Consider the following 56,418-nt stretch of genomic DNA (forward strand, 5'->3'; position numbering starts at 1 on the left):
TGCGGAGGGCGCGGCTTCCGGTGCGGGCTCGCTGGCTTCAGGGGGGGTATCCCGGTCCTGGCGGCTGTTGCCGGGCAGTATGGCCAGGGCGGCGTGACGGGCCAGCCGGCGCTGGTCATCGTTGCCGCCCCTGACGCCAACCACATGGATATTGTGGCGACGGCAGGTACCCAGCAGTTTGAAGAAATCCAGCTCCCCGGTCGGGCCCTCGTAGTTATCGAGGCTGACAATAATGGGAATGTCCTTGAAGAAGCCGGGGGCCTGGCGGATCTTTTCCCGAAGTGCCAACTCGAAGGAATCCTCGTCAAAGAAAGCCAGCTCCAGGGCGGTGAGGGAAACGGTGGTGCTCTTGAGCTGGAATGCGGGCCGTTCAGAGGCCTGCGGGGCGTCAGTCATGCTGGATTGTCCTGGTTTGGGGAAAGATGGGGCGTCAGTGGCCGCAGCGGGGGGGCATCAAAGCGGATGCCGGACCAGCCGGTGGTCATGAACTGGCGGATGTTGCCATGGCTGGTGCCCGCCGGGTCATCGAGCACACCCTGGTAGTGACGGCCGAACAGGGACAGTACCTGGGCCTCGGTCAGGTTGCCGAACTGACCCAGGGCAAACACCTTGCAGGATCCCTCATTCTCGCCGGCGTCATTATACAGAGGGCCGTTGCGGAAGCCCGTGGGCGCGTAGTCGAAATGGCGATCCACCAGCGCCAGGGTATCCTCGAAGTCGGAATGCCCGGCCTGCAGTGAGGCTAAGTGGATTCTCAGGGCCTCGTTCACTTTCATCCCTGGTGCTCTCCGTCATGGGCCTGTTTCGGTCCGGTCTGGTAGCGGGCTTTCCACTCCTCGTAGGGCATGCCGTAAATATGTTCCCGGGCTTCGGGATCGGACAGTTCCACGCCCCGGTCGGCGGCTTCGGCCCGCACCCACTTGGACAGGCAGTTGCGGCAGAACCCGGCCAGGTTCATCAGATCGATGTTCTGGACCTCGGTGTGCTCCTGCAAGTGCCTGACCAGTCTGCGGAAGGCGGCCGCTTCAATCTCGGTTTGTGTCTGCCCGGAGAATTCGGTGCTCATGGTGCTGGTGTCCCGTCGGGTAAATGTCTGACATTCTCGGCATGATACCGTAAGATACAAGGCTGTACATTTATACAGAGCCCCTGAAGCATAGCCATGCCGCGCAAGATCATCCACATCGACTGCGATTGTTTCTACGCCGCGGTGGAAATGCGGGACGATCCCTCGCTCCGGGATCTGCCCATCGCCGTGGGCGGGCAGGGCGGTCGTGGGGTGGTCACCACCTGTAACTACCGGGCCCGGGATTTCGGCGTGCGCTCGGCCATGCCCGGCGGCGAGGCCCGCAGGCTTTGCCCCGATCTGGTCATGGTACCCCTGGACATGCCCCGATACCGTGACGTATCCCGCCAGGTGATGGCGATTTTCCGGGAGGTCACCGACCTGGTGGAACCCCTGTCCCTGGATGAGGCGTTCCTGGACGTCAGCGACGTGGAGGCCTTTCAGGGCAGTGCCACCCTGATCGCCCGGCATATCCGCGAGCAGGTACGCGAGCGTATCGGCATCACGGTGTCCGCCGGCGTGGCCCCCAACAAGTTCCTGGCCAAGATTGCCAGTGACTGGCAGAAGCCGGACGGACTGTTCGTGATCACCCCGGATGAGGTGGATGACTTTGTCAGGGAGCTGCCGGTGGAAAAGCTGTTTGGCGTGGGCCGGGTTACCGCCCGCAAGCTTCATGACCTGGGGGTGATTACCTGTGGCGACCTGCAGCAGGTGGGGCAGCCGGAACTGGTCAGGGCCTTTGGCAAGCAGGGGTTGCGCCTGTGGGACATGGCCCATGGCCGCGATGAACGCCCCGTGGTGGTGACCCGGGTGGCCAAGTCGGTGAGCGTGGAGCGGACCTTTTCCCGTGACCTGCCGGGCAAGGCTGCCTGCCAGCAGGTGATGCCCGGTCTGGTGGATGACCTCAACCGTCGCCTGGAGCGCAAGAGTGACCGCAAACCGTTGCACAAGCTGTTTATCAAGATTCGCTACAGTGACTTTTCCACCCACACCCTGGAGCGCGTCAGGGAGCCAGGAGCGGCCCCGGAGCCGGAGGTGGGTGAGTTCAGTCCATTGCTGGACGAGCTGGTCACCGATGAGCAGCGACCGGTGCGGTTGCTGGGGGTGGGGGTTCGTTTCCGGGAGGACAGCGCGCCGGTTACCCAGCTAAGGCTGTTCGAGTAGCCGTCAGGATCATCAAGGGTTCAATGGCCCACACCGTGGCCGTCAGGCCCATCAGGCCGCCGATCACGGCGCCGGCCAGTACGTCACTGGGATAGTGCAGGCCCAGCACCACCCGTGAGGCGGCCACCGCCAGGGTAAACGGCAGCACCAGGATCGCCAGCGCCGGCAGGGTCAGGGCCAGCACCGTGGTAAAGCAGACCGCATGCAGGGTATGCCCCGATGGGAAGCTGTAGCGATCCAGGGGCGGTGTGCCGCAATGGATCACCGGGAAGGAGATGAACGGCCGCTCCCGCACCAGCCAGCGTTTGAGCAGCTTGTAGGTAATGGTGCAGGCAAGTCCGGCACCGGTCATCAGCAGGGCGATGGCCAGGCCCTCTTCAGGGTAGATCAGGGGTAGGGAAAGGATGAGGGCGTACCACAACCAGCCGTCCCCCAGCCGGCTGACCACCTTGAACAGGGTCAGCACCGGCCAGTAGCGGAGGCTGCGGTTGATGGATCGGCAAAGTGCGAACTCCGCCTGGTCCACCTGACTAAAGAAGCGGGATACCCGGGGTGACGGCATGGTAACGGTCTCTCCTGTTCAGCTTCAGGGTGAGTTGTTCGAACTGTTCCACCTGGCTGTCCCAGTCCAGGTCCAGGGCATCAAGTCTTGCCTGGTGCCGGATATTGGCCAGCAGCGTGTTCTGCTGCGCCAGTGTCAGGGCGTGTTCCACAAAGGCTTCATCGTCGTCCAGTCGCGCCATCATGCCATTCTCGCGATGGCGGATATGCTCGCTGGCGGCGGCGTCATCGAAGGCCACTACCGCCAGGCCACTGGCCATGGCTTCGGTGACCACATTGCCAAAGGTATCGGTCTTGCTGGGAAACAGGAACAGGTCGCCGGAGGCATAGTGCCGTGCCAGTGCCTCTCCCTTCTGGATGCCGCAGAAGACGTAGTCCGGGTGTTTCTGCTGTAGCCGCCTGCGCTGGGGGCCGTCCCCCACCAGGATGAACCTGGCTCGCGGATGGAGGGCTCGGATGCGCTCGAAACAGGACACGGCGAGCTGCAGGTTCTTCTCCGACGCCAGCCGTCCCACATACAGGACCGCCCGGTCCTGGGGTTGCAGGCCCCATTCGGCCCGCAGTTCCTGGTCCCGCTTGTGGGGGGTGAACTGGCGACAGTCGACGCCCCGGCTCCACAGCCCGATTGGGTGGATGCCCATGGCGTCCACCTGGACCGCCATGCGCCGGGTCGGTACCAGGGTCAGGGCGGTGCGATTGTGGAACCAGCGCCCGTAGCGTTTCAGCATCCGCTCCAGAAAGGCCGCGTGATAGTGGCGACTGTAGCTGTGGAAGTTGGTGTGGAAACCGGAACATACCGGGATGCCCAGCCTGCGGGCCACGGCAACCGCAGTCACGCCCAGGGGCCCCTGGGTGGCCACGTAGACCAGGTCCGGGCGCTGCCCTTTCCAGAGGGCCAGCAGGCGCTTGCGCCGGGTCAGCCCGAACTGCAGTTCCGGGTAGCCGGGCAGGGGTAGGCCGGCTACCTTGACCAGGTCCTGGCAGAGGGCGGTGGTCTGGGCGGCATCCGCCGCCGGGGCCCGGTCCGAACGCTGCACCGGCCTGACCACCTGTACCTGGTGCCCATTCGCGCTCAGCCCCCGGCAAAGGTACTTGAGAGTGTTCGCCACACCGTTGATCTCCGGAGGAAAGGTTTCGGAGACCACGGCAATGCGACGATTCAGGGGCTGACTGCTGGCTTCATTCATTCAGTAACCTTGCTGGATGATTCTGTTGGTTGCGGTTAACCTCTTGATCTGTTGATGAGACAGATGGCTGTATTTCGTTATTCCACTATGGAAACCCAATGTGACAGCCAGACTTCAGCAATGTGACATTCCCTTGAAACCCGCGTCCTGACTGAGTTCCTGGGCGCGCACCTGTAACCGGAACAAGCCGTTGGAGGAAGGATGGAGATGCGAAAGCTGGGTCGTAGTGACCTGGACGTTAGCCTGATTTGCCTGGGTACCATGACCTGGGGAGAGCAGAACACCGAGCAGGAAGCCTTCGAACAACTGGATTACGCCGTGGGGGAGGGCATCAACTTCATCGATGCCGCCGAGATGTACCCGGTGCCGCCCCGGGCGGAAACCCAGGGGCTTACCGAACAGTACCTGGGCAACTGGCTGGTCCGCCGTGGCCGGCGGGACGACCTGGTGATTGCCTCGAAGGTGGCTGGGCCCGGCAACGGCCTGACCTACCTGCGGGACGGTCCCCGACTGACCCGGGACCACATCCGTGCCGCCTGCGACGCCAGCCTGAAGCGGTTGCAGACCGACTATATCGATCTCTACCAGGTGCACTGGCCGGACCGTAACGCCAACTTCTTCGGCCGGCTCGGGTACAGGCACAAGGAGAACGAAGACCAGACGCCCATCGAGGAAACCCTGGGCGCACTCCATGAGCTGGTACAGGAGGGCAAGATCCGACACATTGGCCTGTCCAACGAAACCCCCTGGGGCACCATGAAGTACCTGCAACTGGCGGAACAGCATGGTTGGCCACGACCGGTCAGTATCCAGAACCCGTACAACCTGCTGAACCGGACCTTCGAACAGGGGCTGGCGGAAATCGCGCACCGGGAGGATGTCGGGCTGCTGGCGTACTCACCCCTGGCCTTCGGCATGCTGACCGGCAAGTACCTGGATGGCAAGCGCCCCGAGAACGCCCGTATCACCCTGTTCCGGCGGTTTGTGCGATACCAGGGGGAGCGTGCGGAGCAGGCTATCCGTGCCTACTGCCAGCTGGCCCGGGAACATGGTCTGTCACCGGCCCAACTGGCCCTGGCCTGGGTCAACAGTCGCCGTTTCCTGACCAGCAACATTATCGGTGCCACCAGCATGGAGCAACTGCGGGAGAACATCGGTTCCGCCCGTGTGGAACTGAGCGATGATGTGGTTGATAAGCTGGAAGAGCTGCATCGGGAGTTCACCTACCCCTGCCCCTGAGAATGGACGGCAGCAGCCTGGGAGGCTCCCTGCCCGATCGGGGCGGGGTGGTCTCCCGCAGGCTATGATTGTTCTCCCTGCCGGAAGCCGTGATCCAGCCTGGAAATATGCTGTTACAAATAATAACAAAAGGCTTCGAAAAGTCGGGCGCTGCTGTGCAAGGAATCACAGAGTTCCATGACCAAACCATTAGACTTTAGCCATAAATTGTAAAACCTATTTTACAAAGAGCTGAACGGCTCGTGCTGGCTGGATTTCTGATGATTATTCGTATTTTCGTCGCATTACTGATACTCAACACGGTGGCTTTCGTCGTCCGTGCTGAGGCGGGCGAGCGGGAAACACTGCCCGACGAGGTGTACAGTGGTGAACCTGCCGAAGTCCAGGACCGTATGTCCGGCGACTTTATCTATGACGACGAGGATGCCATTATGGATCTGGGGTCCCGCCTGCTGAGCTGGCAACTGTCCGGCCAACCAGGGGAGTCCCGCCGTTACGCGTCGGATCCTGCCCGGGCCGACCACTCCGTCGCCCTGATCAGGGAGGGGGCCGCCCTCAACCTGAGCTGGAAGTTCTGACCCCCTGTATCTGAAAGCCGCCTGTCACACCTTTCTCTCCTGAATTGTCAGTTTCCCGTTGACGTGGGATCATCGCCGGACAGCACCAACGACGGGAGACTGTTGCCTATTATGTCGGATACTCCGGAGAGGTTCAGGGAAACAACCGCCGAGGCCTGTGTCGAGGCCATCATTCACCGGGTGGGAAAGACTCTTGTGGTGGGCCTGCCGCTGGGGCTGGGCAAGCCGGTACGCCTTATCAATGCGCTCTATGAGCGGGCCCGACAGGACAGTTCCATTGACCTGCATATTCTCACCGCTATCTCGCTGCTTGCCCCCCGGGGCAGTTCGACCCTGGAGCGCCGGTTCCTGGATCCTTTCGTGAGGCGTCTGTACGGCGATGTCCCGGAACTTGCCTACGCCCGGGATGTGCTGGACAAGCGTCTGCCCGACAATGTGCGGGTATCCGAATTCTTCTTCAAGGCGGGCAGTTTCCTCAACAATGAGGACCAGCAACGCCACTATATCTGCACCAACTACACCCACGCGGTAAGGGACCTGATGGCCCAGGGGGTGAACGTGGTCTGCCAGATGGTGGCGCCGGCCCGGGAAGAGAGGGGTGACCTGAGCCTGAGTTGCAACCCCGACCTGACCCTGGATCTGCTGCCGTTGCTGAGGCAACGGGAAGCCGCCGGCCACAAGGTGGCGGTGGCCGGGGAGCTCAACAGCAACCTGCCCTGGCTGGGGCACCAGGCGGCGGTGCCGCCAACGGATTTCGATGTGCTGCTGGACCAGCCGGACACCGACTATCCCCTGTTCCCGGTCCCCGAGGGTTCCATCAGTCCCGCGGATCACCTGATCGGCTTCTACGCCAGCACGTTGCTCAGGGACGGCGGTACCCTGCAGGTGGGCATCGGTTCACTGGGGGCGGCGGTGGTCCACAGTACGATCCTCCGTCACAAGCACAACGATCAGTGGAATGCCCTGTATGAACGACTGCGGGTGGCCAGCCGCTTCCCCTTCGTCACTGGCGAGGGGGACACGGGCATCTTCCGGGAAGGGTTGTACGGCTGCAGTGAGATGATGGTGGATGGCTTCATGCACCTGATGCAGGCGGGCATCCTCAAGCGGGAAGTGTACGACGACCTGGAGACCCAGGAACGGGCGAACCGTGGTGAGCCGGTGCATGAGCCCGGTGTGGTCCTGCACGGTGGCTTCTACCTGGGCCCCGGTGATTTCTACCAGACCCTGCGGGACCTGGGCGAGAGCGACCGCCGTCGCATCGCCATGACCAGCGTGAATTTCATCAATGACCTCTATGACCACCGGTTTGGCAGCCAGCGGCTGAAGGCCGCCCAGCGCCGTCATGCCCGGTTCGTCAACTCGGCGATGATGCATACCCTGTCGGGGGCGGCGGTGTCCGACGGCCTGGACGATGGTCGCGTGGTCAGTGGGGTGGGTGGTCAGTACAACTTCGTGGCCATGGCCCATGACCTGCCGGAGGCCCGTTCCGTCATCACCCTGCGCAGTACCCGCCAGAGCGGTGGCGAGACCGTGTCCAATATCGTGTTCAGCTATGGGCACTGCACCATCCCCCGCCACCTGCGGGATATCGTGATCACCGAGTATGGCCTGGCGGACCTGAGGGGCAAGCCTGACGAAGAGGTTTACCTGGCCCTGATCCGCATTGCCGACGCCCGCTTCCAGCCGTCCCTGCTGGCCCGGGCACAGAAGGCAGGCAAGGTGCGCAAGGACTTCCGGCTACCGGACGCCTGGCGGGAGAATACCCCGGAGCATGTGAGCCGGATGCTGGCGTCCGTAGGGGAGGGGGACGCGTTTCCGCCGTTCCCGTTCGGCTGCGACTTTACCCCCGAGGAACTGACCCTGGCGAAAGCCCTGCAGGGGCTGAAGTCGGCAACAGCAGACACCCGTGGTAAGCTGCGCACCTTCGCCAGGGCCGTGCGCGTGGATGTGAAACGTCCGGAGCTGAAACCCTACCTGGAGCGCATGGGGTTGTTGTCCACTGGAGGGCCCTCGGCCTGGCTGAACCGCCGGCTGCTGACGGTTGCCCTGGAGCAGGCCGGCGCCCTTGAACAACCTTGAGAGTCCCGTTACTGATGCAACGACCCATGATCTATACCGTCCACTACCGCCTCAAGAACCAGACCGGTGAGGTGGTGGACACCTCGGAGGGGGGCGAGCCTCTGCACTTCCTGGAAGGTTCCGACAACGTCATCGAGGGTATCCAGAAGGCAGTCAGCGGACGCTCGCCGGGGGATTGCCTGGAAGCGACTATTCCGCCGGCCCTGGCCTACGGTGAGCACAATCCGGATCTGATCAGGAAGGTGCCCCGTTCTGCCTTCGAGGGAGTCGAGAACCTGCAGGTGGGCATGAAGTTCCAGACCAATACCGGCGAGGAGGCCCAGGTGGTGCAGGTGGTCGGCATTGACGGCAACCTGATCCGGGTGGACGCCAACCACCCCCTGGCGGGTTTTACCCTCTACTTCGATCTGGAGATCATCTCCGTGCGTGAAGCCACCGACGACGAGGTAGCCGCCGGGCAGCCTCTGACCCCCGCGTCCTGATGACTGCTCCGTAGCCCCTCGACGATCACGTCCCGGACCCGGTTGCTGAGGTCCCGGGCGCTCTCGCCGGGCTGCGGTACCACCGGCTGGTGCCAGGTAACATGCACCGACGGTGCCGGAGCGGCCAGCATGCGCATCAGGTGGTGGTGGAATTCGTCGTCGCCGATAAACGGAGCGATGTGGCATGGGTCACCTTCCCTCAGGTAGGCAATGCTGACCGGCACGATGGGTACGTCCGCCGCGGTTGCGGCACCGATCAGTCGCGGGAAAAAGGGCAATACCGTCAGGCCCGCGGAGGTTGTGCCCTCGGGGAAGATCAGCACTGACTCGCCAGCTTCCAGGGTTTTCCGGATATCGTCCCGCCTTTCCGCGGCTTCACCGCTGCCGCGCTTGATGAACAGCGTCCCCGCCTGCCGGGCCAGCCAGCCCACCAGCGGCCAGTTACCCACTTCCGCCTTGGACAGGAAACGGACTTTCATGAGACCGCCGAGGACCGGAATGTCGGTCCAGGAAATGTGATTGCTCAGCAACAGCGCGGGCCCCGGAGGTAACGGTCCGGACTCGTGGATACGCACACCGATGCAGCGGCAGCAGCACTTGAAGCAGATCCTGGCCACCGGAGAACGGTTGAGCCGTCGAGGGCTTACCAGATCGGCGACCAGGAACAGGATGGCAATGATGGTGGTGATGCTCAGGATGAGTATCAGAAGGGGCAGTCTGATCAGCAGGCGCAACGCTGCCATAAATATCTCCACAATGACGCCGGGGTACAGGGCGGGGCTTTGCCCGCCCTGTACCCCGGCGTTAGCTGCCCGAGCCGCCCCGGCGCATGAAGTGGCGGCTGTATCGGGCGGACAGTTCACTGACTTCCAGCAGTACCAGCACGTCGGCGCAACGGAACTCCGGATCCCAGCAGGGTTCTCCGCACACCCTGGCCCCAAGGCGCATGTAGGCGCGGATCAGCGCCGGAATATCCACCGGGCGTTCCGAATCGACCTGGGTCAGGTGGGGCAGTGCACGTCGCGGCCAGACGCGGTCGTCTTCGCAAGAAAGATACCGGTCCTGGAGGTGTCGGGCAATACGCCAGGCCCTCAGGCCGCCATCGGTCATGCTGATACTGGCGCAGCCGATCACCCGGTCGATCCGGTGTTCGATCAGCCAGCCCGCCAGTGTGGCCCAGAGCAGGCTGATGGTAGCGCCGTTGCGATAGTCCGGGTGGACGCAGGTGCGACCGAGTTCAGCCACCCGTCCGGGGCGAGACAGCAGCTGTGACAGGTCGAACTCGTTTTCCGAATAGAATCCGCCGGATTCGCCGATCTGGTCCTGACGCAGGATCCGGGTGGTGGCCACCAGTTCACCGGTGGTGCTGTCGGTGACCATCAGGTGATCACACCAGGCGTCAAAGGGATCGGCGTCCAGGCCCGGGATGTCTGATCCCAGGTCCGAGTCATATTCGGCCGAGAATACGTCGTATCGGAGCCGCTGGGCCTGTTGCACCAGTTCCGGTTCCCGGGTGACCCGGGTCAGCAAACGACGGGAAACAGCAGCGCGAGCGGTTTGGGCAGTCATGGCAAGCTCTCTTTTTGTCCATTTCAGGACAAGGCTATGAAGGACCTGTGACACCCCCATGACCTCACAATGACGACTTTGTGACGGTGTCAGCTTTCCGGGGCAGGGCTACTATGGCGGCTGGCCCAGAAGCTGCTATCTTTTGTGACTGAAGGTAACAGTGCGTGGCATCATGTATTTCCCGCATCAGTATGTATAATCGTTGTTACATGATTCGGGTAAGCTGCTGACTTTACTCGTGACCGATAGCCGCCCCGAACCGGCAGGCGGGGCGAAATGTAAAGCAAGGCCGGGGCGCCCCCATGCATGGGCGCTCCCGAACGCATAACAACATAATCAGAGATGGACGGCGTGGAACAGACAAACGAAGGCTGGAGAATCCTCATTGTCGAGGATGACGAACGTTTGGCGGACCTGACACGGGAATACCTTGAGAGCAACGGTCTGGTGGTCAGCCATGAAAGTCATGGCGGCAACGCCGTTGAACGTATCCGCAATGAACGCCCTGATCTGGTGGTGCTGGATCTGATGCTGCCGGGGGAGGATGGTCTGTCCATCTGCCGGCGCGTGCGTCCCTTCTTCCAGGGGCCGATCATTATGCTGACCGCCCGCAGTGACGATCTGGATCAGGTGCTTGGCCTTGAAATGGGGGCTGACGACTACGTGGGCAAACCGGTCAAGCCCCGCGTCCTGCTGGCCCGTATCCGGGCCCTGTTACGTCGTGCTGGTGGCCCCGCCGGGGCCGAGGGCGAGGATGCCGGTGGTGAATCCGGCGAGGAACCGGTACGCCTGCAGTTCAACGACCTGGTGGTGGACCGTTCCATGCGGGAAGCCTGGCTCAATGACGAGAGCATCGACCTGACCAGCGCCGAGTTCGACCTGCTCTGGCTGCTGGCTCGTAGCGCTGGCCGGGTACTGAGCCGGGAGGAAATTTTCACCGCCCTGCGCGGAATCGAGTACGATGGCCAGGACCGCTCCATTGACGTCAGGGTGTCGCGCATCCGGCCCAAGATCGGGGATGACCCGGTACATCCCCGTCGTATCAAGACCGTTCGCAGTAAAGGCTACCTGTTCGTCAAGGAAGCCTGACCGAGAATCGGGCGGTACTGCCAACGGGACACTAGATGCCCTTTACCTTCACGATCAAGTTGTTCGCCCGTCTGGCCGGTCTTGCGGCGCTCATTGTGCTGATCTGTTCACTGGTCTGGAGTGGACTGTCCGCGGTCCGGCACCAGGCCTGGCAGGAACGCCTGACGGAGCCGCTGATGACCTGGTTGGCCCGTACCCCCATGCCGGAGCAGCAGTACCACTGGCTATCCCCCCTGTACGATTTCCGCGTGACCACCGCCGCCAGGTTGGGCCTGGAACCGGTGGTCCGTGAGCGATTGCAGTATGGGCAGACCGTGGTGCTGTCCGACCGGATCGGCCCGCGGGCCCTGGCCGCCCGGGAGAATGGCGGTATCGTCACCATGCGCCTGCGTAACCTGTACCGGGATCTGGCCGAAGCCACGGCGATGACGGTGCTGTGGCATCTGAACGAGGCCCGTCCCGCCGACCGGGCCGATACCGCGAGCCTGTTGGCCAGGGAGCTGAACGTTCGCCTCGATGCCATTGATAAGACCGGTCAACTGCCGCCACCCGAGGTCCTGGAGGAGGTGTCACGGCGGGGGATGGTGTTCTTCGGGGGGGCGCGGCAGGGGCAGGTGATGCTGCGACTGGAGGACGGTTCCCTGATGCATATGGCCATGCCGCCGGGCTTCCGGTCGCTGCCCTGGCCGGTATTCCTGCTGCTGGTGGGGCTGGCGGCGCTGGTGCTGACCCTCGCTGTGCGCCTGCTCATGCGCGACCTGGACCAGAATCTGCGAACCGTGGAGTCGGTGGCGGTGCGCATTGCCCGGGGTGAACTGGAGGCCCGCATAGAGCCGGGGCAGGGCAACCTGGTATCCCGCCTGTCCCGTTCCTTCAACGGCATGGCGGACCAGATCCAGCGGCTGGTGGAGGTGCAGCGGGAGATGATCCATGCGGTGTCCCACGAACTGCGAACCCCGGTGGCCCGGATTCGTTTCGGGGTGCAGATGATCGAGACGGCAAAGGATGAGCAGACCCTGCACCGGCAACTGGATGGCATCGACAACGATATCCAGGAGCTGGACGAACTGATTGACGAAATACTCACCTATGCCCGCCTGGAACAGGGCGGCCCGGTCTTCAGCCTGCGTCCGGGCAGCGTTACCGACATCGTGCGCCAAGTGGTGGAGGAGCAGCAGGTTATCCATCCGCAGACCCGTATCGAAGCCGTGATCCCCGAAGCATCGGAAATCTGTGCCGAGAGTGATATCGAACCCCGCTACCTGCACCGTGCGATCCAGAACCTGGTGGGCAATGCCTGCCGCTACGCGTCGGGCGAGGTCAGGGTCCGTTGCCTGCTGGATGAGGAGAACTGCCGCATTGACGTCGAGGATGATGGCCCCGGGGTTCCCGAGCAGGACTGGGAGAAGGTTTTCAGTGCCTTTGCCCGCCTGGATGACAGCCGTACCCGGAATTCCGGTGGTTACGGGCTGGGGCTTTCCATCGTCAAGCGGATCCTGTTCTGGCACGGTGGCCAGTCTTTTGTGGGGCGCAGTAACGAACTCGGCGGTGCCCGGTTCAGCCTGGTCTGGCCGCGCCGGCAGTAGCGGGCTATCTCCGGCCTGGGCCCGCCAGGGAACAGTCCGAGCCGACCCATAACATGATTTTACAAACAAACACCAAAGCACAACGGACCTTCCCGCCGGAACGACTAGGATGGAAGGTGAAAGGCAGGGTGATTTCCCCCAGCGGGTAAAGTGGTTGTTCTGCCAGGAGTGTTGTTCTTACGAACTTTCCTTGTTTCATTCGTCATTGTATGGCCGGCCATCCCCGATGACCGGTCTTTTTTTGCCTTTGTTCCGGGAGGGGCCGCCGGGGCTTCAGGTGCGGGGGAAGGCGATCAGGTGGTCTGCCTCCACCCGCACGGGAACGTGTTCCCCCAGCCGGAAGTCCAGATGACTGCGGAACAGGGCCTCGAACTCGGTATCGTCCGAGAGGTGGAAGCGGTAAAGAGTTGAGGTACCCGCAAAGGTCTTCTCGACCACCTTGGGTTTCAGGTCGGAGTCGGCATCGTAGACGATGTCATCCGGCCGGATCAGGACATCCAGCAGGGTGCCCGGTTGCCACTGGCTGGTACGCTTGCCGACCAGCCTGCCCAGTTCCGATTCGATGGTGCCGGGCCCCAGGGCCTGGCCCGGAATGAACGCCCCCTGTCCCACAAAGCCCGCCACGAACCGGTTCGCCGGCTCATGGTAGAGATTGTAGGGCACGTCCCATTGCTGTACCTGTCCATCCCGGAGCACCGCCACCTGGTCACACATGGCAAAGGCTTCCTGCTGGTCATGGGTAACCAGCAGTGCGCTGATGCCAAGGTCCTTGAGGATATCGCGGACATCCAGGCTCAGGCGCCGGCGCAGGTCCGCGTCCAGGCTGGAGAAGGGCTCGTCCAGCAGGATCAGTGTGGGTTCGGGCGCCAGCGCCCTGGCCAGGGCCACCCGTTGTTGCTGGCCGCCGGAGAGCTGGTGGGGATACTGGTCCGCCAGGTCCTGCAGATGCACCAGCTCCAGCAGGCCAGCCGTCTTGGCGTGTCTTTCCCGGCGACTCAGCCCTTTCAGGCCGAAAGCCACATTGTCGGCAATGGTCAAGTGAGGGAACAGGGCATAGTCCTGGAACACCATGCCAATGCGCCGTTGTTCCGGTGGCAGGGTAAAGCCCGGCAGGCTGATGGCCTGGTCATTCAGCCGGATCTCTCCCGTACTGATGGGCAGGAAGCCGGCCAGGGCCCGGAGGATGGTGCTCTTGCCGCAGCCACTGGGGCCCAGGAGGCAGCCGATATCGCCATGGCCGAGGGCAAAACGTACGTCGGCCACCACGTTCTCCGCACCATAGCCGCAGCCCAGTGCTCGTACGTCCAGCAGCCAGCTGTGGGGCGGATTGGGTGGGGGCATGGGGTGACTCCGCGTGGGTCCCTGTGGTGATTGGTTAAGGTTCCAGTGTTCCCAGGATCAGGAATTCCAGCAATGCCTTCTGGGCGTGCAGTCGGTTCTCCGCCTCGTCCCAGACTACGGAGCCCGGGTGGTCCAGCATGTCATCGGAGATCTCCTCGCCCCGGTGGGCCGGCAGGCAGTGCATGAACAGGGCGTCACGGGCCGCCAGGTCCATCAATGCCGGATTGACCTGGTAGGGGGTGAAGATGGCCCGGCGGGCATCCGCCTCCTGTTCCTGTCCCATGGAGGCCCACACGTCAGTGGCGATCAGGTTGGCGCCACGGGCCGCTTCCCGGGGATCCTCGAACACGGTGACGCAGTCCCGGTGACTGTCCAGCAGGCCGCTGTCCGGCGCGTAGCCTTCCGGGCAGGCCACGTTCAGGTGGAAGCCGAAGATCCGGGCAGCGTTGATGTACGAGTTGCACATGTTGTTGCCATCCCCGACCCAGGTCACGGTGGCGCCGGCGATATCCCCTCGGTGCTCCCGGAACGTCTGCATGTCGGCCAGCAACTGGCAGGGATGGAAATCGTCGGTGAGGGCGTTGATCACCGGCACCCGGGAGACGCTGGCGAAGCGCTCCACCTTGTCATGGGCGAAGGTCCGGATCATGACCGCATCCACCATGCTGGATATGACCCGAGCGGAATCCTCGATCGGTTCACCGCGGCCCAGCTGGGTGTCCCGGGGGGAAAGGAACATGGCGCTGCCACCCAGTTGGGACATGCCCGCCTCGAACGAGACCCGGGTGCGGGTGGACGACTTCTCGAAGATCATCGCCAGTACCCGGTTACCGAGACTGTTGCGGACCTTTCCCGCTTGCCATTCACGGCGCAGGAAGCTGGCATGGTCCAGCAGGCCCGTCAGTTCATTGAGGGTCAGGTCATTGAGTGTCAGAAAGTGTCTTACTGCCATGGCGATGTCCGTTGTCTTTCCCTGGCCGACAGCAAATAGGAAACCATCCGGGTTGCGGGGTTCGCACCGGCTATACGGCCCTGATTGTGGGGGTGCCCCGGCATGGCTCGGGTAACAGCTTTTGCAGCCTGTCAGGGCGTTCCTGCTTGTCCTCCGGGACCAAAAGGGTCAAAAGAAGCCCCGCAGGACGAAAAGAATCAAGTCTATAGGGTTCCCCGGGGGATGACAATCCAGTGTGGCGTGCCCCACCTGGCGATTGCCATACCTGAGTCTGTTGGTCGGAATTGGGGTTCCCGTGTACAATGCAAGTCAGTTCGATACCGTTTGAAGAGGTGTGATTGTGGATATCAATGAGCAGATCAAAGGCCAACTGGAAGAAAATCCGATCCTTATCTATATGAAGGGCACCCCCCAGGCTCCCCAGTGCGGTTTCTCTTCCCGTACCGTGCAGGCGCTGATGGCCTGTGGTGAGCGCTTTGCTTTCGTTAACATCCTGGACAATCAGGAGCTGCGTGAGGCCCTGAAGAGCTACTCCAACTGGCCCACCTATCCTCAGCTCTACATTAACGGCGAGCTGGTGGGTGGTTGCGACATCGTGCTGGAGCTGTCCGAATCCGGAGAGCTGGCGGAGATGGTCAAGGCGGCCGCCAAGCAGCAGGAAGCCTGAGCTGCCGCTCACGTAGAAGTAGCCTTCCGGAAATGCGTTGACAGTCCGGGCTTACAGGCATGAAAAAAGCGCCCCACAGGGCGCTTTTTTTGTTTCGGGCCGGAATCCGGTCAGGCCTGCTTGCGGAGGCTTCCCACCACGGCGTCCAGGGCCCGGTCGATGAGGGCGCCCTGTTCCAGGACGGTGAGACGGCCCCTCTGCATCTCGTGGGCGAGGTCGACACGGGTTTTCTCGATGACTTTCAGGCCCATGCGGTTGACGAAGACAAAGCAGTCGGCCTCGTCGATAATCGCGGACAGCTTGCAGCGGAAGCTGGAGCCGTTCACCAGGCGGAACTCCACCCACTGGCCGACGTTGATCGATTCGATGTGCGGCAGATATTCCGCCACGCCGGCTTCCAGCGGCTCTTCCTGCTCAAAGGTCTCCTCGATGACCGGTTCCTCGGGCTCCATGTCATCCGGCTCCCTGGCCTCTGCCAGCGCCAGGTTGCGGAACGCCTCGGTCAGCTCATGCTTGAGCTGGGCCATCATCTCGTCCAGCCGTGACGAGTTGTAGGAAACCTCCTCCAGGCCGGCCCGCAGGGCCTTGAGCAGGCGGGGAACCACCCGTACCCACTGATCCCGCTCGTCGTCGTCCAGGTGGGGGTAGAGGCACCAGATCAGGTCGTCCACCACACGCACCGACTGCTCCCAGCGATGTTCCACATCGTTACGCAGATAGGCCAGGAACATGACGCGGCTCCAGCCGTTCACCAGGATGTCGTGAATGGTCGGGGGCACGGGGCGGCGGGCCAGTTTTTCCCGGAGCAGGCGGTCCACCGTGTCCTGGGCTTTCTGGGACTTGATGCGGCCTCGTTCGGATTCGCGGGTGCGCTGCTCCACCAGGGAGGCCTTGCGATTCTCCCGGGTCAGGAACTGGTCGAATTCCTCGCCCAGGGTTTCGAACAGCTGGATGTCGCCGTCGAACTCGTCGAGGATACGGGCGACGATGTTGTGGATCTGCTCGTAGAGCTTGTCGCGGGATTTCTCATCCGCATTGCTCCAGCCGATACCGGCCCGGGCCAGGGAGTTCAGCAGCTTTCTGGCGGGATGGTTGGCGCGGCTGAAGAAGGACTTGTCCTTGATTACCACCTTCAGGATGGGAATCTGGAGACGGCTGATCAGTACCTGGATCGGGGCAGACAGGTTGTAGTCGTCCAGGATGAACTCGAACAGCATGGAGACCAGGTTGATCAGGTCCTCGTCCATCTCCTGGAGGGCGGCGTGCTTGCCTTCCTCAGGCTGCTGGCTCTCCAGGACATGCTCGATCAGGTCCCGCAGATCCACGGTAACCGGTTCGCCGGCGCTCAGGTTGCCCTGGGGCGCATTTTGCCGGGCGGTGTTGGCGGACGCCTGGGACAGCATCTGCAGCAGTTCGGCACCGCCGACGATATGGATCTCGGTGCCACCATGGCCCTGGGCGTCACCATAGTAGCTGGTGCTGTAGCTGCGGTGGCCCCGCTGTTCGGCCAGTAGCTGCCGGATCTGTTGGAACAGAGCGTCGTTTTCCCGGACCTGGTAACTTTCCTGTGCTTCCGCGGCCCGGGTCTGGTCGCCGGTGGTTGCCTGGTGGCTGGAGGGCGACGGAGCGCCGCTGGTCTGCGGGGTTTCCTGGCGATTCTTACCCTGGTAGCGGAAATTGGGCACGATGCCGGCCTGGACCAGGATGCGGTTTGCCTCGTCCATCAGCATGCCGAGGTTGGCCACCACATAGCGGTCGAACTGCTTGAGCACGATGAGCCGTTCGCGGATCTGGATCTCAAAGGCGCCGGCGGCCTCGGCAAAGGCACGGCAGACATGGTCCGGCAACATCGGATTGACCGGCCGCTCCTCGGAGGCGTTCGGGTAGATCACGGTAAATCGTGTCTGCAGTTGCAGCAGGGGCCCCTGAAAATAGACGCGGGCCTTGGATATCATGGCGTTAAGGGCGACCTGCTCTTCCAGGTCGTCGTCCTGTACCAGAGACAGGCTCTCCGCCGAGGCGCTCTCCTGATGCTGGAGGTTGTCCTGGGACTGCTGGTCGGCGTTTGCCAGGGGAGGGTGGTCGAACAGTGCGCCCACGGAGTGCTGGAACTGCTTCTCGACACCCTTGCGCTTGATGCGGATTTCCCGCATCGCCTCGAAATAGCGGTTCTGCTCGTTGTTGCTGCGGGCGTTATTGGCAAGCTCGAACAGGGAATCATCCACGGCATCGAAAGCCCCCTGCAGAAGGTCGCCAAGGCCGGCTACCACTGTGTCCCGGATCCGGGACACTTCCGGAGGAACTGATACCGGCGACCCTGCACCCGGACGGTCGTGCAGGTAATGTATGCCGGATTGTCTGTTCATGGCTGACTCCTGATACGCCTCAACCGGATACGTTACCGAGCTTACTCTCTGGATTGGTACTTTATATGCGTAATCTATCGCAAAATATACTGAGGTTACACGATTAATTATTGTTAACCGGATAACGGGTTCAAACTCCGGGTATCCGGCACTTCCGTTATGCTCCTAATAAACAGGCCGGCCCTTGCGGGTCGGCCTGTTCGAAAACTGATGGTTGTCAGGATCAGCTGACGTACTGTGGCCCTATTCCCATGCTCCAGACCACCACGCTGATGGCTAGCAGTCCGACAAACATGACCAGGCCCACGGTGAGTACGGACGAGGCAAACATGAAGCCCCGGTCTTCCGGAATCTTCATGAGAATGGGCAGGCCCTCGTACAGCAGGTACACCGCGTACGCGATGGCTGCGGTACCAACGGCCATGTTCACCCAGATATTGGGATACACCGCGATCACACCCAGCAGGAAGATGGGGGTGGCTGTATAGGCGGCCAGGGTGACACCCCGGGGGGTGGATTCTTTCACGTCATAGGTGGCGGCGAAGAAATCAATGAACTTACCGATGATGTAGATCCCTACCAGCATGGCCATGTAGGCAAGGGCGCAGAGCTGGAGCGCGCTGCCGGTGGTCAATCGTATGAGCTGGGAACCGCCCACCTGCCAGCCGACCTGTGTGGTGCCATAAAAGGCAGCCGCGGCCGGAATCAGGGCCAGTAGCAGGATGTGGCCGAAATAGAGTTTGCTGACCGATTCCGAGTCTTCCCGGATCGCTTTCCACTCTTCATCAGGGTGTGTAAACAAACCAACTGTATGTGAAAGGCTCATGGACCTTCTCCTCAACTATTATTGTTGTTGAATGCTATTGCTGTTGGATACGTAGCTACTCGCACAACTCAAGTTTTGGGTAAGGGGGTAGGTCCGGTCAAGAAACTGGTTAAATCATGATCTTTCTAAAAAAACGTAGTTAGATCGCACGGATATAAGGGCGGTCAGCCGGTTTTCTTCCTGCGGAAGGATTTCTTTCGTGGCAGGGGGTGCACGATTGCAGCCTTCACCACATTATCCTTGATCTGCAGGACCTCGGTGCGATAGCCCCGTATCACCAGGCACACGTTGGTGTCGGGTATGGTTTCCAGGGTTTCCGTGATCAGGCCGTTGAGGGTCTTGGGGCCGTCGGTGGGCAGCTTCCAGCCCAGGTCCCGGTTGATGATACGCACGGCGGCCGTACCGTCGATGATATAGGTGCCATCGTCCTGGGGAATGATATCCGGGCTGGTTTCCGAGTAGTCGGTGGTGAAGTCCCCGACGATCTCCTCAAGTATGTCCTCCAGCGTGGCAAGGCCCAATACGTCGCCGTACTCGTCCACCACGATGCCGAAGCGCCGTTTGGCCTTCTGGAAGTTGATCAGTTGGGTGTTCAGCGGCGTGCTCTCCGGGATGAAATAGGGCTCTCGGGAGAGCTGCATCAGCATGGCCTTGTTGACGTCCTCCTGCATCAGCAGGCGGGAGATGTTGCGCAGGTGCAGCACCCCCTGGATGTTGTTGATGTCACCCTTGTAGATGGGCAGGCGGGTGTGCTGGCTGGTGCGGAGCTGGCGCAGGATGTCGTCGATGTCGTCTTCCAGGTCCACCCCCACAATCTCGTTGCGCGGCACGATGATGTCGTTGACCGTGACCTTTTCCAGGTCGAGGATGCTGACCAGCATGTCCTTGTGTTTGGACGGGATCAATGCGCCGGACTCGTTGACCAGTGTGCGCAGTTCCTCCCGGGACAGGTGGTCGGAGCTGGCCTCGTCCGGAGAGATTCTCAGCACCCGAAGGATGGCGGTGGTGAACAGGTTCACCGACCAGACCACCGGGTAGAGGATTTTCAGCAGTGGCCCCAGTACGTAACTGGCGGGAAAGGCGATTTTCTCGGGAAAGAGCGCGGCCAGGGTTTTCGGGGTTACCTCCGCGAAAATCAGGATGACAATGGTCAGCAGTACGGTGGCAATGGCAATGCCGGCGTCCCCCCAGAGACGGATGGCGATCACCGTAGCGATGGACGAGGCAAAGATGTTGACGAAGTTGTTGCCGATCAGAATGACGCCGATGAGCTGGTCGGTGCGCTGCAACAGGGACTGCGCCCGGCGTGCGCCCCGGTGGCCGGTCTTGGCCATATGTTTGAGCCGGTACCGGTTCAGGGACATCATCCCGGTCTCGGAACTGGAGAAGAAGGCGGACAGGACGATCAGGCCGGCAAGGAGTATGAACAGCGCCGTAAGCGATGCCTCGTTCAAGGGAGCGGGTCCTTATATTGCGGATGAACGGGAAAAATAGGAACAGGGCCGGCGGGTGTCAACCAGTCCGGTGGAAGATCAGTTCCAGCACGAATTTGCTGCCGTAGTAGGCCAGCATCAGCAGGGCGCATCCCGCCAGCGTCCAGCGGCTTGCGGTGATGCCGCGCCAGCCCTGTGTCTGGCGGCCGATCAGCAGGGCCGCGAACACTGCCAGCGAGATCAGCGAGAAGATGGTCTTGTGGGCCAGGTCCTGGGCGAACAGGTCGCTGACGAACAGCGCGCCGGTAACAATGGCCAGCACCAGCAGGATAACACCGGCCCAGAGCAGCTCGAACAGCATGGATTCCATGGTCTGCAGTGGTGGCAGGTTACGCACCAGGGGGCTGTTGTAGTTGCGCTTGAGCTGGCGGTTCTGGAAATAGAGCAACAGCGCCTGTCCCGCCGCCAGGGTGAACAGGCTGTAGGCGGTGACCGACAGGGCAATGTGGGACAGGATGCCCCAGTCATCCCGCTGTATAAAGCGGGGCGGCGTGTGGGTGAGCAGGGCGAACACCACAGTCAGGCAGGCCAGGGGATAGGCCCCCAGGAACAGGCTGTCCACGGGCTTGGTCAGGTTCATGACCAGCAGGATCGCCACCACCAGCCAGGAAATCAGCAGGGAACTCTGGAAGAATCCCAGGTTCAGGGCGCCGCCGGTAAACAGGGTCTGCCAGAGCAGCATGCCGTGGGCCACCAGACCCAGGCCGCCGATTACCGTCACAATGTGCTTGTTGACGCTGATGCGTCCGCGAAAGCCCAGGGCCTGAAAGGCAGTACCAATGCTGTAGAGGAACAGGGTGGTGACAGCGAGAATCAGCGTTCCCATGGCATTCCTGGCTGGTGGTTATGTGATATGGTCCGGGCTTCCTGCGTTCAGGAGATGGAATTTGCCGGGCTGGTCGTTTCAGCGCGTTAGTCTGGTTATAATGTCGCGATTGTGCAACCGGAATCAACCGGTAAGTGCCTGACGTTATTCTATAGGGTCGTTTATACGCTGGCCCGGTACGACGTCGGCAACAGGCAATTCATTTTTCAGGGCTTACGGGTACCACCATGTTTGAAAACCTGACAGACCGACTCTCGGGGAGTCTCAGGAAAATTTCCGGCCAGGCCAAGCTGACCGATGACAATATAAAGGAGACCCTGCGGGAGGTCCGCATGGCCCTGCTGGAGGCCGATGTGGCCCTGCCGGTGGTCAAGTCCTTTATTGAGGGGGTGCGTCAGCGGGCCGTGGGGCAGGAGGTTCAGCGCAGCCTGACGCCGGGCCAGGTGTTCGTGAAGGTGGTTCAGCAGGAGCTGGAACAGGTGATGGGTTCCGGCGATGAAAAGCTGAACCTGTCCGTGCGCCCGCCGGCAGTCATCATGATGGCCGGTCTCCAGGGTGCGGGTAAGACCACCACGGTGGCCAAGCTGGCCCGGCTGCTGAAGGAGCGGGAAAAGAAATCGGTGATGGTGGTCAGTGCCGACGTCTATCGCCCGGCCGCCATCAATCAGCTGGAAACCCTTGCCGGTGAGGTGGGGGTGGAGTTCTTCCCCAGTTCCACCGATCAGGACCCCGTGGCCATTGCCGAGGGCGCCATCGATGCCGCCCGCAAGAAACACCTGGATGTGGTGATCGTGGACACCGCCGGTCGCCTGCACGTAGACGAGCAGATGATGGGCGAGATCGGTCGCCTCCACAAAGCGGTGGATCCGGCGGAAACCCTGTTCGTGGTGGACGCGATGACCGGTCAGGACGCGGCCAATACCGCCAAGGCGTTCAGTGAAGCCCTGCCGCTGTCTGGTGTGGTGCTGACCAAGACGGATGGCGACGCCCGTGGCGGCGCCGCGCTGTCTGTGCGCCACATCACCGGCAAGCCCATCAAGTTCATGGGTGTGGGCGAGAAATCCGATGCCCTGGAGCCCTTCCATCCGGACCGGGTGGCCTCGCGCATCCTGGGCATGGGGGATGTGCTCTCCCTGATAGAGGACGCCGAGCGCAAGCTGGATAAGAAGAAGGCTGACAAGCTCACCCGGAAGATCAAGAAGGGCAAGGGCTTCGATCTGGAGGATTTCCGCGACCAGCTTCAGCAGATGAAGAACATGGGGGGTATGGCCGGCCTGCTGGACAAGTTGCCCGGCATGGGGCAGATGGCCCAGGCGGCCCAGAGCCAGGTCAATGACAAGACCTTTGGCCAGATGGAGGCGATCATCTGCTCCATGACGCCGAAGGAGCGCCGCTTCCCGGACAGCATCAATAACTCCCGCAAGCGCCGTATTGCGGCTGGTTCCGGCACCCAGATACAGGACATTAACCGCCTGCTGAAACAGCACAAGCAGATGCAGAAGATGATGAAGAAATTCGGCAAGAAAGGCGGTATGCAGAACATGATGCGGGGCATGCAGGGTATGATGCCTCCGGGTGGTGGCGGTGGTGGCATGCCACCATTTGGCCGTATGTAGAAATCGGGACGGGATGCCTGTTTTCTTTGCCGGGGAATTAGCATAGAATAGCGCCCCTTTCGAGTATGGGTCGACGTGTGGTTGCCATGGCAGCCGGCACGCATCGTACAAAGTTCGTACAACTGAACAGGATATTGGTCGAAATGGTAACAATCCGTTTGGCTCGTGGCGGCGCCAAGAAGCGTCCGTTCTACCACTTGGCAGTAACAGACAGCCGTAAGGCCCGCGATGGTCGTTTCATCGAGCGCGTAGGTTTCTTCAACCCGATCGCCCGCGGTCAGGAAGAGCGCCTGCGTGTGAACCAGGAGCGTGTTGACTACTGGATCAGCCAGGGCGCCCAGCCTTCCGAGCGTGTCGCTCAGTTGCTGAAGACTGCCGCCAAGTAACACGATTGTCCGGGGTCCTGGCATGGCACAGCATCCACAGGAAACTGTGATCGGCCGGATTACCTCGGTCTTCGGGGTCAAGGGGTGGCTCAAGGTCTACTCCTATACCGATCCCGTCGACGGCATACTGAACTACCATCACTGGACGCTGATCCAGGACGGCAAGCGGTTTGCCGCGGAGCTTGAAACCGGTCGCCGCCAGGGGCAGGGGATCGTGGTAAAGCTCAAGGATATTGACGACCGTGACCTGGCCCGGACCTACGGCGGTGCCGAGATCCGGGTGCCGACCTCCGAGCTTCCGGAACTTCCGGAAGGGGAGTATTACTGGCACCAGTTGGAGAAACTGGCCGTGTTTACGGTAGAGGGTGAGCGTCTGGGTAAGGTGCATCACCTGCTGGAAACGGGCTCCAATGACGTTCTGGTGGTCAGGGCCGACGAGGCCTCCATCGACCAGCGTGAGCGCCTGATTCCCTATCTTCCGGACCAGGTGGTTCGCGAGGTGGATCTGGCGGCAGAACGCCTGGTGGTGGACTGGGACCCGGAGTTCTGAGGGTGTGGATTGGCGCTGTCAGTCTGTTCCCGGAAATGTTCGGCGCGGTGACCGATGTGGGGATTACCGGCAGGGCGGTACGGGATGGTCTGCTGACCTTCCGTAGCTGGAACCCCCGGGAGTTCACCCATGACCGGCATCGTACCGTGGATGACCGGCCCTATGGTGGCGGCCCCGGTATGCTGATGAAGATCCAGCCGCTGCGGGATGCCATCCATGCCGCCCGCGAGGAAGCGCCGGGCAGGGCCTGTGTGGTTTACCTGTCGCCCCAGGGCGAAAGGCTCGACCAGCAGGTGGTGGAATCCCTGGCGTCTCAGGATAGTCTGATCCTGGTGGCAGGTCGCTACGAGGGTGTTGACGAACGCCTGATCTCGACGGAAGTCGATCGGGAAGTGTCACTGGGGGATTTTGTCCTCTCCGGTGGCGAACTGGCGGCCATGGCCGTCATTGATGCGGTTACACGCCTCATCCCCGGAGCGCTGGGTCATGCGCAGTCAGCGGAGCAGGATTCCTTCGCTGACGGGTTGCTGGATTGTCCGCACTACACCCGGCCCGAAGTTTACGAAGGTCAGGCGGTGCCGGATGTATTGTTAGGCGGTCACCACGAACAGATCCGGCGCTGGCGGCTGAAAGAGTCGCTGAGGCGAACCCGGGAGCGACGCCCCGACCTGCTGGCGCAGCGGGTGCAGACGGACGAAGAGCGTGAGCTGCTGGACGAGATTTTAAACGAACCGGGTGCCTCTGATTGAATCAGGGCATTGAGAGATTGGGTATCAGGAGCACATTACGATGAGTGGTAAGAACGACATCATCAGTCAGATCGAAGCGGAGCAGATGACCAAGGAAATTCCCGAGTTTGCACCGGGGGATACCGTGGTTGTTCAGGTTCGCGTAACCGAGGGTAACCGTGAGCGTCTGCAGGCCTTTGAAGGCGTGGTTATCGGCAAGCGCAACCGGGGTATGAACTCCTCCTTCACCGTTCGCAAGGTTTCCTACGGTGTGGGCGTTGAGCGTACCTTCCAGACGTTCTCCCGTCTGATCGACAGCATTTCCGTGAAGCGTCGCGGCGATGTTCGTCAGGCCAAGCTGTACTACCTCCGCGAACTGTCCGGCAAGGCCGCACGGATCAAGGAAAAGCTGAACTGAGTTCCAGTTCGGTTGGCATCAGAAGCGGCGGGTTCATGAACCTGCGACGGTTTCCGGAAAAGGGCGGCTCTGGCTGCCCTTTTTTGCGTTGCGGGCTCCGGTTTTCCGGCAGGAAGGTGGAACACCATGGCCAACAGGTCTGAGAAAACCTCCGTCAGGGATGAAGACCAGCGTCTGCTTCAGATGTTTCTGGATGCGATCTGGCTGGAGGACGGTCTGGGGGAGAAGACCCGGGCTGCCTACGGCAGCGACCTGCGCAAGCTGTCCCAGTGGCTGGCGGAGCGACCTGGATCGCCACTGCTGCAGCAGGCGAGGCGCGATGACCTGCTGGGCTGGATATCTGCGGCGTTTGTGGAAGGGCGCAAGAACGCCACCGCCGCCCGGCGGCTGTCGGGGATCAGGCGCTTCTACCGTTACCTGCTGCGGGAGAAGCTGATCGCGGAGGATCCCACTCTGCGTATCGAAAGCCCCCGGCTGTCCCGGCGGCTGCCGGATTCCCTGTCCGAAGGGGATGTGGAGGCGTTGCTGGACGAACCCCTGGGGGACCAGGTGCAGGATGAGCGTCTGGAACTGAGGGATCGGGCCATGCTGGAAATCCTCTATGGCTGTGGGCTGCGGGTCAGTGAGCTGGTGTCGTTGCGGGTGGATCAGGTCAACCTGCGTCAGGGTGTGGTCCGGGTCATTGGCAAGGGTGACAAGGAGCGCCTGATTCCCGTGGGTGAAGAAGGGGTGGACTGGCTCCTGCGCTATATGAACGAGGCCAGGGGTGATCTGCTCCGGGGCCGGATGTCCGATGATCTGTTTCCCGGCAACCGGGGCACGGCCATGACCCGGCAGGCCTTCTGGTATCGTATCCGGCACTACGCCCAGCGGGCCGGCATCCGCAAGAAACTGTCCCCGCACACCCTGCGCCATGCCTTTGCCACCCATCTGCTGAACCATGGCGCCGACTTGCGGGTGGTGCAGATGCTGCTGGGGCATGCGGACCTGTCCACCACCCAGATCTACACCCATGTGGCGCGGCAACGGCTACAGGATCTCCACCAGAGCCATCACCCGCGTGGGTAACACGGCGTCCGGGTGTCGTAGCCCACTGAACTTTTTCACCTCGTCCCAGTCACATTACCGGTGTCGGGCAATTGCTTCGATACCATCGCTTTGGTTTACTGTGACCCCGGTGGTTGTCGGAATGGCTTGGCCTGGATGGCTTGAAGGTGACACGACTTCCGGCAGGGATGCAGCCACAATGGCGGTGTTGCTGATTGCCCGGCATTGACTTCATTTACCCAGTACGCAGGATGATCCATGAGCCTTTCGTTCTTCCGTTTTTTCCCCCTTCCATCATCAATTGCCCTGGCCGCAGGCCTGGTGCTGGGCCTGACCGCCATTGCGCCCACGGCCCACGCTGAAAGCGCCGAGGACGTTATCACCCAGCGGCTGGGGGAGACCGTGCCGGGTTTGCAGGTGCACGGCGTGACGGAGTCGGCGGTGCCTGGTCTGTACGAGGTCCGGACCAACAACCGCAGCATGATCTACGCCACGGAAGACGGCGAGTACATTATTGCCGGTGAGATGCTGCAGCTTACCGACAAGGGTGTGGTGAATGTCACCGAGCAGACCCGGTCCGTTGAGAGGGCCAGGGTGATCTCCGGATACGACCACGAGGAACTGATCACCTACCGGGCCGAGGGTGAAGAGAAGGCGGTGATCGGGGTGTTTACCGACATTGACTGCCCGTACTGCCGCAAGCTGCATGACGAGATGGATCGCCTCAACGAGCTGGGCATTACGGTCAACTACTACGCCTACCCCCGTTCCGGCCCTGGTACCCCGTCGTTCCGCAAGTACGAGTCGGTATGGTGTGCCGAGGACCAGCAGGCGGCCATGGATCAGGCCAAGGCCGGCGAAACGGTGCCCCAGGCGTCCTGCGACAACCCGGTGGGGGAGCAGTTCCAGTTGGGGGGGCTGGTTGGCGTTTCCGGCACCCCGGCAATCGTGCTGGAGGATGGCAAGATGATCAACGGCTACGTGCCGGCGGACAAGCTGGCTGAGGGTCTGGGCCTTATGTGAGCGTCCACCGGTAATGGCACGGCTGATGCTGTTCTGAGCCCTGCTAATCGGTATACTATGCCCGCTATTCATTCATCGGGCATTGAGGTGGAAGCTTGAAAGAAGTCAGGGTCGGAATCTGCGGACTAGGAACCGTCGGTGGCGGAACATTCAATGTGCTGGCCCGGAACGCCAGCCTGATTTCCGGTCGTGCCGGTTGCAACATCCGCACAGTGCGGGTGGCCACCCGTACCTGGCGGGATGATATCGACCTGGGGGAAATTCCCTTCAGCACCGATATCATGGATGTGGTCAATGACCCTGACGTGGATGTGGTGGTCGAGCTGATCGGCGGCTACGAAGCGGCGCGGGAACTGGTCCTGGCGGCCATTGCCCGGGGCAAGCACGTGGTCACCGCCAACAAGGCACTGATCGCCGTGCACGGCAACGAAATCTTCGAGGCCGCCGACAGGGCCGGCGTGGTGGTTGCCTACGAGGCTGGCGTGGCCGGTGGCATTCCCGTGATCAAGGCCATTCGCGAGGGTATGGCGGCCAACCGTATCGACTGGCTGGCGGGCATCATCAATGGTACCGGCAACTACATCCTTACCGAGATGCGCAAGGGCCGTGCCTTCAACGAGGTACTGCAGGAAGCCCAGGACCTGGGCTACGCTGAGGCCGATCCCACCTTTGATGTGGAAGGGGTCGATGCCGCCCACAAGCTCACCATCATGGCCTCTGCCAGCTTCGGCGTACCGCTCCAGTTCGACCGTGCCTACACCGAAGGCATCTCCCGCCTGACTCCCTACGACATTGCCCATGCCGAACTGCTGGGCTATCGGGTCAAGCACCTGGGTATTGCCCGCCGCCGTGAGGGCGGTATCGAGCTGCGGGTGCATCCCACCCTGGTCCCCCAGAGTCACCTGATTGCCCAGGTGGATGGCGTGCTGAACGCCGTGCTGGTGGACGGCGACGCCGTGGGCCAGACCATGTACTACGGTCCGGGCGCCGGTGACGAGGCCACGGCCTCCGCCGTTATCGCCGATATCGTGGATGTGGCCCGTGCCATACAGGGCGGCGGTGAAGGTCGCGTGCCATACCTGGGCTTTGCGCCGGAGGCCATCGAGGACCTGGAGGTGCTTCCCATGGAATTCACCCAGTCTGCCTACTACCTGCGCATCCAGGCCCTGGATCGTCCGGGTGTGCTGGCCAAGGTGGCCTCCATCCTCAGTGAGCACGGCATCAATATTGAGTCCATCATGCAGAAGGAGTCCGAGGTTCAGGATGGCCGGATTCCGGTGATTATCCTGACCCACACGGTCCAGGAGCGTCAGGTCAACCAGGCGATTGAAGAGCTGGAAGCCCTGGATGAGGTGGACGACCAGGTGGTTCGCATCCGCGCTGAAAACTTCAACTGACAGGTACGCACGTGAGATACATCAGTACACGGGGCGAAGCCCCCGCCCTGGGCTTCGAGGACGTTCTGCTGACCGGTCTGGCGACCGATGGCGGGCTCTATGTGCCGGAATCGCTGCCCCATTTCAGCCTGGAGGAAATCCGTAGCTGGCGCGGGCTGTCCTACAGCGAACTGGCCTTCAACATCATGTACCCGTTTGTGGACGACGCCATTCCGGAAGCCGATTTCCGACGGATGCTGGAAGACACCTACGACGTGTTCGCCCACAAGGCGATCGCGCCGCTGGTGCAGCTGGATGCCAACGAATGGGTGCTGGAGCTGTTCCGTGGCCCGACCCTGGCGTTCAAGGATTTCGCCCTGCAACTATTGGGTCGCCTGCTGGACTATGTGCTGGAGAAGCGCGGCGAGCACGCGGTGATCATGGGGGCCACCTCCGGCGATACCGGTTCCGCCGCTATCGAGGGCTGCCGTCGCTGTGAGCATGTGGATATCTTCATCCTGCATCCCCACGAGCGGGTGTCGGAAGTCCAGCGCCGGCAGATGACCACGGTGCCGGGGGATAACATCCACAACATTGCCGTGAAGGGCAACTTCGACGACTGCCAACGCATGGTAAAGGCCAGCTTCGGCGACCAGTCCTTCCTGGGGGGCAAGGCCCGGCTGGCGGCGGTCAACTCCATCAACTGGGCGCGGATCATGGCCCAGATCGTCTACTACTTCCAGGCGTCCCTGTCCCTGGGTGGTCCCGACCGTTCCATGGCGTTCTCGGTGCCCACCGGCAACTTTGGTGACATCTTTGCCGGCTACCTGGCGAAGAAGATGGGCCTGCCCATCTCCCAACTGGTGATCGCCACCAACCGCAACGATATCCTCCACCGCTTCATGAGCGGCAACCGGTACGAACAGCACAAGCTGGAGCATACCCTGTCGCCGAGCATGGATATCATGGTATCCAGCAACTTCGAGCGTCTGCTGTTCGACCTGCACGGGCGTGACGGTGCCGCCGTCAAACTGCTGCTGGAGAACGCCGCCAAGGGGCCGGTCAGCATAGAGGACTACCGCTGGCGTCATGCCCGCAAGCTGTTTGACAGTGATGCGGTGGACGACAGGACCACCTGTGAGACGATCCGCCAGGTCTATGACGACAACGAATACCTGCTGGATCCCCACACGGCCATTGGTGTCACGGCCGCCAGGACCTGTCGCCGTGACCAGAGTGTTCCCATGATTACCCTGGGCACCGCCCATCCGGCCAAGTTCCCGGATGCCATCGCCCAGGCCGGGCTCTCCGTGAAGCCGCAACTGCCGGCCCATATGGCCGACCTGTTCGAGCGGGAAGAACGTTACACGGTGCTGGAGAACAACCTGACTTCCGTCCAGGATTTCATGGCCAAGCACTGGAAGTTCGCCTGATGATCCCGGGAAGGGCTGCCTTCCCGGGCACCGTTGAGTGTCTATGACTCCCAAGAAGATCCTGCGTCGCCCCGGCCCGGACACTGATCCGGACTGGGGCAGTGACCTGCCGCCCCTGTTACGCCGGCTCTATGCGGCCCGGGGGGTGTCCTCCGATGCCGAACTGGCCTATACCCTCAAGCACCTGGCGTCGCCCATGCAGTTACAGGGCATCGACCGTGCCGTGGAACTGCTGGCCGACGCCATCGGGCAGCAGCAGAAAGTGCTGATCCTGGGGGACTTCGATGCCGACGGCGCCACCAGTACGGCAGTGGCCATGCTTGGACTGTCGATGCTCGGGCTGGGCCAGATCGATTTCCGCGTACCGAGTCGTTTTGCCGATGGTTACGGGCTTACGCCGGGGATTATTCACCGGTTGGTGGAGGAGGGTGAGACGCCTGACCTCCTGGTGACCGTGGACAATGGTATTTCCGCCCACGAAGGCGTGCGGGCCGCCCGGGAGGCAGGCATGCAAGTGGTGGTCACCGATCATCACCTGGCCGGTGACACCTTGCCGGACGCCAATGCCATCGTGAACCCCAACCAGCCGGGGTGCCCATTCCTGAGCAAGCACGCCGCCGGGGTGGGGGTGATGTTCTATGTGCTCACAGCCCTGCGCAAACACCTGCGGGAACAGGGCAGGCTGCCGCAGCCGGAGCCCAACCTGGGCAACCTGCTGGACCTGGTGGCCCTGGGTACGGTGGCGGACGTGGTGCCCCTGGACCACAACAACCGCATCTTCGTGGAACAGGGCCTGCGCCGCATCCGGCAGGGCCTGGCCCGGCCCGGTATCCTGGCGCTGCTGGAGGTGGCAGGCCGTGATCACACCGCCATCAGCTCCACCGACCTGGGCTTTGTGCTGGGGCCGCGCCTGAATGCCGCCGGCCGTCTCGACGACATGAGTATCGGTATCGCCTGCCTGCTGGCGGATGATCCGGATGAGGCCCGGCGACTGGCCCGGGAACTGGATACCTTCAACCGGGAGCGTCGCTCCATCGAAAAGGACATGAAGGCCCAGGCCCAGGACCTGCTGGCGTCCATGTCACTGGACATCGAGGGGCTGCCCTGGGGGCTGGCCCTGTTCGATCCGGATTGGCACCAGGGCGTGATCGGTATCCTGGCGGCCCGTATCCGCGAGCAGACCCACCGGCCTACCATCGCCTTTGCCCCGGACGACGACGGTGAGCATATCAAGGGATCGGCCCGGTCCATTCCCGGCCTGCATATCCGCGATGCCCTGGCGGTGGTGGATACCCGTCACCCGGGGCTGCTGAAGAAGTTTGGGGGCCATGCCATGGCCGCTGGCATGACCATCGCTGGCGACGACCTGGAACGCTTCAGCCAGGCCTTCGACGAGGCGGTGAGGGATTCCCTGACGGAAGCGGACCTGGAGGCGGCGGTGATCACCGACGGGCCGCTAAGCCCCGAGGAGCTATGCCTCGAAACGGCCCACCTGCTGAAGCGTGCGGGACCCTGGGGGCAACACTTTCCGGAACCCATGTTCGACGGCGAGTTCCGGGTGATCAGCCAGCGCATTGTGGGGGAGAACCACCTGAAGCTGGTGCTGCAACCGGTGGATGGCCGTGAGGCGGTGGATGGCATCGCCTTCAATACCGGGCCGGAAGTACCCGACTATACACGCAGCGGTGCCCGGGTGGTCTACAAGCCGGATGCCAATACCTTCCGGGGGCGTACCAGCCTGCAATTGCTGATTGATTACCTGGAGCCCTGCTCTGCACAGACCTCACGTTAACCATTCCCTGGAGAGGGTCTACACTGAGTTCGCGTTAAACCTTCCCTCTCCTCTTGAGGGAGAGGGCCAGGGAGAGGGGGAGCGCCCGAAGGGCGCCTGAGATCGGACTTAGGAGTTAACTTCTCCCCCTCTCCCTCCAGGGGAGAAGGGCTACAGCCTGCGTTCACCATTCCTGGGGAGTCAGACAGGGCAAGGGGGGGCATCAGGGCTTGGGAATCACCCGCTCCCGCACAAACACGATCAGTATCGCTACCAGCGTCAGCACCGGCCAGGAGCCGGTCAGCATGAACGGTGTGTTGCCACTGGCGGTGCGGATCTCGCCATCCATGACCGCGCGCTCGAACTGGGGAATCTGCCCGGCTATCTGTCCTTTCTCGTCGATCACCGCCGTTACCCCGTTGTTGGTGCCCCGCAGCATGTAGCGTCCGGTTTCCAGTGCCCGCATCCGGGCCATCTGCAGGTGCTGGTGGGGGCCGATGGAGTCGCCGAACCAGCCGTCGTTACTGATGGTTACCAGCACGTTGCCCCGACGGGCGTTCATGGCGACGAAATCCGCATAGGCCACCTCGTAACAGATGGCTGGCGTGAGCCTGGCGTCGCCGGCCACCAGTGGGTCCTGGTATTCCGGACCGCGGCTGAAGCTGGACATGGGCAGGTCGAAGAAGCCGATAACGCCACGCAACCACTGTTCCAGGGGAACATACTCCCCGAACGGCACCAGTTTCTGCTTGTGGTAGACCCCGCCGTCCTGGGCGCCAATGGCCATAATGGAATTATGGAAGGTGTAGTCCTCCCGCGCGGCACTGTAGGTGTACCAGGGGATGCCGCTGATCAGCGTACTGCCTTCACCGAGTTTGGATTGAATATGCTCGATGATCGGGCCGGCCTGGTCCTGGGTGATGGGGATCGCGGTTTCCGGCCACAGGATGATATCCCGGTTCCAGTCGTCCTCGGTGAGCCCCAGGTAGATCACCAGCTGATCCCGCAGGAAATCCGGGTCCCACTTGATCTGCTGGGGAATATTGCCCTGCATGGTGGCGAAGCTCAGGGTGTCATCGGACACCTGGGTCCACGGGATACGATTCAGGGCCGGGCCGGCGAGCCAGATGGCGAGAGTGCAGGCACCAAGGATCGCCGCCTGTGTTACCCGCCTGGCGCGGACCAGCCCGTAAAGGGCATACAGGGCTGCGCCGGTGGCGGTGACCATCAGGGTGATGCCGTGGACGCCAGTAACCGGTGCCCAGCCCGCCAGCGGGCCATCCACCTGGGCGGTCCCCAGGTACAGCCAGGGGAAACCCGTCAGCAGCCAGCCACGAACCCAGTCCGCCAGCACCCACACCGCCGGAAACAGGATCAGGCGACGTACCGGGGTGTCCTTCGCCAGTTTGCCCCAGAACCAGAACGCCAGCCCGTGTACCAGCGCCAGGCCGGCGACGAACAGCGCCATCAGTGTGATGGCGATGGGGGTCGATGTATTACCGTACTCGCTGATGCTGATGTAAATCCAGGTCACCCCGGACGCAAACAGCCCCAGCCCGGTCAGCCAGCCGGCCAGGAACAGGTGGCGGGCAGCCAGGGGCAGGGCGGCGAACACGATCAGGGCGGTGGACAGGGGGCCGAACCACCACCAGTCCCAGGGGGAAAAGGTGAGTGTCTGCAGCGCCCCTGCCAGTAGCAGAATCAGACCGTTGAGCCAGCGTGGTGTCCTGGCCAGGGGGTTACTCAGCATCGTCCCGTGTCACCTGCAGTAACCGGATCACGCGGTTGTCGGCGTTGGCGATAGTGAAGGTGAAGCCGTGGAAGCTGGTGGCTTCGCCCCGGCGTGGCAGGTGGCCGAACTCCTTGAGCACGATGCCGCCAATGGTATCGAACTCCTGCTGGTCCATTTCGGTCCCGAAGAACTCGTTGAAGTCTTCCACGGAGGTCACCGCTTTCACCGCCCAGGAACCATCGCCGTGGGGCTTGATATTGGTTTCCTCGTCGAAATCGTGTTCGTCCTCAATCTCGCCGACAATCTGTTCCAGCACGTCCTCAATGGTGATCAGGCCGGCAGTGCCGCCGTACTCGTCCACCACGATGGCCATGTGGTTGCGGTTTTCCTTGAACTCCTTGAGCAGCTGGTTGAGGCGCTTGCTCTCGGGCACAAAGGTGGGTGGACGCAGGATCTCGCGGATGCGGTTCCAGTTGAGGTCGTTATTGAGCGCCAGGGGTAGCAGGTCCTTGGCCAGCAACACGCCGGTAACGTCGTCCTGGCTGTCGCCGATCACCGGGAACCGGCTGTGGGCGGAGTCGATGATTTCCTGCAGGAAGGCCTTGGGCTCCTGGGAGGCCTTGACGGTCACCATCTGGGAGCGGGGAATCATGATTTCGTCGACGCGCATGTCGATGACCTGCATGGCGCCTTCGATGATGCTCATGGCATCGGTGTCGATAATGTTGTGTTCTTCGGCGTCGCGAAGGATCTCCAGCACGTCCTCGACGGACTCAGGCTCGCTGGAGAAAGCCTGGGATATTCGCTCCAGCCAGGATTTTCGGTCCTGGCCGCGACTCGACTGATCGTCGCTCATGAGTGTGGTTCCGATTCCTCTGTCTCATAGGGGTTGCCGTAGCCAAGGTCGGCCAGCAACCGGATTTCCAGGGCTTCCATAGCCTCGGCCTCGTCATCTTCAATATGGTCGTAACCCTGAAGATGCAACAGGCCATGGATGACCATATGGGCCCAGTGTGCCTCTGGTGTCTTGTCCTGTTCGGCGGCCTCCCGGGCCACCACCGGCGCGCAGATCACCAGATCTCCGGCCAGAGGGACTGTTATACCGGCTGGCGCCTCAAATGGGAAGGACAGCACGTTGGTGGGCCGGTCCTTGCCACGATACTGGTGGTTCAGGGCCTGACTCTCCGACTCGTCCACCAGGCGCAGGGTGACTTCCGAATCATGGGCCTGTTGCCAGCCGGCCCGGGCCCAGCGGGTCAACTGGTCGTCTCCGGGCAGTTCACCGCTATCGATGACCCGTTGGATGTCGACCGTCAGTTCGCTCATACCGGGTCGTCTTCGTTGAAGCTGTCGTAGGCTTCCACAATCCGCTGCACCAGCGGATGGCGGACCACGTCGCCGGACTCGAAGCGGGTGAAGCCGATACCCGACACCTTGCCCAGCACGCTGGCGGCATGGATCAGGCCGGAGTTCTGCCCCCGGGGCAGGTCCACCTGGGTGGTGTCGCCGGTGATCACCGCGGTGGAGCCGAAGCCGATCCGGGTCAGGAACATTTTCATCTGTTCCCGGGTAGTATTCTGACTCTCGTCGAGAATGATGAAGGAATTATTAAGCGTCCGTCCGCGCATGAAGGCCAGGGGGGCGATTTCGATCACGCTCTTCTCGATCAGGCGGGTCACCTGGTCGAAGCCCAGCATTTCGTAGAGGGCGTCGTAGAGCGGACGCAGGTAGGGGTCTACCTTCTGGGCCAGGTCGCCGGGCAGGAAGCCAAGTTTTTCGCCGGCCTCCACCGCCGGGCGGACCAGCAGGATGCGTTTGACCTGTTCGTCCTTCAGGGCTTCCACGGCGCAGGCCACGGCCAGCCAGGTCTTGCCGGTGCCGGCGGGGCCAATGCCGAAGTTGACGTCGTGGTTGCGGATGTTGTGGACGTACTTCTGCTGGTTCTTGCCCCGGGGCCGGGCCTGCAGTTTCGGGGTCTTGATGACGATCTGGTTGCCGTCCCACTCGGAGGCTTCGGGAAGGCGCTCGAAGCCGGATTCCCGGATGAACAGGTGGACGGTTTCCGGGCTGATGTCGTCGGTGGCTTCGGTTTCCCGATACAGGTGGCGGATGACTTCGGTGGCGGCGGTGGCGTTCTCCGGCTGGCCTTCGATGCGGAAGTGGTGGCCACGGCGGCCGATGCGGACGTCCATGCGGCGTTCGATGTGCTTGAGGTGCTCATCGAACTGGCCGCACAGGACGGCGAGCCGGCGTTGGTCGGCGGGGCTCAGATCGAATTGTCGGGCTTCGGTGGTGGTAGTCAATCTTTCCTCTGTTCTGGTTTTGGGGGTTGGGCCACGGGAGAGGGTGCTGGAGTCAGCCCTCAGTATAGTTCGTCGTTGACCGGTATACCCCTCAGGGAGTTCGGTAAAGCTTCCTTGATTTCCACATCAATAAAGTTACCAACCACCTCGGGATTGTCGTGGCGGAAGTTGACGATGCGGTTGTTCTCGGTACGGCCGGCGTATTCGCCGGGGTCTTTCTTGGACAGGCCGGTGACCAGGATACGCTGGGTGCTGCCCACCATCTTGCGGCTGATGTCCATGGCCTGCTGGTTGATGCGCTCCTGCAGGATGGCCAGGCGCTGTTTCTTGACGTCCATGGGGGTGTCGTCCGGCAGGTCGGAGGCCGGAGTGCCGGGGCGGGCGCTGTAGACGAAGCTGAAGGAAACGTCGAAACCGATGTCGTTGATCAGCTTCATGGTGTCTTCGAAGTCCTTTTCGGTTTCACCCGGGAAGCCGATGATAAAGTCGGACGAGAAGCTGATCTCCGGGCGGATCCTGCGCAGGCGACGGAGCTTGGATTTGTACTCCAGGGCCGTATGGCCACGCTTCATGGCTGCCAGGATGCGGTCGGAACCGCTCTGGACCGGCAGATGGAGGTGGCTGACCAGTTCCGGTACCTTTTCGTAGACGTCGATCATGGCGTCGGTGAATTCCACCGGGTGTGAGGTGGTGTAGCGGATGCGGTCGATACCGTCGATGGTGGCAATAACCTCGATCAGTTCCGCCAGGTCCATGACATCACCGTCGTGGGTGTCGCCCCGGTAGGCGTTGACGTTCTGGCCCAGCAGGTTGACCTCGCGCACGCCCTGGCTGGCCAGGTGGGCCACTTCCACGATGACGTCGTCCACCGGGCGGCTGACTTCCTCGCCCCGGGTGTAGGGCACCACGCAGAAGGTGCAGTATTTGCTGCAGCCTTCCATGATGGAGACGAAGGCGGAGGGGCCGTCGGCGCCAGGCTCCGGCAGGTTGTCGAACTTCTCGATTTCCGGGAAGCTGACGTCCACCACGCCGACGCCGTTACCCTTGGTCTTGATCTCGGTGATCATGTCCGGCAGGCGGTGCAGGGTCTGGGGGCCGAACACCATGTCCACGTAGGGGGCACGATCGATGATGGCCTGGCCTTCCTGGCTGGCAACGCAGCCACCCACGCCGATGATCAGCTCGGGCTTGTGCTTCTTGAGACTCTTCCAGCGGCCGAGCTGGTGGAAGACCTTCTCCTGGGCCTTCTCGCGGATGGAGCAGGTGTTCAGCAGCAGGATGTCGGCGTCTTCCGCCGTATCGGTCATTTCCACCGCTTCGCCGGTCTTGAGCAGGTCCGCCATACGGGCGGAGTCGTACTCGTTCATCTGGCAGCCGTGGGTCTTGATAAATAGCTTCTTGGCCATGGGTCTCAACTAACGTGGTGAATTCGGCGCCTGCGGACGCTGGCAGAACTGGACCGGGTATTATAACGGTGTGGCTAATCATCAACCACCGTTGTCTCGGTTAGTTGGTAGCCGATTGTGGTAAAATGCCTGGCTCTTCGGCACTCGCCACTACCGAAAGCAGTTAATGAACCTGATATGACTCCTGAACGCCTTGCCCGAATCAAGCACGTCCTGGACACTCGTCAGCCCGACATCAGCGTGCTGACCGACCAGGTCCACAAGCCCCGCAACCTGTCCGCCATTATTCGCTCCTGCGATGCCTTTGGCCTGGCCAATATGCACGTGGTGTGGCCAAAGGAGGGCTTCCGGGCGTTCCGCAAGACCGCCGGCGGCAGCTATAACTGGGTGCGCACCCACACCCATCCCACCATGGATGACGCGGTAGCGAGCCTGAAAGCCAGTGGCCACAAGCTATACGCGGCACAACTGTCAGACCGGGCGGTGGACTATCGTGAGGTGGACTATACGGTGCCCTGCACGGTGATCATGGGCAACGAGGTAGACGGCGTCAGCGCCAGCGCCTCGGACCATGCGGACGAGCACATTGTCATCCCCATGATGGGGATGGTCGAGTCCCTGAACGTGTCATCCGCCTGCGCCATCATCCTGTCCGAGGCCCAGCGCCAGCGCAAACTCGCCGGTCTGTTCGACCAGCGCCGCCTGCCGGACGACGAGTATAGGCGCCTGCTGTTCCAGTGGTGCCAGCCCACCGTCAAGCGCTACTGCGATGACCGCAACCTGCCGTACCCGCCCATTGATCCGGAAACCGGTGAGTTAATTGATGGGGTGGGGTGGATGAATGAAGTTCGCAGGCAGCGGCATCCGGATTTGATCAGCGACTGACACGCCCTTCGTCTGGTCAAGACTCAGGTAGTTCACCTGGTTTTCCTGAATCCGGGAAGTTCTGTGCTGTAGTTCTTCACCGTGCCATTGGGGTGAAGCAGGCAGCTCACTGTCGCGGGTCAAGGCGTCCCAGAGCTGTTCCATGGCTCTGATCTTCTCAAGACTGGTCATGCGGTCGACGTTGTCCATGGTTTTGTCCGTGCTCATGAGTGTGTACCCATCGTATGCATCAGATGCCGAACGGGTTCACGACACCTTCACTCGCTATCGCGCCCTTCCAGATACCGCTGCAACTGCTCCCGCAGGGCCTTGGGCAGTCGGGTGATGGTGAGGGCGTCCTTGTCCCGGTCGTAGTAGACCGCCTGGTTGACCAGGTCGGAGGAGAAGGACAGGCTCATGCCGCCGCCCGAGCCGGCGATGCGGACCAGTTTCTTGACCTTGCGGTGGTCCGGGTGCAGTACGCCACTCTCGGGTACTTCGGCATTCTGTGAGGCGAACTCCCGGAAGCGTTCGGGCTGGCTCTCGTCCAGATAGCCGGACAGGGCATCGATGGCTACCGGCTCACCCAGGGCATGCTGTTCCTTGCAGAATTCGTAGGCTTTGGCCCGTACCTCGCCGGCTTTCTCCGGTTCCGAGGACTTGGCGAAGGCTTCCACGGCGTCCAGGAAGGTGACGGTTTCCTTTTCAACATCGACCTGGTTGGTGAAGCCGCACAGGCGGATAAACAGGTCACCGCCTTCCCCGGTGCCACGGCCGTGGACCAGGGTCAGGTAGTTTTCCCCGGCGTTGTTACCCAGCCAGTCATCCAGTTCGATGCGCACCGCCAGGTTCAGCCTTGACAGGCTCAGTACGTCGGTGGCGTCCAGGGCCTGGTTGTTGTCGAAGCGCATGGCGCTGTCGGATTCCAGTACCAGCAGATAGACTACTTCGCCATCCGCCAGGGCCTCGTGGACCAGCATCAGGTGGCCGGCAAATTCTTCCTGGGCGCCGTTGAGCAGTTCCTGGAACTGGCCGAACAGGCGGTCGGTAAGTGAGGCGAAGGTCTGCTTCTCTTCCATGTAGTCCTTCAGCCAGGCGCTGAAGGGGCTTTCGCCGATATCCTCGGAGAAACGACCGTATTTCTTGCCGGGCTTGCTGTTGAACAGCCGCTTCATCTGCTTGTGGAGCATCTCGTAGTCGCCACCGGGTTCCTGCAGGGGCTCTCCGGATTGCAGGCGGGCGGGCTGGCCGGGTTGGTACTGGCTGGCAAAGGCGGTTCGGAGTTGCTTGATGGCCATAGACGAATGAATCCTGATGGATGGGTAAAATGGAACAGGGCCCGATTTTGCCATGGTCGGGCACGGGGTGACACCGGTATAAACGCAAACAGCCCCGGCTTCGTGAAAAGCCGGGGCTGTTGCGACAGGGATGGCAGTCCGTATTAGACGCGCTTGTCCCGGACCAGGCCCTGGATCAGCTCGTTCACCGCGTCGGGAATGGCGTCCTCGCTATCCGCAGTGACGCTGGCGGAGGCCACGTCGGAGCCGAGATTGACGGTAACGGCGATCAGGCCGTGGGCGGCCAGCAGTTGCGCCGCGCGACGGCGATCATCGGCGGAGCCGGCGTTCTCCTCGGTGAGCACGACCGAGGTCTTGCCCTGGTCGAACAGGGCCCGCTCCACGGCAATGGCCAGGTCTTCCGCCTTACGACCGTTGCAGGCCACGATGGCCGGTTTCTGGGCCAGGCGGCGCTCACGCTCTTCGGCAGTCACCGGATCGAGCGACTCCACCTTGCCTGCTGTGCCGGCCACCATGCCGGCGCCGACGGTGACGTTGGTCAGCCGGTCGATGACGATAAAGCTTCCGGTGGCGTGGTTGCGCGGGTAGGCGTCAAACGCGATGGGCTGGCTCAGGGTCAGTTCACAGAGGCCAATTTCATTCAGCGCGAGCTGGCTGGGGTTGGCCTTCTGTTCCAGGGTGTTCACGTCGGTCTGGTGGTGAATCTTCTTCACCGTGCCGGAGGTGAAGGTGGGCCCCAGCTTGATGTCATAGAGACGACCGGTTTCCAGCGGGGCGTCGGTCATCCAGACAATGTTGGCGGTGAAGCGGTTGCCCACCTCCGGCTCATCATCCACCTTGACCAGCATGTCGCCCCGGCTGATATCGATCTCGTCGTTCAGGGTCAGGGTCACGGCCTGATCGATGTACGCTTCCTCAAGGTTGCCGTCGAAGGTGACGACTTCCTTGACGGTGCTGGTGCGACGGGATGGCAGGGCCATCACCGCATCACCCGGACGTACCACGCCGGAGGCGATAGTGCCGCAGAAGCCCCGGAAGTTGAGGTTGGGGCGGTTGACGTACTGTACCGGGAAGCGGAAATGCTCCAGGTTCTTGTCCCGGGAGACTTCCACGGTTTCCAGGATTTCCATCAGCGGCTGGCCGGTAAACCAGGGCGTGCTCTCGCTCCTGTTCACCACGTTGTCGCCTTCCAGCGCGGAGATGGGCACGAAACGGATGTCCTTCAGGCCCAGCTTGGCGGCGAAGGCCAGATAGTCTTCCTTGATCTCGTTGAACCGTTCCTCGCTGAAGTCCACCAGGTCCATCTTGTTCACCGCCACCACGATATGGCGAATGCCCTGGAGGGAGGCGATGAAAGAGTGCCGGCGGGTCTGGGTCAGCACGCCGTGACGGGCGTCGATCATCAGGATCGCCAGTTGTGCCGTGGACGCACCGGTGGCCATGTTGCGGGTGTACTGCTCGTGGCCCGGGGTGTCGGCAATGATGAACTTGCGCTTGTCGGTGGAGAAGTAGCGATAGGCCACATCAATGGTGATGCCCTGTTCCCGCTCCGCCTGCAGGCCGTCCACCAGCAGGGCCAGGTCCAGCTTCTCGCCGGTGGTGCCCATCTTGGCGCTGTCGCTCTTCAGGCTGGCCATGTGATCTTCGTAGATCATCTTGGTGTCGTGGAGCAGGCGCCCGATCAGGGTGCTCTTGCCGTCGTCCACGCTGCCGCAGGTGAGCAGGCGCAGCAGCTCCTTGTTCTCGTGCTGTTTCAGGTAGGCCTGAATATCTTCTGCAATCAGATCTGACTGGTGTGACATCTTAGAAATACCCTTCCCGCTTCTTCTGTTCCATGGACCCGGCTGAATCGTGGTCAATCACGCGGCCCTGGCGCTCGGAGCTGGTGGCCAGCAGCATTTCCTGGATGATCTCCGGCAGGGTGTCTGCCTCGGACTCAATGGCGCCGGTCAGCGGGTAGCAGCCCAGGGTGCGGAAGCGCACGGATTTCATCTCGGGCTTCTCGCCTTCCTTGAGGGGCATGCGGTCGTCGTCGACCATAATCAGGGTACCATCCCGCTCGACAACCGGGCGCTTGGCGGCATAGTAGAGCGGAACGATCTCGATATTTTCGAGGTAGATGTACTGCCAGATATCCAGCTCGGTCCAGTTGGACAGGGGGAACACCCGGATGCTCTCACCCTTGTTGATCTTGCCGTTGTAGATGTTCCACAGCTCCGGGCGCTGGTTCTTCGGGTCCCAGCGATGGTATTCGTCCCGGAAGGAGTAGACCCGCTCCTTGGCGCGGGACTTTTCCTCGTCCCGGCGGGCACCGCCGAAGGCGGCGTCAAACTTGTACTTGTCCAGGGCCTGCTTGAGGGACTGGGTTTTCATGATATCGGTGTGTTTGGCGCTGCCATGGGTAAACGGCCCCACGCCCTGCTTAACACCTTCTTCATTGATATGGACGATCAGGTCGAGGCCATATTCCTTCGCCTTGCGGTCCCGGAACTCAATCATCTCTTTGAATTTCCAGGTGGTGTCCACATGCATCAGGGGAAACGGCGGTTTACCCGGGTAGAATGCCTTGCGGGCCAGGTGCAGCATGACCGCGGAATCCTTGCCGATGGAGTAGAGCATCACGGGGTTATCAAACTCCGCGGCGACCTCCCGGATGATGTGGATGCTTTCAGCTTCCAGCTGTTTCAGATGGGTCAGGTTGTACGTGGTCATAGTTCCGCTCACCGAGTGCCTGGGGACGTGCCCAGACAGGGAAAAATAGGATTAATTTGAGGATGGGTACTATATCAGGGAGCGGTACTTATAAGAAGGTGAGCTAGTAGAGTTTACAGCTATAACAATATGCTGCCGGCGATGGGCCGGCCATCGCAGCATGGGTGTTTACGACCGTGGATGATCAGACCATGCGGTCGGCCAGCAGCCGGTGGACGTACTGGTCCACGTAGTCGAAACCGCGCCCGTCGAAATCCACGAATCGGATGCCCAGGTGGAACTCGTCCCTGGCCATGCGTCGCAGGTGGGCGATATGGCAGCGGGCCGAGAGCTGGACGGACTGCTGTGACAGTACCGGTACTTCAAAGCGGGCGGTGACGTCGATCCAGTCGCCGGGAGCGGGGGCCCGCTTGCCGGGGATCAGGGTTTCGGTGACCTTGCTGGTGCAGCGGATCATCATCCCGGAACGGGACAGGTTGCAGATTTCGCATTCGATGGCCGGCTGGCCGGGGCGATTGAGGGTGACGCTCAGATTTACATCGGCTCGCTGTTGATCACGCAGGTTGGGTTCCGCAGCACGGGGCTTGACCCGCATTGGCTTGGCGGACTCGACATCGAGTGGCTTTCCCATGGTGACACCTTGTTCGATCATGTTACCTGTCGTTCCCCGAAGCGAGGACGGTAACGAATCTCTGAAAAAGCCCCTGGTCCGCATCCTGCGATCCTAACAACTACCTCTTCTGTCGGTGACTCCTCGCCGGTCGGAAAATCAACCGGTGCCAGGCCTCTTTTTCAGAGGCTCGTAGAAACCTAACGTAACTTCGGGCCAAGATTATAATTTTAGCTATCTGCCGGAGTGTAATTGGTTGATTGCTGACCAGCAAGGTGGTGTGTCGTGACCTGGGTCATATAAATAAACATCCGTTTGAGATTTTGGCCTTGGATGCATGGGCGTCGGGTCGGGGGATCTTTTCGTAGCAGCGCCATGGATGGCGCGGTGCAAGGTCGGTCCAGGGAAGGGCCGTGAATTGCGGCGGAAAAAGGGGTGACACCCCGGTCCCAGCCACCCGGTTAGGGAAGGCTGGGACCGGGGCTGGCTATCAGGCAGTCAGCCGCCGAGCTTCTTCTGCAGAATCTCGTTGAACAGCTTGGGGTTACCCTGGCCCTTGGAGGCCTTCATCAGGGGGCCCATAAAGCCGCCAAGCATCTTCTTGCGCTTCTTGGGATCCTCCTCGTTCTGGTACTGGGCCACCTGATCCGGCATGCCGGCCAGGACCTCGTCCACCATTTTCTCCAGTTCGCCAGTGTCGGACACCTGCTTCAGGCCCTTGGCGTCGATGATGGCGTCCACATCGTTGTTTTCACCGGTCCACAGCGCTTCGAATACCTTCTTTGCACCAGCGGAAGAGACCGTGTTGTCGGCAATGCGGGTCACCAGGGCGCCCAGTTGTTCGCCGGAGATGGGGGCGTCGGCAACAGAGCGTTCCTCGGCGTTCAGGCGTGCGGAGAATTCGCCCAGGATCCAGTTGGCGGACAGCTTCGCGTCCTTGCCGGACGAGGCGGTCTGTTCGAAGAAGGTGGCCAGCTTTGAGTCTCCCGCCAGCAGGCCGGCATCGTAGTCGTTCAGGCCGTACTGCTCCTGGAAGCGGGCCTTACGGGCATCCGGCAGTTCCGGCAGGCTGTTGCGTGCCTCGTCGATGAAGGCCTCGTCCAGCACCACCGGCAGCAGGTCCGGGCAGGGGAAGTAACGGTAGTCGTTGGCTTCCTCTTTTGTGCGCATGGAGCGGGATTCGTCGCGATCGCCGTTGTAGAGGCGGGTTTCCTGCACGATCTCGCCGCCATCTTCCAGGATGTCCATCTGCCGCTCCACTTCGTGGGCGATGGCCTGCTCCATGAAGCGGAATGAGTTCAGATTCTTGGTTTCGGTGCGGGTACCCAGGGTGTCGGAGCCCTTCGGCTTGAGGGAGATGTTCACGTCAAAACGCATGGAACCCTGGGACATATCGCCGTCGCAGATGCCCAGCGAGGTGACAATGCCGTGGAGTTTCTTGGCGAACGCCACGGCTTCGTCGGCGTTGTTCATGTCCGGCTCGGTGACCACCTCGATCAGCGGGGTGCCGGCGCGGTTCAGGTCCACTCCGGTCATGCCATGGAAGTCCTCGTGCAGGGACTTGCCGGCGTCTTCCTCCAGGTGAGCGTGGTGGATACGGACCCTCTTGCTCTCACCGTTGGGCAGGTCGATGTCCACAAAGCCTGGCCCCACGATGGGGCGTTCGAGCTGGGTGGTCTGGTAGCCCTTGGGCAGGTCCGGGTAGAAATAGTTCTTGCGCTCAAACACCGAACGGCGCTCGATTTCGGCGTTGACCGCCAGCCCGAACATCACCGCATAGCGGAAGGCATTCTCGTTTGGCACCGGCAGGGTGCCGGGCATGGCCAGGTCTACGGCGTTGGCCTGGGTGTTGGGCTCGGCGCCGTAGGCGGTGCTGGAGCCGGAAAAGATCTTGGTCTGTGTGGCGAGCTGAACGTGAATTTCCAGCCCGATGACAATATCCCATTGCATGTGACACTCTCCTCTGTCGGGCTTATTGGGGCTCGCGCTGGTGCCAGTCGGTCACCTGCTGGAACTGGTGGGCGGCATTGAGCAGCCGGGCCTCGGAGAAGTAATCCCCGATGATCTGCAGACCCACCGGCAGGCCGTCGACGAAACCGGCCGGCACCGACATGGCGGGGACGCCGGCCAGGTTGACGGCGATGGTGAACACGTCCTCCAGGTACATGGTGACCGGGTCGGTGTTCTTCTCGCCCTGCACAAAGGCTGGCGATGGCGACACCGGGCTCATCAGTACGTCGACCTCTTTGAAGGCATTGATGAAGTCCTGCTGGATCAGACGGCGTACCTTCTGGGCCTTGAGGTAGTAGGCGTCGAAGTAGCCGGCGGAGAGGGCATAGGTGCCCACCAGGATGCGGCGTTTCACTTCCTCACCGAAGCCTTCGGCCCGGGTGCGGGTGTACAGGTCCATCAGGTCCTTCGGGTCCTCGCAGCGGTAGCCGTAGCGCACGCCGTCAAAGCGGGACAGGTTGGCGGACGCCTCCGCCGGGGCGATCACGTAGTAGGCGGCGATGGCCAGCTTGGCGTTGGGCAGGGAGACTTCCTTCACCGTGGCGCCCAGTTTCTCGTATTCGCGGACGGCGTTGCGAACCTGTTCTTCCATGGCGGGGCTGAGCTGGTCGGAGAAGTATTCCTTCGGCAGGCCGATGGTCAGGCCCTTCATGGACTCGTTCAGGGTGGCGGTGTAGTCCGGCACCTCGCGATCGATGCTGGTGGAATCCTTCGGGTCGAAGCCCGCCATCACGTTCAGCATCATGGCGTTGTCTTCGGCGGTACGGGCGATGGTGCCGCCCTGGTCCAGGCTGGAGGCAAAGGCGATCATGCCATAGCGGGACACGCGGCCGTAGGTGGGCTTGAGGCCAGTGACGCCGCACAGCGATGCCGGCTGACGAATCGAGCCGCCGGTATCCGTGGCGGTGGCCGCCGGTACCAGTCGCGCCGCGACCGCCGCCGCTGAACCACCGGATGAGCCACCCGGTACCCGGCGCTCACCCCAGGGGTTGGTGACGGCGCCAAAATAGCTGGACTCGTTGGAGGAGCCCATGGCGAACTCGTCCATGTTGGTCTTGCCCAGGCAGACCGCGCCCGCCTGGCGGAAGTTGGCGGTGACCGTGGCGTCGTAGGGCGGGATAAAGTCCTCCAGCATCTTCGAGCCACAGGTGGTGCGGACGCCATTGGTGCAGAAAATGTCCTTGTGGGCGAAGGGAATGCCGGTCCAGGGAGTGGCATTGCCGGCAGCGCGCTGCTGGTCGGCGGCTTCGGCATCGGCCAGGGCCTGTTCTTCGGTGACAGTGATGAAGCTGTTGTAATGCCTGTCTTCCTGGCGGATGCGGTCCAGGAACTGCCGGGTCAGTTCCACGCTGGAGACTGTGCCGCTGGCCAGTTCGCGGGAAAGGTCTGCTACGGATTTGTTGTGCATGATGAGTCCTGGTGTCGCTGGTGGATCACTCGATAACGCGGGGAACGAGGTAGAGGCCATTCTCCGTGGCCGGCGCGATGGCCTGGAAAGCGGCCCGCTGGTCGCTCTCGGTGACCTCGTCCGGGCGCAGCTTCTGGACCGCGTCCAGAGGGTGGGCCAGGGGTTCTACCGACTCGGTATCGGCGGCGCTGAGCTGGTCCACCAGGTCGAGGATATTGCCCAGGTCCTTTTCCAAGGCGGACACCTGCTCATCATCCACCTGGATGCGGGCAAGCACCGCGACTTTTTCGATGTCCTTGCGGGAAATGGTCACGCATTGCCTCCGGGGTCGTGAAAAACGACCATGTTAACAGATCAGGGGGGGTGCGCAGTACCCTGACAAGGCGGTAACAGCCTGTAACGCGGCGGATCACGCCTTGCCTGCGGGGGTGCTCGCTGCTAAAGTTGCGGCATCATTTCCCTACGGCATTTCTCAGGTTGAAATAAAGCGAATGTTGAAACGTATCCGAGGCCTTTTTTCCAGCGATCTCTCCATTGATCTTGGTACCGCTAACACCCTTATTTATGTCCGTGAGCGGGGGATCGTCCTGAATGAGCCATCGGTCGTGGCCATCCGCACCAACAACTCCCAGAAGACGGTTGCGGCTGTCGGTACCGAAGCCAAGCGCATGCTGGGCCGTACTCCGGGCAATATCACCGCCATCCGCCCCCTCAAGGACGGTGTGATTGCGGATTTTGTGGTCACTGAGAAAATGCTGCAGCACTTCATCCACAAGGTGCATGAGAACAGCTTTATCACCCCCAGCCCCCGGGTGCTGGTGTGTGTGCCCAGCAAGTCCACCCAGGTGGAGCGCAAGGCCATCCGTGAATCGGCCCTGGGTGCCGGAGCCCGTGAGGTGTTCCTGATCGAGGAGCCCATGGCCGCGGCCATCGGCGCCGGCCTGCCGGTGGAGGAGGCCAGCGGTTCCATGATCGTGGACATCGGTGGTGGCACCACCGAGATCGCCATCATCTCCCTCAACGGCATTGTCTATGCCGAGTCCGTGCGGGTGGGTGGTGACAAGTTCGACGAGGCCATCGTCACCTATGTGCGCCGTAACTATGGCAGCCTGATTGGCGACTCCACCGCAGAACGCATCAAACACGAGATCGGCTGTGCGTATGAGGGTGTCGAGATCCGTGAGATTGATGTGCGCGGCCGTAACCTGGCGGAGGGCGTGCCCCGTTCCTTCACCCTCAACAGTGAAGAAATCCTCGATGCGTTGCAGGAATCCCTCGCCCAGATCGTGCAGACGGTCAAGAGCGCCCTGGAACAGTCCCCGCCCGAACTGGCTTCCGACATTGCCGAGCGTGGCATCGTGCTCACCGGTGGTGGCGCGCTGCTCCGTGGCCTGGACAAGCTGATCAGCGAGGAAACCGGTCTGCCGGTGATTATTGCCGAAGACCCGCTGACCTGTGTTGCCCGTGGCGGCGGCAAGGCCCTGGAAGTGATCGACCGCAGCGGCATTGGAATGTTCTCCCAGGAGGGGTGATCATGGCACCAGGTGCCGTCCTGACAGCCTCGCTCCCGACACCGCCGCTGGAGGGAAACCTCAGCGGCGGTCGCGTAATCGGGGCAGGGGGGCTGTGCCATTAAGACCATATTCGTTCAGGGCCCGGTCCCCGGCTTTCGGCTCCTGGTGGTACTGGTGCTGTCACTGGCGCTGATCGTGGCGGATGACCGGTTCGATCGTCTGGAGCCGGTACGCAGCGGCATCGCCAGTGCCCTGGCCCCGGTGTTCTGGCTGGGCAATGCGCCGGACCGGTTCGGTGGCTGGTTTGCCGGCGTGATGACCCCTCGCGAAGATCTCCTGGAAGAAAACGAGGCCCTCAAGGCCCGGCTGATGATTCTGGAGCGCCGGGCCCTCAAATACGGCGCCCTGGCCGCCGAAAATACCGAACTCCGGGAACTGATGAACGCCTCCGCCTCCGTGGACGACCGTGTCGTGGTGGCGGAAGTGGTGGGGGTGTCACCGGACCCCTTCTCCCATGAGGTGATTATCAACAAGGGCGAGCGTGACGGCGTTACCGCCGGGCAGGCCATCCTTGACGCCAATGGCCTGATGGGCCAGGTGTTGTATACCTCCGCGTTCACCTCCCGGGTACTGCTGGTATCCGACAGCAGCCACGCGGTGCCGGTGGAAGTGCTCCGTAACGGCCTGCGGGCCATCCTGCTGGGCAACGGTGATATCGGTCAGCTTGAGCTGGTCCATGTACCGGATACCGCCGATATCCGTGAAGGGGATGTGCTGGTCAGCTCCGGGTTGGGCGGCCGCTTCCCCAAGGGTTACCCGGTGGCGGAGGTGTCATCCATCACCAAGGATCCCGGCGCCCCGTTCGTCACCATCCATGCCACGCCACTGGCCAGCCTGAGCCGCAGCAAAATGGTGCTTGTGGTCTTCCAGGAAGCCGGTGCCGCCAGTCCCGATGAACTATACGACCAGCAGCGCACCGCCCCGGATGGCAACGGCGGGGAGGGTAACTGATGCTGTCGATCATCAGCTATCCGGTCATGTTCGTCAGTATCCTGGTGTCCCTGGTGCTGAGCATCTCCCTGTTCCCGTCGGGGTGGTTCGAGTTCCGCCCGGAATGGCTGGGATTGATGGTGTTCTACTGGACCTTCCGGGCACCGGCCCAGTTTGGCATTCTCATGGCCTGGTTCCTCGGGCTGTTGCTGGATGTGCTGGAGGCAACGCCCCTGGGCGTCAATGCCCTGGGTATGGCGATGATCGCCTTCCTGGTGCTGACGGTACACCAGCGACTGCGGATGTTTCCCCTGATCCAGCAATGCGTGATCGTATTCCTGCTGCTGGGAATCAACCAGATGCTGGTTCACTTCATCAAGCAGCTTCTGGGGGCGGAGTCCGCCGGTTTTGACTACCTCTGGCCGGCTGCCACCAGTGCCGTGCTGTGGGTGGTGCTGTGCCCGGTGCTCGACAAGCTCAACCTCAGGCTCGGTTGAAGCAGGTAACAACGGGAACGATACCATGACGGAACGGGTCATACTGGCCTCGGCGTCACCACGCCGGGCGGAACTGCTCAGGCAGCTTGGTCTATCCTTTGATACATTGCCAGTCGATATTGACGAGACAGCGCACCCGGGAGAAGCTCCCGCGGACTATGTACTGCGACTGGCACGGGAAAAGGCCCTGGCTGGCTACCGGCGTAACAACCGGCCTGACGCCCTCGTACTGGGTTCCGACACCACCGTGGTTCTGGGCGATCGTATCCTGGGCAAGCCGGAGGATACAGACGGCGCCAGGCGTCTGTTACAGTCGCTGTCAGGCCGTGAGCATCAGGTGATGACCGGGGTGGCACTGGCTACCCGGGATGGCGTGGAGGCCAGGGTCATCGTGACCGACGTCCGGTTCCGCACGCTGGACCCGCAGGAGATTGACGCCTACTGTGCCACGGGCGAACCCATGGACAAGGCCGGCGCGTACGGTATCCAGGGGCGCGGGGGCGCCTTTGTCACCACGATCCGGGGCAGCTACAGCGCCGTGGTGGGACTGCCCCTGGATATCACCGCCGGCCTGCTGGCCGATGCCGGCCTGCCGGTCTGGAATTACTGGAATTCCTCAACAGACGGAGAATGACATGAGCGAAGAAATCCTGATCAACGTTACCCCCGTGGAAACCCGGGTGGCACTGGTTGAGAACGGGATGCTTCAGGAGGCTTATGTCGAACGTACCAGCCGTAAGGGCATCGTCGGCAATATCTTCAAGGGCAAGGTGGCACGGGTGCTGCCGGGCATGGAAGCGGCCTTCGTGGACATTGGCCTGGAGCGGGCCGCCTTTATCCACGCCTCGGACGTGTTACCGGTCAATGCCGATGACAACGGGGAGCCGTCGGATGGCCCCCGAACCGTACCGGATATCCGCACCCTGTTGCGGGAGGGGCAGTCGCTGGTGGTCCAGGTCACCAAGGACCCCATCGGTACCAAGGGCGCCAGGCTGACCACCCAGCTTTCCATTCCCTCCCGCTACCTGGTATTCATGCCCGGTGTCCGTCATGTGGGTATTTCCCAGCGTATCGAGGATGAAGACGAGCGCACCCGGCTCAAGAATACCCTGGAAACCGCCATTGGCGAGCAGGAATCCTGCGCCGGCGGCTTCATTATCCGTACCGCGGCGGAGGGCGTCTGCGATGAGGATATCCTGGCGGACATGGCCTACCTGCAGCGCCTGAACCAGTCGATTATCGACCGCATCGAACACGCCAAGGCCCCTGCCATTGTCTATCAGGACCTGCCCCTGTTCATCCGCACCATCCGGGACCTCATCCGCCCCCAGACCGAGAAGGTCCGTATCGATTCCCGGGAGAGCCACCAGAAGGTCATGGAATTTGTCCGGGAGTTCGTGTCGGAATTCGAGAACAAGGTGGAGTACTACCCCGGGGAGCGCCCCATCTTCGACCTGTACAGTGTCGAGGACGAGATCCAGAAGGCCCTCAGCCGTAAGGTCCAGCTCAAATCCGGGGGCTACGTTATCATCGACCAGACCGAGGCGATGACCACCATAGACATCAATACCGGCGCCTTCGTCGGCCATCGTAACCTGGAAGAGACCATCTTCAAGACCAACCTGGAGGCGGCCCGGGCCATCAGCCGGCAGCTTAGGTTGCGCAACCTCGGTGGCATTATCATCATCGATTTCATCGACATGGATGATACGGAACACCAGCGCCAGGTGCACCGCATGTTGGAGAAGATGCTGGAACGGGACCATGCCAAGACCAAGATCACCGGCGTCTCCGAGCTGGGTCTGGTGGAAATGACCCGTAAACGGACCACCGAGAGCCTGGGGCAGATCCTGTGTGAGCCCTGTCCCATCTGTGACGGCCGCGGCTTCCTCAAGACCGGGGAAACCGTATGCTATGAGGTCTTCCGCGAGATCTTGCGGGTGAACCGAGCCTACGAGGCAGAGAGTTACCTGGTGATGGCGTCCCAGAAGGTGGTGGACCGACTGCTGGATGAGGAAGCCGACAATGTGGCGGATCTGGAAACCTTCATCGGCAAGTCGATCCGGTTCCAGGTAGAGCCATTCTACAGCCAGGAACAATATGATGTGGTCCTGCTCTGAGTGTGATGTCCCAGCAACCCCCACCGCCCCCGGCCGGCCCGGCCCCTGACCGAAGTCGCCGCCGACCCTTCCACGGCCTGTTGCTGACAGCCGCCGTCTGGCTGCTTGTATTCCTGCTGCTGATCGTTGCCGCCGCCACCACCGGGGCCCGGTATCTGGCCAGGCACATCGACGATTACCGCCCCGCTATTGAATCCGTGCTGAGTGAACGCCTGGGTCAGGACGTGACCATTGGCAGTCTGTCCGCAGACTGGCAGGGACCTGATCCGGTCTTGCAGGTGAACAACCTGCAGATTGACCACCATTCCGATACTGATGCCCGGGCGGTCGGCCTCCAGCACCTGCTGTTGCGGCTCGATGGTCCGCGGTCATTGCTCCGCCTGGGGCTGGTTTTCGAGAGGATGGAAGCGGACGGCCTGGACCTGGTCCTGGCCCGGGGGGCCGACCGCGGCCTGGGCATCGAAGGCCTGAACCTGCCCGAAATCGGTCCCGGCCTGGCGGACGGCGCCGAGCTGTCGGGAGAACAATGGCTGCAACCCCAGCGCTGGTTGGATGAGCTGGCGGGCCGTATATCGAATCCGCAGGTCCGCCTGACCCACCTGACACTGGGGCTGCGGGCGCCGGATACCGAAACCGTGTTCGTGGATATTCCGCAACTGGACCTGGCCTACAGTGACCAGCAGATGTCCGCCTCCGGTCGCGTCATGCGCCAGGGAACCCTGGACCAGCTCGCCACCTTCTCGATCCGGGGGCGCGACCTCTTCGAAGGCCGTTTTACCGGACGGGTGTGGGCGGACATCACGCCCGGTGGCGTGCTTGAGGCAATTACCCGTGGGCTTGAATGGCGCGACTTCCAGTTGCAGGAACTGGACGCCAGCGCCAGTGCCTGGCTGACGTTCAACAATGGCCGGCTGGAGCGGGTCAATGGCCGGCTCCGGATGCCCCGTCTGCGGCTGACCAGTGACCTGGCTAACCTGCCCGCTCTGGAGGAACTCACCGCGAGTGTCGGCTGGCGCCGGAGCGACGATGGCGGCAGCCTCCACATCCGGGACCTGCAATGGCGCTGGCAGGACGAGATGGTCACCGGCATGGCCGTGAAACTTGACCATGACCGGCTGTCGTTCCGGATCGGGGCCTCCGGGGTTTCCCTTGGCCCCCTGGTTCATATGGCGGTGACCTCGAACCTGTTGCCCGCCAGGGCGGAACCCGAAATCGCGGGCCTGAAGCCAGCGGGCCGACTGTCGTCCCTGCAGGTGCGGGTGCCACGAAACCAGCCCGGCGAGTTCGAGCTGTCGGCCAGTCTCGATGGCGTTTCCGTCCAGCCCCACCGGGGGGCGCCTGGGGGCCGTAACGTCCGGGGAGAGCTCTGGCTGAGCCGGCACGGCGGCAGGATCAGGGCCCGGGGTGAGGACATGATCCTGGACTTCCCGAAGTTGTTTGCCGGGCCCCTGACTTTCAGCCGGGGGGACGCGGATGTGGCCTGGCGGCTCGATGGCGGCATCACCCGGGTGTTTGCCCGGGACATGGAGGCCACCTACGGAGAGGGCACCCGGGTGGGGGGCGCCTTCGATCTGAGGCTGGACCGTTACGGCGAGGATAACCTGGGGCTGAAGCTCGCCATTGAGAATGCCGACGCCGGCATGCTGCCCTCGGTCCTGCCGGTGGGGGAACTGGATCGCGACCTCTACGAGTGGCTGACCACCGCGATCACCGGGGGCGAGGTGGTTAGTGGCGAGTTCTACGGCCATGGCCAGATCGGGGAAGGGCTGCCCCGGCACAGTTTCAGTACCGCCATGGAATACCGGTTCCGGGACGCCAGTATCGTCTACGACCCGCAATGGCCGGAGGTTACCGGCGCTGCAGGCACGGTCACCATCCACAACGGCGATGCCCGTGTAGTGCTGGACCAGGCGGTGACCGGTGGATTGCGGCTGAACCGGGGCGAGGTCTCGGTAGTCGGGGGTGACGGGGCACCCACAATCACCGTGGACACCAGTGCCCGGGTCAATGGCGAACAGGCGGGGTACTGGCTCAACGAGACCCCGCTGGGTGAGATGGCCGGCGAGGCGAGGCAGGGGGTGTCCCTGGGGGGCAACTACGAACTCGACCTGGCCCTGGGCGTACCCCTGGCGGCCGGACAGGCGGTGTCGGTCAACGCCAGGCTGCGGACGCAGAACGGCAGTCTCCGGTATCCCCCGGCCGATCTGGAGTGGCAGGACATCCGTGGCGGGCTGCGGTACAGCACCCGGGATGGCTTCAGCGATGATGCCCTGTCAGCGACCTTCATGGGTCAGCCAGTCAGTGTACGATTCCGGGCGGATCCGGCCCGGGGGGCGTTGACCATCATCCAGACCGGCCAGGCGGACCTGGTCACCCTGGCCCGTGAGCTGATGCCCCAGGAGCAGCGAGTACCCGGTGTGTCGGGAACACTGCCCTATACCGCCCGACTGGATTTCGTGCCCGGTGCCGACGCCCGTCTGGCGGTCACCGCCGATGCCTCAACGATCCGGTCGCAGTGGCCGGCGCCCCTGTCCCGGGAGACCGGTTCCGGCGACAACCTGGAGGCACTGCTGCGCTGGCCCGAGGGCGATCAACTGCTGCTGGAGGCCCAGTGGGGCGAGCGTCTGTCGGCGGCACTGGAATGGCGGGGGTCCCGCTTCCATGGTGGCCAGGTGGTCATCGGTGACGGATCGGCCCGCTTCCCGGTGGAAGGGGGGCTGCTGGTTCGTGCCGCATTTGACCGGTTCGCGCCTGCCCGCTGGCTGCCCTGGCTGGAGCAGTTGGGCGTGACCGGTGACGCCCCGTCGGGGGCGGAGTCCGGGGGTACCGGTCAGCGGTTTGACTGGCTGAACAGTGTCGATCTGAGGATGAACGAGCTGATCCTGGGAGATCATGCGGTTCCCGGTCTCCGGGTAACGGCACGGCCCAGGGAGGACGGCTGGCTGCTGACAACCAATTCCGATCGTGCGGTGGGTCGGGTACGGATTCCCGATTCCGGTGATCGCATCTGGGTCGACCTGGACCGGCTCAGTCTGGCCCGGGACCACGAACAGGATACCGGGGGTAGTGCCGTGCCGGCGTTGCTCACCCCCTCTGAACAGCTTGATGCGTTCCGGGGCATGGCGGCGGGGCAGTGGCCGGAGGTGGAGGTTCGTATCGCCTCATTGATCCTGGGGGACGATCCCGCCGGCTCCTGGTCATTCGTATTGTCACCGTCACCGGATCAGGTGACGTTGATGGACCTCCAGGGCCGCCTGGAGTCGCTGGTATTTGATGGTCAGCTTCGTTGGGGGGTCACCTCCGGCGAGGAGGTCACCCTGGTGCAGGGGGTACTGGAGGGCGGCGGGCTCCAGGGCCTGGCCAGCCTGGTGGGCAAGGAAATACCGATGACCAACAAGAACTCGGTGATCGACCTCAATATTGCGTGGCCCGGTCGCCCCGACCAGTTCGCCGCCGGTCGCCTGAGTGGGGAATTCAGTGTCAGGCTGGATGATGGCGTAATCCTGCAGAATAACGAGACGGCCCAGATCTTCCGGGTCTTCAACCTGCTCAACACCGACACCCTGCAGCGTCGCCTGCAGTTTGATTTCTCCGATCTCTATGAGGCGGGGGTCGCCTTTGATGCCATCTACGGCAAGGCAAAACTGGATAACGGCGTGTTGACCTGGGATCCGGACCTGCAACTGGCGGGCCCCTCCGGGGCGCTGAGGCTATCGGGGCTAACCAACCTGGCGGCGGAAACCCTGGACATGCGGCTGGTGGTGATCCTGCCGCTGACCCAGAACCTGCCCCTGGCGGCAATCCTGATGGGCGCCTCGCCGCCGGTGGGGGGTGCCCTGTTCGTACTGGATAAACTGCTGGGTGAACCGTTGAGCAAACTGACCAGTGCCACTTATAGTGTAAGGGGAACCTGGGATAATCCGAAGGTGGACCTGCGGAACATCTTCGATTCCGGGAACCAGGAATAGTCCGTCCAATCAGGCAGCCCCGATGGAGATCGCCATGGCGAATGCCCAGACCGTCGCCGCCATTCAGATGGTGAGCACAAGGGATATTGACGACAATCTTGACCAGGCCTCCCGGCTGCTGGCCCGGGCGGCCGAGCAGGGAGCCCGGGTGGCGGTACTGCCGGAGAACTTTGCGGTGCTGGATACCGCCAACATGCCGTTGCACGGTGGTCGCGAGGTGGCCTCAGACGGCCCCATCCGCAGTTTTCTGGCGGAACAGGCCCGCAAGCACGGGCTCTGGATTGTTGGCGGCTCACTGCCCATTGCTGCCCGGCCAGATGGCTCCGCCCTGGAGAACCGGGTAAGGGCCAGTTGTGTGGTGGTGGACGACCAGGGCACGGAAGTCGCCCGCTATGACAAGATCCACTTGTTCGATGCCATGGTGGAGGACAGTCAGGGACAGTACCGGGAATCGGACACCTTTGAACCCGGCGAGCAACTGGTGACGGTGGACACGCCCGTGGGCCGGCTGGGGCTGGCGATCTGCTATGACCTTCGCTTTCCTGAGATGTTCCGGCAGTTGCGCGAACGGGGAGTGGACTGGGTTACCCTGCCCAGCGCCTTCACCTGGCATACCGGCGACGCCCACTGGCACCCCCTGGTCCGGGCCCGGGCCATTGAGAACCAGGTCTGGATGGTGGCGCCGGGGCAGGGGGGGCAGAACAGCGAGCGCCGCCGCACCTATGGTCACTCGGTGATCGTCGATCCCTGGGGCAAGGTGGTCAAGGAGCTGGCCGAAGGGGCTGGGGTGCTCGTCACCGAGCTGGATCCGGACTACCTGCAGCAGGTCCGCAAGCGCATGCCGGTGTGGGAGCACCGGCGACTGTAGTCTGTCGATCAGCGGATGAACCCGAGGGAATGCCGGAACCGGCGAATCAGCCAGCCTGCTCGGCGTCGTCGATACACTCCCGCAGGTAGCGGAACAGTTTCCGGCCCTGGCCGGTGTTCTTGTCCGTCTTGACATCCCTCTGGGCGTTCCTCAGCAGGTTGCGGAGGTGCTGCACGTCCGCCGTCGGGCAATGGCCGACAAATTCCGCCACGGCGGCGTTGCCCTCGGCGATCAGGCGGTCACGCCAGCGCTCGGCCAGGTGATGGCGGCGGGTGTGTTCCTCGCTGCCGGCGTCAAAGGCTTCCACGGCGCGGCGCAGGGCCTCGGGATCGTCCTCGTTACGGATCACCTTGCCGATGTATTGCAGGTGCCGGCGCCGGGCCTCGTGCTGTCGGATACGGCGGGATTCCTGGATCGCCGCCTTCAGCGTCTCACTCATGGGCAGGGTGGCAAGCTGTTCATCGCCCAGGTCCAGCATGTGTTTGCCCAGCTCCTGCAGTGCCTGCATTTCGCGTTTGACCTGCGACTTGCTCTTGATCAGCTCGTCTTCGTCGCCGGTCGCTTCCCGGGATGGATCGTATTTGCTCACGGCTGTTCTCTCATGGGTTACTGGCCCTCACCAAAATAGTCATTGATCAATGCCTCAAGGGCTTCGATGGCCTGCTGTTCATCAGGACCGTCCGCTATCAGTTCTAC

At 62.2% G+C, this 56,418-nt stretch carries 54 protein-coding genes (2 of these 54 cut by a window edge); 26 read left to right on the forward strand and 28 right to left on the reverse strand.

Features of this window, described 5'->3' with window-relative positions; genetic code table 11:
• The 3 genes in view from minC to ACJO2E_RS02875 are tightly spaced (each overlapping or abutting the next) and all read right to left on the reverse strand, a layout consistent with a single transcriptional unit that may run on beyond the window.
• Positions 1-396, reverse strand: the 5' portion of a protein-coding gene (gene minC / locus ACJO2E_RS02865; RefSeq protein ID WP_406961646.1) for a septum site-determining protein MinC. Its footprint begins 348 nt before the window's first position; 396 of the gene's 744 nt are visible here — the first part of the coding sequence; it begins with the start codon at positions 394-396; its stop codon lies beyond the left edge, outside the window.
• A complete protein-coding gene (locus ACJO2E_RS02870; protein ID WP_406961647.1) occupies positions 393-776 on the reverse strand; it encodes a HopJ type III effector protein in 384 nt (127 codons plus the stop codon). The genes minC and ACJO2E_RS02870 overlap by 4 nt, the downstream gene beginning before the upstream one ends.
• Positions 773-1,066, reverse strand: coding sequence for a DUF1244 domain-containing protein (locus tag ACJO2E_RS02875; protein WP_406961648.1), 294 nt, complete (start codon positions 1,064-1,066; stop codon positions 773-775). Before ACJO2E_RS02875 ends, ACJO2E_RS02870 begins: the two co-directional genes overlap by 4 nt.
• Positions 1,067-1,162: 96 nt before the next feature.
• On the opposite strand from ACJO2E_RS02875, the gene dinB reads away from it, so the two are divergent.
• A complete protein-coding gene (gene dinB / locus ACJO2E_RS02880) occupies positions 1,163-2,230 on the forward strand; it encodes a DNA polymerase IV (RefSeq protein ID WP_406961650.1) in 1,068 nt (355 codons plus the stop codon).
• On the opposite strand, the gene ACJO2E_RS02885 is transcribed toward dinB, so the two are convergent.
• Positions 2,205-2,792, reverse strand: a complete 588-nt coding sequence (locus ACJO2E_RS02885; protein ID WP_406961652.1) for a phosphatase PAP2 family protein — start codon at positions 2,790-2,792, stop codon at positions 2,205-2,207. The genes dinB and ACJO2E_RS02885 overlap by 26 nt on opposite strands.
• Positions 2,761-3,978 carry a glycosyltransferase family 4 protein gene (locus ACJO2E_RS02890; RefSeq protein ID WP_406961654.1) on the reverse strand — a complete coding sequence of 406 codons (1,218 nt, stop codon included), beginning with the start codon at positions 3,976-3,978 and terminating at the stop codon, positions 2,761-2,763. Before ACJO2E_RS02890 ends, ACJO2E_RS02885 begins: the two co-directional genes overlap by 32 nt.
• 201 nt (positions 3,979-4,179) lie before the next feature.
• Between ACJO2E_RS02890 and ACJO2E_RS02895 the strand changes: the two genes are divergently transcribed.
• From ACJO2E_RS02895 to ACJO2E_RS02910, 4 genes are all read left to right on the forward strand, one after another.
• Positions 4,180-5,217, forward strand: coding sequence for an NADP(H)-dependent aldo-keto reductase (locus ACJO2E_RS02895; RefSeq protein WP_406961656.1), 1,038 nt, complete (start codon positions 4,180-4,182; stop codon positions 5,215-5,217).
• Positions 5,218-5,477: 260 nt separating this feature from the next.
• Complete coding sequence (locus tag ACJO2E_RS02900) at positions 5,478-5,795, forward strand: hypothetical protein (protein WP_406961658.1); 318 nt, start codon at positions 5,478-5,480, stop codon at positions 5,793-5,795.
• A gap of 111 nt (positions 5,796-5,906) precedes the next feature.
• Entirely contained in the window at positions 5,907-7,877 is a 1,971-nt protein-coding gene (locus ACJO2E_RS02905) for an acetyl-CoA hydrolase/transferase C-terminal domain-containing protein (protein ID WP_406961660.1), read from the forward strand.
• Between the two features lie 14 nt (positions 7,878-7,891).
• On the forward strand, positions 7,892-8,359 hold the full coding sequence (locus tag ACJO2E_RS02910; RefSeq protein WP_328187080.1) for an FKBP-type peptidyl-prolyl cis-trans isomerase: 468 nt from the start codon (positions 7,892-7,894) through the stop codon (positions 8,357-8,359).
• On the opposite strand, the gene ACJO2E_RS02915 is transcribed toward ACJO2E_RS02910, so the two are convergent.
• Together ACJO2E_RS02915 and ACJO2E_RS02920 are read right to left on the reverse strand one after the other, a co-directional pair.
• Positions 8,275-9,102 (reverse strand): lysophospholipid acyltransferase family protein, encoded by an 828-nt coding sequence (locus tag ACJO2E_RS02915; RefSeq protein WP_406961662.1) that lies wholly within the window; start codon positions 9,100-9,102, stop codon positions 8,275-8,277. The two genes, ACJO2E_RS02910 and ACJO2E_RS02915, sit on opposite strands and share 85 nt — an antisense overlap.
• Before the next feature lie 61 nt (positions 9,103-9,163).
• On the reverse strand, positions 9,164-9,928 hold the full coding sequence (locus ACJO2E_RS02920) for a GNAT family N-acetyltransferase (protein ID WP_406961664.1): 765 nt from the start codon (positions 9,926-9,928) through the stop codon (positions 9,164-9,166).
• Positions 9,929-10,270: 342 nt separating this feature from the next.
• Between ACJO2E_RS02920 and ACJO2E_RS02925 the strand changes: the two genes are divergently transcribed.
• Positions 10,271-11,017, forward strand: coding sequence for a response regulator (locus ACJO2E_RS02925; RefSeq protein WP_406961666.1), 747 nt, complete (start codon positions 10,271-10,273; stop codon positions 11,015-11,017).
• Between the two features lie 35 nt (positions 11,018-11,052).
• Positions 11,053-12,603 (forward strand): ATP-binding protein, encoded by a 1,551-nt coding sequence (locus tag ACJO2E_RS02930; RefSeq protein ID WP_406961668.1) that lies wholly within the window; start codon positions 11,053-11,055, stop codon positions 12,601-12,603.
• Positions 12,604-12,876: 273 nt separating this feature from the next.
• Here ACJO2E_RS02930 and ACJO2E_RS02935 read toward each other — a convergent pair whose 3' ends face one another.
• Both ACJO2E_RS02935 and argF read right to left on the reverse strand, forming a co-directional pair.
• Positions 12,877-13,944 (reverse strand): ABC transporter ATP-binding protein, encoded by a 1,068-nt coding sequence (locus tag ACJO2E_RS02935; protein ID WP_406961670.1) that lies wholly within the window; start codon positions 13,942-13,944, stop codon positions 12,877-12,879.
• Positions 13,945-13,978: 34 nt separating this feature from the next.
• Positions 13,979-14,896, reverse strand: coding sequence for an ornithine carbamoyltransferase (gene argF / locus ACJO2E_RS02940; protein WP_406961672.1), 918 nt, complete (start codon positions 14,894-14,896; stop codon positions 13,979-13,981).
• A gap of 340 nt (positions 14,897-15,236) precedes the next feature.
• On the opposite strand from argF, the gene grxD reads away from it, so the two are divergent.
• Positions 15,237-15,563, forward strand: a complete 327-nt coding sequence (gene grxD / locus ACJO2E_RS02945) for a Grx4 family monothiol glutaredoxin (protein WP_328187094.1) — start codon at positions 15,237-15,239, stop codon at positions 15,561-15,563.
• A 110-nt stretch (positions 15,564-15,673) separates the two neighbouring features.
• On the opposite strand, the gene ACJO2E_RS02950 is transcribed toward grxD, so the two are convergent.
• The 4 genes from ACJO2E_RS02950 to ACJO2E_RS02965 form a co-directional block, all read right to left on the reverse strand.
• Positions 15,674-17,929: a DUF1631 domain-containing protein gene (locus ACJO2E_RS02950; RefSeq protein WP_406961674.1), complete on the reverse strand. Its 2,256-nt coding sequence runs from the start codon at positions 17,927-17,929 to the stop codon at positions 15,674-15,676.
• Positions 17,930-18,152: 223 nt separating this feature from the next.
• Positions 18,153-18,755, reverse strand: a complete 603-nt coding sequence (locus tag ACJO2E_RS02955) for a Yip1 family protein (RefSeq protein WP_406961676.1) — start codon at positions 18,753-18,755, stop codon at positions 18,153-18,155.
• A gap of 164 nt (positions 18,756-18,919) precedes the next feature.
• Entirely contained in the window at positions 18,920-20,209 is a 1,290-nt protein-coding gene (locus tag ACJO2E_RS02960) for an HlyC/CorC family transporter (RefSeq protein ID WP_406961678.1), read from the reverse strand.
• Between the two features lie 58 nt (positions 20,210-20,267).
• A complete protein-coding gene (locus tag ACJO2E_RS02965; protein WP_406961680.1) occupies positions 20,268-21,074 on the reverse strand; it encodes a cytochrome C assembly family protein in 807 nt (268 codons plus the stop codon).
• Positions 21,075-21,301: 227 nt separating this feature from the next.
• On the opposite strand from ACJO2E_RS02965, the gene ffh reads away from it, so the two are divergent.
• The 10 genes from ffh (at position 21,302) to recJ (ending at position 31,443) form a co-directional block, all read left to right on the forward strand.
• Positions 21,302-22,690 carry a signal recognition particle protein gene (gene ffh, locus ACJO2E_RS02970; protein ID WP_406961682.1) on the forward strand — a complete coding sequence of 463 codons (1,389 nt, stop codon included), beginning with the start codon at positions 21,302-21,304 and terminating at the stop codon, positions 22,688-22,690.
• A 143-nt stretch (positions 22,691-22,833) separates the two neighbouring features.
• Complete coding sequence (gene rpsP, locus ACJO2E_RS02975; protein WP_406961684.1) at positions 22,834-23,076, forward strand: 30S ribosomal protein S16; 243 nt, start codon at positions 22,834-22,836, stop codon at positions 23,074-23,076.
• A 22-nt stretch (positions 23,077-23,098) separates the two neighbouring features.
• The gene (rimM, locus tag ACJO2E_RS02980; protein WP_406961686.1) at positions 23,099-23,626 is read left to right on the forward strand and encodes a ribosome maturation factor RimM; all 528 of its coding nucleotides are present in this window, start codon (positions 23,099-23,101) and stop codon (positions 23,624-23,626) included.
• Between the two features lie 2 nt (positions 23,627-23,628).
• A complete protein-coding gene (trmD, locus tag ACJO2E_RS02985) occupies positions 23,629-24,375 on the forward strand; it encodes a tRNA (guanosine(37)-N1)-methyltransferase TrmD (RefSeq protein ID WP_406961688.1) in 747 nt (248 codons plus the stop codon).
• Positions 24,376-24,415: 40 nt separating this feature from the next.
• Positions 24,416-24,772: a 50S ribosomal protein L19 gene (gene rplS / locus ACJO2E_RS02990; protein WP_328187106.1), complete on the forward strand. Its 357-nt coding sequence runs from the start codon at positions 24,416-24,418 to the stop codon at positions 24,770-24,772.
• 126 nt (positions 24,773-24,898) lie between these two features.
• On the forward strand, positions 24,899-25,840 hold the full coding sequence (xerD, locus tag ACJO2E_RS02995) for a site-specific tyrosine recombinase XerD (protein WP_406961690.1): 942 nt from the start codon (positions 24,899-24,901) through the stop codon (positions 25,838-25,840).
• Positions 25,841-26,077: 237 nt separating this feature from the next.
• Entirely contained in the window at positions 26,078-26,842 is a 765-nt protein-coding gene (locus tag ACJO2E_RS03000; RefSeq protein WP_406961692.1) for a thioredoxin fold domain-containing protein, read from the forward strand.
• A 95-nt stretch (positions 26,843-26,937) separates the two neighbouring features.
• The gene (locus tag ACJO2E_RS03005; RefSeq protein ID WP_406961694.1) at positions 26,938-28,239 is read left to right on the forward strand and encodes a homoserine dehydrogenase; all 1,302 of its coding nucleotides are present in this window, start codon (positions 26,938-26,940) and stop codon (positions 28,237-28,239) included.
• An 11-nt stretch (positions 28,240-28,250) separates the two neighbouring features.
• The gene (thrC, locus tag ACJO2E_RS03010) at positions 28,251-29,651 is read left to right on the forward strand and encodes a threonine synthase (RefSeq protein WP_406961696.1); all 1,401 of its coding nucleotides are present in this window, start codon (positions 28,251-28,253) and stop codon (positions 29,649-29,651) included.
• 43 nt (positions 29,652-29,694) lie between these two features.
• Positions 29,695-31,443 carry a single-stranded-DNA-specific exonuclease RecJ gene (gene recJ, locus ACJO2E_RS03015; protein ID WP_406961698.1) on the forward strand — a complete coding sequence of 583 codons (1,749 nt, stop codon included), beginning with the start codon at positions 29,695-29,697 and terminating at the stop codon, positions 31,441-31,443.
• A gap of 202 nt (positions 31,444-31,645) precedes the next feature.
• On the opposite strand, the gene lnt is transcribed toward recJ, so the two are convergent.
• From lnt to miaB, 5 genes are read right to left on the reverse strand one after another with little or no spacing between them, the layout of a single operon-like run.
• Entirely contained in the window at positions 31,646-33,172 is a 1,527-nt protein-coding gene (lnt, locus tag ACJO2E_RS03020) for an apolipoprotein N-acyltransferase (RefSeq protein WP_406961700.1), read from the reverse strand.
• Positions 33,162-34,010, reverse strand: a complete 849-nt coding sequence (locus tag ACJO2E_RS03025; RefSeq protein WP_406961702.1) for a CorC family transporter — start codon at positions 34,008-34,010, stop codon at positions 33,162-33,164. Before ACJO2E_RS03025 ends, lnt begins: the two co-directional genes overlap by 11 nt.
• Entirely contained in the window at positions 34,007-34,480 is a 474-nt protein-coding gene (gene ybeY / locus ACJO2E_RS03030) for an rRNA maturation RNase YbeY (protein WP_406961704.1), read from the reverse strand. Before ybeY ends, ACJO2E_RS03025 begins: the two co-directional genes overlap by 4 nt.
• A complete protein-coding gene (locus ACJO2E_RS03035) occupies positions 34,477-35,457 on the reverse strand; it encodes a PhoH family protein (RefSeq protein WP_406961706.1) in 981 nt (326 codons plus the stop codon). The genes ybeY and ACJO2E_RS03035 overlap by 4 nt, the downstream gene beginning before the upstream one ends.
• A gap of 59 nt (positions 35,458-35,516) precedes the next feature.
• Positions 35,517-36,863, reverse strand: coding sequence for a tRNA (N6-isopentenyl adenosine(37)-C2)-methylthiotransferase MiaB (gene miaB / locus ACJO2E_RS03040; RefSeq protein ID WP_406961708.1), 1,347 nt, complete (start codon positions 36,861-36,863; stop codon positions 35,517-35,519).
• 177 nt (positions 36,864-37,040) lie between these two features.
• Here miaB and trmH point away from each other — a divergent pair, with 177 nt between their 5' ends.
• Complete coding sequence (gene trmH / locus ACJO2E_RS03045; protein WP_406961710.1) at positions 37,041-37,748, forward strand: tRNA (guanosine(18)-2'-O)-methyltransferase TrmH; 708 nt, start codon at positions 37,041-37,043, stop codon at positions 37,746-37,748.
• Here trmH and ACJO2E_RS03050 read toward each other — a convergent pair.
• The 8 genes from ACJO2E_RS03050 to gatC form a co-directional block, all read right to left on the reverse strand.
• Positions 37,680-37,955, reverse strand: a complete 276-nt coding sequence (locus ACJO2E_RS03050) for an addiction module protein (protein WP_406961712.1) — start codon at positions 37,953-37,955, stop codon at positions 37,680-37,682. The genes trmH and ACJO2E_RS03050 overlap by 69 nt on opposite strands.
• Positions 37,956-38,005: 50 nt before the next feature.
• Entirely contained in the window at positions 38,006-39,025 is a 1,020-nt protein-coding gene (locus ACJO2E_RS03055) for a nucleoid-associated protein (RefSeq protein ID WP_406961713.1), read from the reverse strand.
• A gap of 143 nt (positions 39,026-39,168) precedes the next feature.
• Entirely contained in the window at positions 39,169-40,827 is a 1,659-nt protein-coding gene (cysN, locus tag ACJO2E_RS03060) for a sulfate adenylyltransferase subunit CysN (RefSeq protein WP_406961714.1), read from the reverse strand.
• A 1-nt stretch (position 40,828) separates the two neighbouring features.
• Positions 40,829-41,737, reverse strand: coding sequence for a sulfate adenylyltransferase subunit CysD (cysD, locus tag ACJO2E_RS03065; RefSeq protein ID WP_406961716.1), 909 nt, complete (start codon positions 41,735-41,737; stop codon positions 40,829-40,831).
• A gap of 184 nt (positions 41,738-41,921) precedes the next feature.
• On the reverse strand, positions 41,922-42,389 hold the full coding sequence (locus ACJO2E_RS03070) for a PilZ domain-containing protein (protein WP_406961718.1): 468 nt from the start codon (positions 42,387-42,389) through the stop codon (positions 41,922-41,924).
• Between the two features lie 456 nt (positions 42,390-42,845).
• Positions 42,846-44,297 carry an Asp-tRNA(Asn)/Glu-tRNA(Gln) amidotransferase subunit GatB gene (gene gatB, locus ACJO2E_RS03075; protein WP_406961720.1) on the reverse strand — a complete coding sequence of 484 codons (1,452 nt, stop codon included), beginning with the start codon at positions 44,295-44,297 and terminating at the stop codon, positions 42,846-42,848.
• A 22-nt stretch (positions 44,298-44,319) separates the two neighbouring features.
• Entirely contained in the window at positions 44,320-45,765 is a 1,446-nt protein-coding gene (gene gatA, locus ACJO2E_RS03080; protein ID WP_406961723.1) for an Asp-tRNA(Asn)/Glu-tRNA(Gln) amidotransferase subunit GatA, read from the reverse strand.
• Between the two features lie 25 nt (positions 45,766-45,790).
• Entirely contained in the window at positions 45,791-46,078 is a 288-nt protein-coding gene (gene gatC, locus ACJO2E_RS03085) for an Asp-tRNA(Asn)/Glu-tRNA(Gln) amidotransferase subunit GatC (protein ID WP_406961725.1), read from the reverse strand.
• A 178-nt stretch (positions 46,079-46,256) separates the two neighbouring features.
• Here gatC and ACJO2E_RS03090 point away from each other — a divergent pair, with 178 nt between their 5' ends.
• From ACJO2E_RS03090 to ACJO2E_RS03120, 7 genes are all read left to right on the forward strand, one after another.
• Positions 46,257-47,297, forward strand: a complete 1,041-nt coding sequence (locus ACJO2E_RS03090; RefSeq protein WP_328189475.1) for a rod shape-determining protein — start codon at positions 46,257-46,259, stop codon at positions 47,295-47,297.
• 108 nt (positions 47,298-47,405) lie between these two features.
• Complete coding sequence (mreC, locus tag ACJO2E_RS03095) at positions 47,406-48,290, forward strand: rod shape-determining protein MreC (RefSeq protein ID WP_406962369.1); 885 nt, start codon at positions 47,406-47,408, stop codon at positions 48,288-48,290.
• Positions 48,290-48,766 (forward strand): rod shape-determining protein MreD, encoded by a 477-nt coding sequence (mreD, locus tag ACJO2E_RS03100; protein WP_406961727.1) that lies wholly within the window; start codon positions 48,290-48,292, stop codon positions 48,764-48,766. Before mreC ends, mreD begins: the two co-directional genes overlap by 1 nt.
• Before the next feature lie 25 nt (positions 48,767-48,791).
• Positions 48,792-49,400: a Maf family protein gene (locus tag ACJO2E_RS03105; RefSeq protein WP_406961729.1), complete on the forward strand. Its 609-nt coding sequence runs from the start codon at positions 48,792-48,794 to the stop codon at positions 49,398-49,400.
• A gap of 1 nt (position 49,401) precedes the next feature.
• Positions 49,402-50,886 (forward strand): ribonuclease G, encoded by a 1,485-nt coding sequence (gene rng / locus ACJO2E_RS03110; protein WP_406961731.1) that lies wholly within the window; start codon positions 49,402-49,404, stop codon positions 50,884-50,886.
• Between the two features lie 5 nt (positions 50,887-50,891).
• Positions 50,892-54,854 carry a YhdP family protein gene (locus ACJO2E_RS03115; protein WP_406961733.1) on the forward strand — a complete coding sequence of 1,321 codons (3,963 nt, stop codon included), beginning with the start codon at positions 50,892-50,894 and terminating at the stop codon, positions 54,852-54,854.
• 34 nt (positions 54,855-54,888) lie between these two features.
• On the forward strand, positions 54,889-55,722 hold the full coding sequence (locus tag ACJO2E_RS03120) for a carbon-nitrogen hydrolase family protein (protein ID WP_406961735.1): 834 nt from the start codon (positions 54,889-54,891) through the stop codon (positions 55,720-55,722).
• A 46-nt stretch (positions 55,723-55,768) separates the two neighbouring features.
• Here the strand turns inward: ACJO2E_RS03120 and yjgA are convergent, their stop codons facing one another.
• Positions 55,769-56,311, reverse strand: coding sequence for a ribosome biogenesis factor YjgA (gene yjgA / locus ACJO2E_RS03125; protein ID WP_406961737.1), 543 nt, complete (start codon positions 56,309-56,311; stop codon positions 55,769-55,771).
• Positions 56,312-56,328: 17 nt separating this feature from the next.
• Positions 56,329-56,418: the end of an HPr family phosphocarrier protein gene (locus ACJO2E_RS03130; protein WP_406961739.1), read on the reverse strand. The gene runs 180 nt beyond the window's last position; only the last 90 of its 270 coding nucleotides appear in the window; the start codon falls outside the window, past its right edge — the gene reads right to left on this strand; it ends in the stop codon at positions 56,329-56,331.

It is taken from the genome of Marinobacter shunpengi, assembly GCF_045449695.1.
In the GTDB taxonomy this organism is placed as follows: Bacteria; Pseudomonadota; Gammaproteobacteria; order Pseudomonadales; family Oleiphilaceae; genus Marinobacter.

Excerpts from the sequence above, each read along its gene's own strand:
- ACJO2E_RS02920 (WP_406961664.1), bottom strand. The coding sequence starts at position 9,928 with ATGACTGCCCAAACCGCTCGCGCTGCTGTTTCCCGTCGTTTGCTGACC.
- ACJO2E_RS02930 (WP_406961668.1), top strand. The coding sequence starts at position 11,053 with ATGCCCTTTACCTTCACGATCAAGTTGTTCGCCCGTCTGGCCGGTCTT.
- mreD (WP_406961727.1), top strand. The coding sequence starts at position 48,290 with ATGCTGTCGATCATCAGCTATCCGGTCATGTTCGTCAGTATCCTGGTG.
- ybeY (WP_406961704.1), bottom strand. The coding sequence starts at position 34,480 with ATGAGCGAACTGACGGTCGACATCCAACGGGTCATCGATAGCGGTGAA.
- gatA (WP_406961723.1), bottom strand. The coding sequence starts at position 45,765 with ATGCACAACAAATCCGTAGCAGACCTTTCCCGCGAACTGGCCAGCGGC.
- ACJO2E_RS03115 (WP_406961733.1), top strand. The coding sequence starts at position 50,892 with ATGTCCCAGCAACCCCCACCGCCCCCGGCCGGCCCGGCCCCTGACCGA.
- rpsP (WP_406961684.1), top strand. The coding sequence starts at position 22,834 with ATGGTAACAATCCGTTTGGCTCGTGGCGGCGCCAAGAAGCGTCCGTTC.
- ACJO2E_RS03055 (WP_406961713.1), bottom strand. The coding sequence starts at position 39,025 with ATGGCCATCAAGCAACTCCGAACCGCCTTTGCCAGCCAGTACCAACCC.
- ACJO2E_RS02875 (WP_406961648.1), bottom strand. The coding sequence starts at position 1,066 with ATGAGCACCGAATTCTCCGGGCAGACACAAACCGAGATTGAAGCGGCC.
- rimM (WP_406961686.1), top strand. The coding sequence starts at position 23,099 with ATGGCACAGCATCCACAGGAAACTGTGATCGGCCGGATTACCTCGGTC.
- ACJO2E_RS03070 (WP_406961718.1), bottom strand. The coding sequence starts at position 42,389 with ATGATCGAACAAGGTGTCACCATGGGAAAGCCACTCGATGTCGAGTCC.
- ACJO2E_RS02890 (WP_406961654.1), bottom strand. The coding sequence starts at position 3,978 with ATGAATGAAGCCAGCAGTCAGCCCCTGAATCGTCGCATTGCCGTGGTC.
- ACJO2E_RS02950 (WP_406961674.1), bottom strand. The coding sequence starts at position 17,929 with ATGAACAGACAATCCGGCATACATTACCTGCACGACCGTCCGGGTGCA.
- gatB (WP_406961720.1), bottom strand. The coding sequence starts at position 44,297 with ATGCAATGGGATATTGTCATCGGGCTGGAAATTCACGTTCAGCTCGCC.
- ACJO2E_RS02900 (WP_406961658.1), top strand. The coding sequence starts at position 5,478 with ATGATTATTCGTATTTTCGTCGCATTACTGATACTCAACACGGTGGCT.
- lnt (WP_406961700.1), bottom strand. The coding sequence starts at position 33,172 with ATGCTGAGTAACCCCCTGGCCAGGACACCACGCTGGCTCAACGGTCTG.
- ACJO2E_RS03105 (WP_406961729.1), top strand. The coding sequence starts at position 48,792 with ATGACGGAACGGGTCATACTGGCCTCGGCGTCACCACGCCGGGCGGAA.
- trmH (WP_406961710.1), top strand. The coding sequence starts at position 37,041 with ATGACTCCTGAACGCCTTGCCCGAATCAAGCACGTCCTGGACACTCGT.
- ACJO2E_RS02955 (WP_406961676.1), bottom strand. The coding sequence starts at position 18,755 with ATGAGCCTTTCACATACAGTTGGTTTGTTTACACACCCTGATGAAGAG.
- dinB (WP_406961650.1), top strand. The coding sequence starts at position 1,163 with ATGCCGCGCAAGATCATCCACATCGACTGCGATTGTTTCTACGCCGCG.
- ACJO2E_RS02915 (WP_406961662.1), bottom strand. The coding sequence starts at position 9,102 with ATGGCAGCGTTGCGCCTGCTGATCAGACTGCCCCTTCTGATACTCATC.
- ACJO2E_RS03000 (WP_406961692.1), top strand. The coding sequence starts at position 26,078 with ATGAGCCTTTCGTTCTTCCGTTTTTTCCCCCTTCCATCATCAATTGCC.
- ACJO2E_RS03050 (WP_406961712.1), bottom strand. The coding sequence starts at position 37,955 with ATGAGCACGGACAAAACCATGGACAACGTCGACCGCATGACCAGTCTT.
- rng (WP_406961731.1), top strand. The coding sequence starts at position 49,402 with ATGAGCGAAGAAATCCTGATCAACGTTACCCCCGTGGAAACCCGGGTG.
- xerD (WP_406961690.1), top strand. The coding sequence starts at position 24,899 with ATGGCCAACAGGTCTGAGAAAACCTCCGTCAGGGATGAAGACCAGCGT.
- ffh (WP_406961682.1), top strand. The coding sequence starts at position 21,302 with ATGTTTGAAAACCTGACAGACCGACTCTCGGGGAGTCTCAGGAAAATT.
- argF (WP_406961672.1), bottom strand. The coding sequence starts at position 14,896 with ATGGCAGTAAGACACTTTCTGACACTCAATGACCTGACCCTCAATGAA.
- ACJO2E_RS02895 (WP_406961656.1), top strand. The coding sequence starts at position 4,180 with ATGGAGATGCGAAAGCTGGGTCGTAGTGACCTGGACGTTAGCCTGATT.
- recJ (WP_406961698.1), top strand. The coding sequence starts at position 29,695 with ATGACTCCCAAGAAGATCCTGCGTCGCCCCGGCCCGGACACTGATCCG.
- ACJO2E_RS02870 (WP_406961647.1), bottom strand. The coding sequence starts at position 776 with ATGAAAGTGAACGAGGCCCTGAGAATCCACTTAGCCTCACTGCAGGCC.
- ACJO2E_RS02905 (WP_406961660.1), top strand. The coding sequence starts at position 5,907 with ATGTCGGATACTCCGGAGAGGTTCAGGGAAACAACCGCCGAGGCCTGT.
- ACJO2E_RS02925 (WP_406961666.1), top strand. The coding sequence starts at position 10,271 with ATGGACGGCGTGGAACAGACAAACGAAGGCTGGAGAATCCTCATTGTC.
- rplS (WP_328187106.1), top strand. The coding sequence starts at position 24,416 with ATGAGTGGTAAGAACGACATCATCAGTCAGATCGAAGCGGAGCAGATG.
- ACJO2E_RS02935 (WP_406961670.1), bottom strand. The coding sequence starts at position 13,944 with ATGCCCCCACCCAATCCGCCCCACAGCTGGCTGCTGGACGTACGAGCA.
- miaB (WP_406961708.1), bottom strand. The coding sequence starts at position 36,863 with ATGGCCAAGAAGCTATTTATCAAGACCCACGGCTGCCAGATGAACGAG.
- ACJO2E_RS03025 (WP_406961702.1), bottom strand. The coding sequence starts at position 34,010 with ATGAGCGACGATCAGTCGAGTCGCGGCCAGGACCGAAAATCCTGGCTG.
- ACJO2E_RS03120 (WP_406961735.1), top strand. The coding sequence starts at position 54,889 with ATGGCGAATGCCCAGACCGTCGCCGCCATTCAGATGGTGAGCACAAGG.
- cysD (WP_406961716.1), bottom strand. The coding sequence starts at position 41,737 with ATGACCACGTACAACCTGACCCATCTGAAACAGCTGGAAGCTGAAAGC.
- ACJO2E_RS02965 (WP_406961680.1), bottom strand. The coding sequence starts at position 21,074 with ATGGGAACGCTGATTCTCGCTGTCACCACCCTGTTCCTCTACAGCATT.
- cysN (WP_406961714.1), bottom strand. The coding sequence starts at position 40,827 with ATGTCACACCAGTCAGATCTGATTGCAGAAGATATTCAGGCCTACCTG.
- ACJO2E_RS03090 (WP_328189475.1), top strand. The coding sequence starts at position 46,257 with ATGTTGAAACGTATCCGAGGCCTTTTTTCCAGCGATCTCTCCATTGAT.
- ACJO2E_RS02885 (WP_406961652.1), bottom strand. The coding sequence starts at position 2,792 with ATGCCGTCACCCCGGGTATCCCGCTTCTTTAGTCAGGTGGACCAGGCG.
- ACJO2E_RS02910 (WP_328187080.1), top strand. The coding sequence starts at position 7,892 with ATGCAACGACCCATGATCTATACCGTCCACTACCGCCTCAAGAACCAG.